This is a genomic window from Bradyrhizobium sp. 197, from assembly GCF_023073375.1.
Lineage (GTDB): Bacteria > Pseudomonadota > Alphaproteobacteria > Rhizobiales > Xanthobacteraceae > Bradyrhizobium.
The window spans coordinates 281,586-339,256 of record NZ_JADPJJ010000055.1; the positions used below are offsets into that span (position 1 = coordinate 281,586).

47 protein-coding genes and 2 pseudogenes (2 of these 49 cut by a window edge) are annotated in these 57,671 nt (G+C 64.1%); 24 read left to right on the forward strand and 25 right to left on the reverse strand.

The annotated features are described in order from the left end of the window. Both IVB27_RS12765 and IVB27_RS12770 read left to right on the forward strand, forming a co-directional pair. Positions 1–2,104, forward strand: partial view of a xanthine dehydrogenase family protein molybdopterin-binding subunit gene (locus IVB27_RS12765; RefSeq protein ID WP_247443915.1) — the 3' portion only. It extends 209 nt beyond the left edge of the window; the window shows 2,104 of its 2,313 coding nt (coding positions 210–2,313); its start codon lies beyond the left edge, outside the window; the stop codon is at positions 2,102–2,104. A gap of 138 nt (positions 2,105–2,242) precedes the next feature. After that, entirely contained in the window at positions 2,243–2,500 is a 258-nt protein-coding gene (locus tag IVB27_RS12770) for a hypothetical protein (RefSeq protein WP_247443916.1), read from the forward strand. A 177-nt stretch (positions 2,501–2,677) separates the two neighbouring features. Here IVB27_RS12770 and IVB27_RS12775 read toward each other — a convergent pair whose 3' ends face one another. The 5 genes from IVB27_RS12775 to IVB27_RS12795 all read right to left on the reverse strand — a co-directional run bounded on the left by IVB27_RS12775 (position 2,678) and on the right by IVB27_RS12795 (position 8,642). Beyond that, entirely contained in the window at positions 2,678–4,405 is a 1,728-nt protein-coding gene (locus IVB27_RS12775) for a methanol/ethanol family PQQ-dependent dehydrogenase (protein WP_247349595.1), read from the reverse strand. A gap of 130 nt (positions 4,406–4,535) precedes the next feature. After that, positions 4,536–5,189, reverse strand: a complete 654-nt coding sequence (locus IVB27_RS12780) for a QcrA and Rieske domain-containing protein (RefSeq protein ID WP_247443917.1) — start codon at positions 5,187–5,189, stop codon at positions 4,536–4,538. Positions 5,190–5,448: 259 nt separating this feature from the next. Continuing rightward, positions 5,449–5,913 (reverse strand): group III truncated hemoglobin, encoded by a 465-nt coding sequence (locus IVB27_RS12785; protein ID WP_247443918.1) that lies wholly within the window; start codon positions 5,911–5,913, stop codon positions 5,449–5,451. A gap of 137 nt (positions 5,914–6,050) precedes the next feature. Beyond that, positions 6,051–6,902: a 3-hydroxybutyryl-CoA dehydrogenase gene (locus IVB27_RS12790; RefSeq protein ID WP_247443919.1), complete on the reverse strand. Its 852-nt coding sequence runs from the start codon at positions 6,900–6,902 to the stop codon at positions 6,051–6,053. Between the two features lie 261 nt (positions 6,903–7,163). Beyond that, positions 7,164–8,642: an FAD-binding oxidoreductase gene (locus tag IVB27_RS12795; RefSeq protein WP_247443920.1), complete on the reverse strand. Its 1,479-nt coding sequence runs from the start codon at positions 8,640–8,642 to the stop codon at positions 7,164–7,166. Between the two features lie 224 nt (positions 8,643–8,866). Here IVB27_RS12795 and hisC point away from each other — a divergent pair, with 224 nt between their 5' ends. Further along, positions 8,867–9,919 carry a histidinol-phosphate transaminase gene (gene hisC / locus IVB27_RS12800; RefSeq protein WP_247443921.1) on the forward strand — a complete coding sequence of 351 codons (1,053 nt, stop codon included), beginning with the start codon at positions 8,867–8,869 and terminating at the stop codon, positions 9,917–9,919. A gap of 223 nt (positions 9,920–10,142) precedes the next feature. Continuing rightward, complete coding sequence (locus IVB27_RS12805) at positions 10,143–10,841, forward strand: ABC transporter permease (protein ID WP_247444032.1); 699 nt, start codon at positions 10,143–10,145, stop codon at positions 10,839–10,841. On the opposite strand, the gene IVB27_RS12810 is transcribed toward IVB27_RS12805, so the two are convergent. After that, the gene (locus tag IVB27_RS12810) at positions 10,815–11,624 is read right to left on the reverse strand and encodes an ABC transporter substrate-binding protein (protein ID WP_247443922.1); all 810 of its coding nucleotides are present in this window, start codon (positions 11,622–11,624) and stop codon (positions 10,815–10,817) included. The two genes, IVB27_RS12805 and IVB27_RS12810, sit on opposite strands and share 27 nt — an antisense overlap. 172 nt (positions 11,625–11,796) lie before the next feature. On the opposite strand from IVB27_RS12810, the gene IVB27_RS12815 reads away from it, so the two are divergent. The 3 genes from IVB27_RS12815 to IVB27_RS12825 all read left to right on the forward strand — a co-directional run bounded on the left by IVB27_RS12815 (position 11,797) and on the right by IVB27_RS12825 (position 13,687). Further along, positions 11,797–12,069, forward strand: a complete 273-nt coding sequence (locus IVB27_RS12815; RefSeq protein WP_247349605.1) for a hypothetical protein — start codon at positions 11,797–11,799, stop codon at positions 12,067–12,069. Between the two features lie 286 nt (positions 12,070–12,355). Next, on the forward strand, positions 12,356–13,339 hold the full coding sequence (locus tag IVB27_RS12820) for a hypothetical protein (RefSeq protein ID WP_247443923.1): 984 nt from the start codon (positions 12,356–12,358) through the stop codon (positions 13,337–13,339). A gap of 63 nt (positions 13,340–13,402) precedes the next feature. Beyond that, positions 13,403–13,687: a TonB-dependent receptor plug domain-containing protein gene (locus IVB27_RS12825; protein ID WP_247443924.1), complete on the forward strand. Its 285-nt coding sequence runs from the start codon at positions 13,403–13,405 to the stop codon at positions 13,685–13,687. 12 nt (positions 13,688–13,699) lie between these two features. Here IVB27_RS12825 and IVB27_RS12830 read toward each other — a convergent pair whose 3' ends face one another. Then, the gene (locus IVB27_RS12830) at positions 13,700–15,016 is read right to left on the reverse strand and encodes an alpha/beta hydrolase (protein ID WP_247443925.1); all 1,317 of its coding nucleotides are present in this window, start codon (positions 15,014–15,016) and stop codon (positions 13,700–13,702) included. 282 nt (positions 15,017–15,298) lie between these two features. On the opposite strand from IVB27_RS12830, the gene blaBJP reads away from it, so the two are divergent. Both blaBJP and IVB27_RS43585 read left to right on the forward strand, forming a co-directional pair. Then, positions 15,299–16,183 carry a BJP family subclass B3 metallo-beta-lactamase gene (blaBJP, locus tag IVB27_RS12835; RefSeq protein WP_247443926.1) on the forward strand — a complete coding sequence of 295 codons (885 nt, stop codon included), beginning with the start codon at positions 15,299–15,301 and terminating at the stop codon, positions 16,181–16,183. 94 nt (positions 16,184–16,277) lie between these two features. Continuing rightward, positions 16,278–16,454 (forward strand): annotated as a pseudogene (locus tag IVB27_RS43585) (EAL domain-containing protein); the annotation flags it as partial. Positions 16,455–16,461: 7 nt separating this feature from the next. Here the strand turns inward: IVB27_RS43585 and hutU are convergent. From hutU to hutI, 3 genes are read right to left on the reverse strand one after another with little or no spacing between them, the layout of a single operon-like run. Continuing rightward, positions 16,462–18,132: a urocanate hydratase gene (gene hutU / locus IVB27_RS12845; protein WP_247443927.1), complete on the reverse strand. Its 1,671-nt coding sequence runs from the start codon at positions 18,130–18,132 to the stop codon at positions 16,462–16,464. A 13-nt stretch (positions 18,133–18,145) separates the two neighbouring features. Further along, a complete protein-coding gene (hutH, locus tag IVB27_RS12850) occupies positions 18,146–19,705 on the reverse strand; it encodes a histidine ammonia-lyase (RefSeq protein WP_247443928.1) in 1,560 nt (519 codons plus the stop codon). Beyond that, positions 19,702–20,916: an imidazolonepropionase gene (gene hutI, locus IVB27_RS12855; protein WP_247443929.1), complete on the reverse strand. Its 1,215-nt coding sequence runs from the start codon at positions 20,914–20,916 to the stop codon at positions 19,702–19,704. The genes hutH and hutI overlap by 4 nt, the downstream gene beginning before the upstream one ends. An 84-nt stretch (positions 20,917–21,000) precedes the next feature. On the opposite strand from hutI, the gene IVB27_RS12860 reads away from it, so the two are divergent. The 7 genes from IVB27_RS12860 to IVB27_RS12890 all read left to right on the forward strand — a co-directional run bounded on the left by IVB27_RS12860 (position 21,001) and on the right by IVB27_RS12890 (position 29,103). Beyond that, on the forward strand, positions 21,001–22,359 hold the full coding sequence (locus tag IVB27_RS12860) for a formimidoylglutamate deiminase (protein ID WP_247443930.1): 1,359 nt from the start codon (positions 21,001–21,003) through the stop codon (positions 22,357–22,359). Beyond that, positions 22,356–23,084: a histidine utilization transcriptional repressor HutC gene (gene hutC, locus IVB27_RS12865; protein WP_247443931.1), complete on the forward strand. Its 729-nt coding sequence runs from the start codon at positions 22,356–22,358 to the stop codon at positions 23,082–23,084. The genes IVB27_RS12860 and hutC overlap by 4 nt, the downstream gene beginning before the upstream one ends. A 106-nt stretch (positions 23,085–23,190) precedes the next feature. Next, a complete protein-coding gene (locus IVB27_RS12870; RefSeq protein ID WP_247443932.1) occupies positions 23,191–24,135 on the forward strand; it encodes an ABC transporter substrate-binding protein in 945 nt (314 codons plus the stop codon). A gap of 72 nt (positions 24,136–24,207) precedes the next feature. Next, a complete protein-coding gene (locus IVB27_RS12875) occupies positions 24,208–24,981 on the forward strand; it encodes an ABC transporter permease (RefSeq protein WP_247349666.1) in 774 nt (257 codons plus the stop codon). Beyond that, positions 24,978–25,763, forward strand: a complete 786-nt coding sequence (locus tag IVB27_RS12880; RefSeq protein ID WP_247349621.1) for an ABC transporter ATP-binding protein — start codon at positions 24,978–24,980, stop codon at positions 25,761–25,763. Before IVB27_RS12875 ends, IVB27_RS12880 begins: the two co-directional genes overlap by 4 nt. Beyond that, a complete protein-coding gene (locus IVB27_RS12885; RefSeq protein WP_247443933.1) occupies positions 25,756–26,988 on the forward strand; it encodes a Zn-dependent hydrolase in 1,233 nt (410 codons plus the stop codon). The genes IVB27_RS12880 and IVB27_RS12885 overlap by 8 nt, the downstream gene beginning before the upstream one ends. A 975-nt stretch (positions 26,989–27,963) precedes the next feature. Further along, positions 27,964–29,103 carry an MFS transporter gene (locus tag IVB27_RS12890; RefSeq protein WP_247443934.1) on the forward strand — a complete coding sequence of 380 codons (1,140 nt, stop codon included), beginning with the start codon at positions 27,964–27,966 and terminating at the stop codon, positions 29,101–29,103. 6 nt (positions 29,104–29,109) lie between these two features. Here IVB27_RS12890 and IVB27_RS12895 read toward each other — a convergent pair whose 3' ends face one another. After that, positions 29,110–30,099: a Bug family tripartite tricarboxylate transporter substrate binding protein gene (locus IVB27_RS12895; RefSeq protein WP_247443935.1), complete on the reverse strand. Its 990-nt coding sequence runs from the start codon at positions 30,097–30,099 to the stop codon at positions 29,110–29,112. A 294-nt stretch (positions 30,100–30,393) separates the two neighbouring features. Here IVB27_RS12895 and IVB27_RS12900 point away from each other — a divergent pair, with 294 nt between their 5' ends. After that, positions 30,394–33,234 carry an ATP-binding protein gene (locus IVB27_RS12900; protein ID WP_247443936.1) on the forward strand — a complete coding sequence of 947 codons (2,841 nt, stop codon included), beginning with the start codon at positions 30,394–30,396 and terminating at the stop codon, positions 33,232–33,234. A gap of 29 nt (positions 33,235–33,263) precedes the next feature. Here IVB27_RS12900 and msrA read toward each other — a convergent pair whose 3' ends face one another. The 6 genes from msrA to IVB27_RS12930 form a co-directional block, all read right to left on the reverse strand. Next, positions 33,264–33,779, reverse strand: coding sequence for a peptide-methionine (S)-S-oxide reductase MsrA (gene msrA, locus IVB27_RS12905; protein WP_247443937.1), 516 nt, complete (start codon positions 33,777–33,779; stop codon positions 33,264–33,266). Between the two features lie 171 nt (positions 33,780–33,950). Further along, complete coding sequence (locus IVB27_RS12910; protein ID WP_247443938.1) at positions 33,951–34,373, reverse strand: OsmC family protein; 423 nt, start codon at positions 34,371–34,373, stop codon at positions 33,951–33,953. 206 nt (positions 34,374–34,579) lie between these two features. Further along, entirely contained in the window at positions 34,580–35,428 is an 849-nt protein-coding gene (locus IVB27_RS12915; RefSeq protein WP_247443939.1) for an enoyl-CoA hydratase/isomerase family protein, read from the reverse strand. Positions 35,429–35,488: 60 nt separating this feature from the next. Beyond that, complete coding sequence (locus IVB27_RS12920; RefSeq protein ID WP_247443940.1) at positions 35,489–36,802, reverse strand: epoxide hydrolase family protein; 1,314 nt, start codon at positions 36,800–36,802, stop codon at positions 35,489–35,491. A gap of 252 nt (positions 36,803–37,054) precedes the next feature. Continuing rightward, positions 37,055–37,744 (reverse strand): VOC family protein, encoded by a 690-nt coding sequence (locus IVB27_RS12925; protein WP_247443941.1) that lies wholly within the window; start codon positions 37,742–37,744, stop codon positions 37,055–37,057. 33 nt (positions 37,745–37,777) lie between these two features. After that, positions 37,778–38,446, reverse strand: coding sequence for a sensor histidine kinase (locus IVB27_RS12930; protein WP_247443942.1), 669 nt, complete (start codon positions 38,444–38,446; stop codon positions 37,778–37,780). Positions 38,447–38,774: 328 nt separating this feature from the next. Between IVB27_RS12930 and IVB27_RS12935 the strand changes: the two genes are divergently transcribed. The 4 genes and pseudogenes from IVB27_RS12935 (at position 38,775) to IVB27_RS12950 (ending at position 44,117) form a co-directional block, all read left to right on the forward strand. After that, a complete protein-coding gene (locus IVB27_RS12935) occupies positions 38,775–41,618 on the forward strand; it encodes an ATP-binding protein (protein WP_247443943.1) in 2,844 nt (947 codons plus the stop codon). Positions 41,619–41,736: 118 nt separating this feature from the next. Continuing rightward, the gene (locus tag IVB27_RS12940) at positions 41,737–42,444 is read left to right on the forward strand and encodes a hypothetical protein (protein WP_247353524.1); all 708 of its coding nucleotides are present in this window, start codon (positions 41,737–41,739) and stop codon (positions 42,442–42,444) included. Positions 42,445–42,457: 13 nt separating this feature from the next. Then, positions 42,458–42,784, forward strand: a pseudogene (locus tag IVB27_RS12945) (type 1 glutamine amidotransferase family protein); the annotation flags it as partial. Between the two features lie 349 nt (positions 42,785–43,133). Continuing rightward, positions 43,134–44,117 (forward strand): helix-turn-helix domain-containing protein, encoded by a 984-nt coding sequence (locus IVB27_RS12950; protein ID WP_247443944.1) that lies wholly within the window; start codon positions 43,134–43,136, stop codon positions 44,115–44,117. 92 nt (positions 44,118–44,209) lie between these two features. On the opposite strand, the gene IVB27_RS12955 is transcribed toward IVB27_RS12950, so the two are convergent. Then, entirely contained in the window at positions 44,210–46,531 is a 2,322-nt protein-coding gene (locus tag IVB27_RS12955) for a molybdopterin guanine dinucleotide-containing S/N-oxide reductase (RefSeq protein WP_247443945.1), read from the reverse strand. A 324-nt stretch (positions 46,532–46,855) separates the two neighbouring features. Here IVB27_RS12955 and IVB27_RS12960 point away from each other — a divergent pair, with 324 nt between their 5' ends. After that, on the forward strand, positions 46,856–47,206 hold the full coding sequence (locus IVB27_RS12960; RefSeq protein WP_247443946.1) for a RidA family protein: 351 nt from the start codon (positions 46,856–46,858) through the stop codon (positions 47,204–47,206). Positions 47,207–47,366: 160 nt separating this feature from the next. Here the strand turns inward: IVB27_RS12960 and IVB27_RS12965 are convergent, their stop codons facing one another. The 3 genes from IVB27_RS12965 to IVB27_RS12975 form a co-directional block, all read right to left on the reverse strand. Further along, positions 47,367–50,477 (reverse strand): efflux RND transporter permease subunit, encoded by a 3,111-nt coding sequence (locus IVB27_RS12965; protein ID WP_247444033.1) that lies wholly within the window; start codon positions 50,475–50,477, stop codon positions 47,367–47,369. Positions 50,478–50,597: 120 nt separating this feature from the next. Continuing rightward, complete coding sequence (locus IVB27_RS12970; protein WP_247443947.1) at positions 50,598–50,978, reverse strand: nuclear transport factor 2 family protein; 381 nt, start codon at positions 50,976–50,978, stop codon at positions 50,598–50,600. 114 nt (positions 50,979–51,092) lie between these two features. Continuing rightward, positions 51,093–52,199 (reverse strand): efflux RND transporter periplasmic adaptor subunit, encoded by a 1,107-nt coding sequence (locus tag IVB27_RS12975; RefSeq protein ID WP_247443948.1) that lies wholly within the window; start codon positions 52,197–52,199, stop codon positions 51,093–51,095. A 212-nt stretch (positions 52,200–52,411) separates the two neighbouring features. Between IVB27_RS12975 and IVB27_RS12980 the strand changes: the two genes are divergently transcribed. Then, positions 52,412–52,990 (forward strand): TetR/AcrR family transcriptional regulator, encoded by a 579-nt coding sequence (locus IVB27_RS12980; protein ID WP_247443949.1) that lies wholly within the window; start codon positions 52,412–52,414, stop codon positions 52,988–52,990. A gap of 33 nt (positions 52,991–53,023) precedes the next feature. After that, positions 53,024–53,875 carry an alpha/beta fold hydrolase gene (locus IVB27_RS12985; protein WP_247443950.1) on the forward strand — a complete coding sequence of 284 codons (852 nt, stop codon included), beginning with the start codon at positions 53,024–53,026 and terminating at the stop codon, positions 53,873–53,875. Between the two features lie 65 nt (positions 53,876–53,940). Here IVB27_RS12985 and IVB27_RS12990 read toward each other — a convergent pair whose 3' ends face one another. The 4 genes in view from IVB27_RS12990 to IVB27_RS13005 are tightly spaced (at most 45 nt apart) and all read right to left on the reverse strand, a layout consistent with a single transcriptional unit that may run on beyond the window. Further along, the gene (locus tag IVB27_RS12990; protein ID WP_247443951.1) at positions 53,941–54,780 is read right to left on the reverse strand and encodes an endonuclease/exonuclease/phosphatase family protein; all 840 of its coding nucleotides are present in this window, start codon (positions 54,778–54,780) and stop codon (positions 53,941–53,943) included. After that, on the reverse strand, positions 54,780–55,589 hold the full coding sequence (locus tag IVB27_RS12995; RefSeq protein WP_247353546.1) for a carbohydrate ABC transporter permease: 810 nt from the start codon (positions 55,587–55,589) through the stop codon (positions 54,780–54,782). The genes IVB27_RS12990 and IVB27_RS12995 overlap by 1 nt, the downstream gene beginning before the upstream one ends. Next, on the reverse strand, positions 55,586–56,506 hold the full coding sequence (locus tag IVB27_RS13000; protein WP_247443952.1) for a carbohydrate ABC transporter permease: 921 nt from the start codon (positions 56,504–56,506) through the stop codon (positions 55,586–55,588). Before IVB27_RS13000 ends, IVB27_RS12995 begins: the two co-directional genes overlap by 4 nt. Positions 56,507–56,551: 45 nt before the next feature. Then, positions 56,552–57,671 carry the 3' portion of an ABC transporter substrate-binding protein gene (locus IVB27_RS13005; RefSeq protein WP_247444034.1) on the reverse strand. Its footprint extends 140 nt past the window's final position, so 1,120 of the gene's 1,260 nt are visible here — the last part of the coding sequence; its start codon lies off the right edge, out of view — the gene reads right to left on this strand; it ends in the stop codon at positions 56,552–56,554.

Consider the following 57,671-nt stretch of genomic DNA (forward strand, 5'->3'; position numbering starts at 1 on the left):
CGCGGTCGCGCCCGACGGCACCGTCACCATCCTCGCCCACCGCGCCGAGATGGGTACCGGCGTGCGCACCAGTCTGCCGCTGATCGTAGCGGAAGAAATGGAAGCTGACTGGTCGCGAGTCAAAGTGCAGCAGGCTCACGGCGACGAGGTCAAGTTCGGCAACCAGGACACCGACGGCTCGCGCAGCACGCGGCATTATCTGATGCCGATGCGCCAGATCGGCGCCTCCGCCCGCACCATGCTGGAACAGGCCGCGGCCAAGCGCTGGGGCGTGCCGGCGACCGAGGTCAAGGCCGTCAATCACGAGGTCGTCCACAGCGCGACGAGCCGCAAGCTCGGCTTCGGCGAGCTCGCAGCCGATGCCGCCAAGGAATCGGTGCCGAGTATCGAAGGCCTCAGGCTAAAGAACCCCAAGGACTTCCGCTATCTCGGCAAGGGCCAGGTCGGCATCGTCGATCTCCACGACATCACCACCGGCAAGGCGCGTTACGGCGCCGACGTGCGGCTGCCTGGCATGAAGTATGCCGTGATCGCGCGCCCGCCGGTAACAGGCGGCAAACTGGTCTCGTTCGATCCGGACGCGGCGCTGAAGGTCCCCGGCGTCGAGAAGGTGATGCAGGTGCGCGGTTGGCCGTGGCCGTCGAAATTCCAGCCGCTCGGCGGCGTTGCCGTGATCGCGCGCAACACCGGCGCGGCGATCAAGGGCCGCGACGCACTTAAGCTCACCTGGGATGACGGTGCCAACGGCAAATACGACTCCATCGCCTACCGCAAGGAGCTCGAGGAAGCCTCACGCAAACCGGGCCTCGTCGTGCGCCAGGAAGGCGACGCCGATGCTGCCCTGAAGGGTGCCGACAAGATCATCGTCGGCGAATATTATCTGCCGCATCTCGCCCATGTCAGCATGGAACCGCCGGTGGCGGTCGCCGATGTCAAGGGCGACAAGGCGGAGATCTGGGCACCGGTGCAGAGCCCGGGCGGCACACGCGAGGACGTCGCCAAGACGCTCGGCATCCCCGAGGGCAATGTCACGGTCAACGTCACCCTGCTCGGCGGCGGTTTCGGCCGCAAGTCGAAGTGCGACTTTGCGCTCGAGGCCGCGCTGCTGTCGAAGGAGCTCGGCGCGCCCGTGAAGGTGCAATGGACGCGCGAGGACGACGTCCGCCACGACTTCCTGCACACGGTCTCCGTGGAACGGATCGAAGCGGGCCTCGACAAGAGCGGCAAGGTGATCGCCTGGCGCCACCGCAGCGTGGCTCCCAGCATCGCCTCGACCTTCGCCGCCGGTGCAAATCACGAGGCGCCCTTCGAGCTCGGCATGGGCCTCGTCGATATGCCGTTCGAAATCGCCAACATCTCTTGCGAGAACCCGGAAGCCGCGGCGTTCACCCGCATCGGCTGGTTCCGCTCGGTCTCGAACATCCCGCGCGCCTTCGCGGTACAGTCGATGGTCGGCGAGATCGCGCATGCGACCGGCCGCGACCAGAAGGAGACGCTGCTGGCGCTGATCGGCAGCCCGCGCATCGTCAAGCCGGCGGTGAAGGACATGTGGAACTACGGTGAGCCCTTCGACAGCTATCCGATCGACACCGCGCGCCTGCGCAAGGTGGTCGACCTGGTCGCCGAGAAGGGCGAATGGGGCCGCGCGGTCGCCAAGGGCCACGGTCTCGGCATCGCCGTACACCGCAGCTTCGTCAGCTACATCGCGACTATCGTCGAGGTCGCCGTCGACGACAAGGGCAAGCTGACGGTGCCGCGGGTCGACACCGCGATCGATTGCGGCACCTATGTCAACCCCGAGCGCATCGCCTCGCAGATCGAGGGCGCGGCGATCATGGGGCTGAGCCTCGCCAAATACGGCGAGATCAGCTTCAAGGACGGCAAGGTGGAGCAAAAGAACTTTGACGACTTCCAGGTCCTCAGGATGGATGAATCCCCGCTGGTGACCAACGTCTACATCGTGCCGCCCGGACCCGACACGCCACCGAGCGGAGTCGGCGAGCCCGGTGTCCCGCCGTTCGCGCCGGCGCTGATGAACGCCATCTTCGCCGCGACCGGAAAGCGCATCCGCAACCTTCCGCTCGGCAAGCAATTGGAGGCGTGAGAGCTTGGTCCGGAAAAGTGGACACCGGTTTTCCGAACAGACCATGCTCAATCAGGAAAGAGCGCGATAGAAGTCTATCGCGCTCGGGAACACAAAGCGGCTTCGCGCCGTTTCCATCGATCTGACAGGAGCAGATCGATGACCCATATTTCGAAGGCGCTCGCAGTTTCGCTGTCGAGCGCCTTTCTTTTGACGACCACAGGCGTGTTCGCCCAGAACAACACGGCGCCGCCAACCACGGCCACGCGCCCCAGCACGCCGGACCAGAACTCCCTGCCCAACGCCAATGCCCCGCCGCCCTCGACCACCCAGACCACCGGGCAGCACAATCCGGATCCCAAGGTTCAGGAAATGAACCAGAAGGAAAAGGGCAAGGTAGAGCGCGAGGGGAAGTAGCGATCTGGCGTCGCGTGCGACCGCATCGTCATGGCCGGGCTTGTCCAGGCTTGTCCCGGCCATGACGACTTCGTGGCGCGGGCAGCAATCCCATCCCGTCACGCAAAATGCGGCGGACGTTGCCGTCCGCCGCATTTGCGCCCTGACACTCCGCTTCTTTCGATCCGCCAGCGGAGCTTACTTCTTCAGCGCGAACACCCAGATGACGCCGCCCTGCGGTACGTTGGCTTCGATACCGATATTGTTGGTCACGAGTGCATCCTGGATGCGCTGCGCATCCACACCCCATCCCGACTGGATCGCGATGTATTGCGTGCCGTCGATCTCATAGGACACCGGCATACCCATGATGCCGGAGTTGGTCTTCTGCTCCCACAGCAGCTCGCCACTCTTGGCGTTGAAGGCGCGGAAGTTGCGGTCGTTGGTGCCGCCCACGAAGACGAGATCGCCTGCCGTCGCCGTCACCGATCCGAACAGCTGCGACTTGGGAAAGTTGTGTTGCCACATCTTCTTGCCCGTAACGGGATCCCAAGCCTGGAGCTCGCCGAAATGATCGGCGCCAGGCTTCGTCTTCAGGCCGATGTCCTCCGGTTTGGTGCCGAGCCAGAGTTCGCCGGGCTTGAGCGGAACCTTCTCGCCGGTGAACCCGCCACAGAAATTCTCGTTGGCGGGCACGTAGACGAGGCCGGTCTTCTGGCTGTAGGCCGCCGACGGCCAGTCCTTGCCGCCCCACAGCGACGGACAGAACTCCACGCGCTTGCCGACCATCGGCTTGTGCGCGGGATCGAGGATCGGCCTGCCGCTCTCGGCATCGATGCCCTTCCAGACGTCGGTGGAGACGAACGGCCAGCCGGCGATGTAGTTGATCTTGGTCGGCGTGCGCTCAAGTATCCAGAAGATCGCATCGCGTCCCGGATGAACCAGGCTCTTGATGGTGCGGCCGTCGCGTTGCAGGTCGATCAACATCGGCGCTTCGACCTCGTCCCAATCCCACGAATCGTTCTGGTGATACTGGTGATAGGTCTTGATCTTGCCGGTGTTCGGATCGAGCGCGAGCACCGACGAGGTATAGAGATTGTCGCCGGGATGCATCTCGCCAGGCCACGGCGCGGCGTTGCCGACGCCCCAATAGATCGTCTTGGTGTCCTTGTCGTAATTGCCGGTCATCCAGGCCGAGCCGCCGCCGTTCTTCCAGTCCTCGCCCTGCCAGGTGTCGTGGCCGGGCTCGCCTTCGCCAGGAATAGTATAAGTCCGCCACAGCTCCTTGCCGTCCTTGGCATCATAGGCGGCGACGTAGCCGCGCACGCCGAACTCGCCGCCGGAGCCGCCGACGATGACCTTGCCGTCGACGATCAGCGGCATCAGGGTCATGTACTGGCCCTTCTTGTAGTCCTGCACCTTGGTGTCCCACACCACCTTGCCGGTCTTGGCGTCGAGCGCGACGACATGATCGTCGGTGGTGGCGAGATAGAGCTTGTCCTCCCAGAGGCCGACGCCGCGGCTGGTCGGATGCAACTGGAACAGATCGTCGGGGAGCTGCCGCTTGTAGCGCCAATATTCGTCGCCGGTCTTGGCGTTCAGCGCGATCACCTGCCCCATCGGGGTCGCCACGAACATCACGCCGTTGTTGACGATCGGCGGCGCCTCGTGGCCTTCGACGACGCCGGTCGCGAAGGTCCAGACCGGGGTGAGGTTCTTCACATTCGAGGTGTTGATCTGGTCGAGCGGGCTGTAGCCCTGCCCATCATAGGTCCGCCGGTAGAGCATCCAGTTGGCGGGCTCCGGGTTTTCCAATCGCTGCGCGGTGACCGGTGCATAGTTCTCGACCGGGCCCGATACGGCGGCGGTCGAGGCAAGACACGTGAAGGCGACGAAGCCGGACAGTAACCATTGCTTCCTGGTCATGGACGTTCCCCTTTTTCATCCGTTTGAATTCTTATTTTGGATTGTTGTTTTGAATTCTTGTCGTTCGTCCCGTCGTCCGCCCATCGGCGGATGCGGCCTCTCGTGACGCGGATACGACCCGCACCGTCCATCATCCTGGCTGCACGCCACCTACCTTTCCCATGAAGTTCCCGGCTACGCTGAGCGTACCGTCAGCGAGCGCCAGCGGCAGCGCCGCGAGCCGTCGCGGCGCTGGCCCGAACACGACTTGCGCGCCCGCGCGAGGATCGTATTCGGAGTTGTGGCACATGCACTTGAACACCTCCTTGTCGCCGACATCGCTCTTCACCCAGGCAGTGACGGGACAGCCGGCATGCGAGCAGATTGCCGAATAGGCGATGATGCCGTCGACGGCTCGTGCTTTCGTCTGCTCATCGAGCTCGGCGGGATCGAGCCGGATGATCAGGATCTCGTTGAGGCGCGAAGCGCTGCGCACGACCGACGTCTTTGGGTCTTTCGGCCAGGCTTGCACCGGCGGTCCGCCGACCGACAGATCGGCCGCGGTAATGAGTTTCCCTTCCCGATCGCCTTCCGAGAAGACGAGCACATCGCCCTTCTGCGGCCGCTCGTCCGAGCCGGGCGGATCCTCTCCTGCATGCACCTGCGAGGCACAGCCAAGGCAAGCAGTGGTGGCGAGCGCACCGAGCAAAAGCGTTCGCCGCGTCTGCTCGATGCCCGCGTCGACGTCAGGCTCCGCGACATTCTCGGAGGATGAGGAATGGGTGATGAACGATGCGCTGGACATGCAATTAGGAGGCGCTGGAACTCTGCCGAAAACAAGGCCAAGGATTGGCGCCGCAATGCATCAATATGGCTTTGCTCGCTTTGATTGAGCAAGAATGAAAGCAATCGAACGGATTTCGCAATTTCAACGTCACATCACGCGCTTCGCATGATGATTTTGCAGACCAGCCCGATGATATCGGAATTGGTGCACCGCCCTACCCGTTACGCACGCGAAGGCGAAACAAGTCGCTGTATGTCTGCAGGCAGACCGATCGTCGTCAGGACCTGAGCACGTGACGCGGCGCGGCAATCCGACCCGCCAAGGTGGCCGACGCCATCTCAAAGCTGTCGGCGATGCGGCGCGCCTTGTCGATGAACAGCGCGGCCGCCGCGGGCGGACAGATTTCGTGTGCGGTCGGTTCGAACAAATCCAGCCAGCGGTCGAAATGATCGCCGGCCAGGCTCAGCGGCATATGGGCCCGCATCGGGGAGCCGTGGTAGCGGCCACTCATCAGAACGACCGATGACCAGAAGTCCCTGAGATTGGCGAGATGCTCGTCCCAATTCCGCACCCTCGCGAACACGGGGCCCAGCAGTGCATCCTCGCGCACGCGTCCGTAGAAGCGGGTGACGAGTTCGCCGATCATCTCTTCGGTGATCCCCGTGCGCTTGATCGCGTCCTGGGTCAGCAGGTTCCGCCGCTCGGCCGCAGCCTCGCGCTCGGCCTTCAATCGATCCGACATGTCCTTCGTTATCCGTTCCGTTGTTCCCGCAGGCCGCCCGTTCGACATTGTGAGCTCAATTGCGCGCGGCGTCTTTGTCGCAGCGCAAATTGCGGGGTCTGGCGGCGAGCACCAATTGCCCGCCGCCTGCGCCATTGTCAGGCGCTGTAGGTGTAAAAGCCCTGCCCGGTCTTGCGGCCGAGATGGCCGGCATCGACCATTTCCTTGAGCAAGGGGGCCGGACGGTATTTGGGGTCGTTGAAGCCTTTGTAAAAGACCTCCATCACCGACAACATGGTGTCGAGCCCGACGAGATCGGCGAGCGCCAGCGGCCCGATCGGGTGGTTGCAGCCGAGCTTCATCCCGGCATCGATCTCTTCCGCCGTCGCAATCCCTTCCTGGAGCGCGAAGATCGCTTCGTTGATCATCGGGCACAGGATGCGGTTGACGGCGAAGCCGGGGCTGTTCTTGGCGGTGATCGCCACCTTGCCGATGCGCTTGGCGAAATCGAGCGCTTTGGCGTGGGTGTCGTCGGAGGTCTGCAAGCCGCGGATGAGCTCCAGCAGCGCCATTACCGGTACCGGATTGAAGAAGTGCATGCCGATGAATCGGTCGGGGCGGTCGGTCGCCGCGGCGAGCTTCGTGATCGAGATCGAGGAGGTGTTGGTCGCGAGCAGCGTGCGCGGCGACAGCGTCGCGCAGAGGTCCTTCAGGATCTTGACCTTGAGCTCCTCGTTCTCGGTCGCGGCCTCGATGACGAGGTCGCAACCGACGAGCTTCGCGCGGTCGGTGGTGCCGGTGATGCGCTTGAGCGTCGCGTCGCGATCGCCCGCCGACATCTTCTCCTTCTTGACCAGCCGCTCGAGGCTGCCGCCGACGGTCGAAATCCCGCGGTTCACCGCCGCATCGGAAATATCGACCATCACGACCGAAAGCCCGGCCGCGGCACAAATCTGCGCGATGCCGTTCCCCATGGTCCCTGCCCCGATAATTCCAACGGTTTGGATCATTGCCTCAAATCCTTCATCCTTACGGACGTGCCATACCGGCACCGCCCCATTGCTCCTGCATCAGGGTCTAGCACCGCCACCGGGCGGGTGCGACCTGATCCTGCCCTTCCTTAAAGCATCCAACGCGGGAATAAAGCCGCCATTCGGCCGCGAAACCGCATGATTCGGCGCCTCCTGGCCTGTTAGGCCCGAGCTATCTGCGGCTTCCTCCCCCAAGAGCGCCGAGGGTCCGGGAGGACCGTGCCCGAGGCGGGGAGCGCCTCAATCGAGACGAAGCACCTTGCCCGGATTCATGATGTTCTTGGGATCGAGCGCCCGCTTGATCGTGCGCATGATGTCGAGCTCGGTCCGGGAACGATAGTACTGGAGCTCGTCGAGTTTCTCGATGCCGATGCCGTGTTCCGCCGAGATCGAGCCGCCCATGGAGGTGACGAGGTCGTTGACGGCCCGTGAGATCGCCGCGGAATACTGCTTGAGCGTAGCGCGGTCCATGCCCTTCGGACCCATGAAGGAGAAGTGCAAATTGCCGTCTCCGATGTGGCCGAGCGGGTAGGGGCGGATCGTCGGCAGGATTGCGCGTACGGCCTCGAGACCGCTGTCGATGAACTCTGGAATCCTGGAGATGGCGACCGACACGTCGTAGCTCAAGCCCGGCCCTTCGGTGCGAGATGCCTCGGCCACGCTCTCGCGAATGCGCCACATGTTGCGCGACTGCGTTTCGGTTTGCGCGATCACCGCATCGAGCACCCGGCCCGCCTCGAGCTGGTCGGCCAAAAAATGCTCCATCCTGTCCGACATGCCCGTGCCGCCGTCTTGCCGGGGCCGGGCCGACGACCATTCGAGAAGGAGATACCACTCGGTCTCCGCCTTGAGAGGATCCTGGGTTCCGGGAACGTGGCGCAGCACCATGTCGGTGCACGCACGGCTGATGAGTTCGCAGGAGCCGACATTGTCATCGGAAGCGGCATGCGCCTCCGACAGGAGGTCGATGGCTGCCTTGGCATCGCGGATCGCAAGCCATGCCGTGCACACGTCTTTCGGCGCCGGCCAAAGCTTCAGCACCGCCTTGGTGATGATACCGAGTGTCCCTTCGGCGCCCATGAACAGGTGCTTGAGGTCATAGCCGGTGTTGTCCTTCTTGAGTGCGCGCAGGCCGTCCCAGACATCGCCGTTAGCCAGCACGATCTCGAGACCCAACACCAGATTTCGCGCATTGCCATAACGCAGCACCTGCACGCCGCCGGCATTGGTGGACAGATTGCCCCCGATCATGCACGAGCCCTGAGCACCCAGGCTGAGCGGAAAGAGGCGGTCGTGCCGCGCGGCCGTGTCCTGAAGCGTCTGGAGGACGCAGCCCGCCTCCACGGTCATGGCGTAGCCGACGGGATCGACATTCAGCACCCGGTTCATGCGACCGAGCGACAGCACGATGCCGCGGTGCATAGGCCATGGCGTGGCACCGCCCATCAAGCCGGTGTTGCCACCCTGCGGCACGATGGCAATGCCGTTGTCGTAGCAGAGCTTGACGACAGCGGAGACTTCCGCGGTGCTGGCCGGACGCACGACCGCCGCGGCCTGCCCCGCCAGTTCGCCGCGCCAGTCGGTCACGAAGGGCTGCTTGTCTTGCTCGTCCAGGATCAGGCCTTTGTCGCCCACGATTGCCCGCAAGCGGTCGAGCATAGCTGACGTCACGGGCGCGGTCGGAATCGAGGGAGCGGTGGGAAGGGCTGCACCCGGCATGTGTTCCTCTCTTTGCGGCTGTTCTGCGCCTTGGGCGCACCGGCCTTCGTTCTTGTTTTCTATTCTGGGCGGTTTCGCGATGACCCTAGCACAGGGGTCGCGCGGGCGGGAACGCCTCCGGCCGTGAGGCTGGTGCGGATTTGCCTGGAATGCCGAATGCAAGCGCACTTCCGCGGAGGTCCCGCATACCGTACTGTGCCGCGATCAAATTCGGATTGGAGATCATGAGCCGTTTCTGGAGTCCGGTCGTCCACACGCTTTCGCCCTACGTCCCCGGCGAGCAGCCGAAGCAGGACGGCATCGTCAAGCTCAATACCAACGAGAATCCCTACCCGCCCTCGCCACGCGTGCTGGCGGCCGTCGCATCGGCTGCGGAGCGGCTGCGCCTTTATCCCGATCCGGGTGCGACGCGCCTGCGCGAGGCGATCGCGGCGCATTGCGATGTGAGGCCCGAGCAAGTGTTCGTCGGCAACGGCTCCGACGAGGTTCTGGCCCACACCTTCCAGGCTCTTCTGAAGCACAATATGCCGCTTCTGTTTCCCGACGTCACCTACAGCTTCTATCCCGTCTATTGCGGCCTCTATGGAATAACGCACGACGAGGTGCCGCTCGATGCCGCGATGAGAATCGATATCTCCGACTACAGGCGACCATCGAGCGCCATCCTTCTCTGCAATCCGAACGCCCCGACCGGCATCGCTCTTCAGCGCGACGCAATCGCATCGCTGCTTGCCGAACAACCGGACCGGCTGGTGGTGGTGGACGAGGCCTATGTCGATTTCGGCGCCGAGAGCGCCGTGCCGCTGGTTGCACGCCACGACAATCTGCTGGTCATCCAGACCTTCTCGAAATCGCGCTCGCTCGCTGGCCTGCGGGTTGGTTTTGCCATCGGTCAACGACCGCTGATCGAAGCGCTGGAACGCGTGAAGGACAGCTTCAACTCCTATCCCGTCGATTGCCTCGCTATCGCGGGCGCCGTCGCCGCGATCGAGGACGACGGCTGGTTCCGCAAGACCCGCGCCCGTATCATCGCAAACCGCGAAACGCTGGCCCGCGAGCTTGGACAACTCGGCTTCGAAGTGTTGCCGTCGCTCGCAAACTTCGTTTTCGCGCGCCATCGAAACCGGAGCGGAACAGATCTTGCGGCAGCGCTTCGCCAGCGTGGCGTTCTGGTCCGGCATTTCGGAAAGCCTCGCATCGAGGACTTCTTGCGCATCACCGTAGGAACGGAGGCCGAGTGTGCCCGGCTTGTTGAAGTGCTGCGCGGCTTGATCTGAGCCCCGACGGTCGCGGCGTCGGCCAGCGTCAAACGATGCTGCCAAATGCGGCCTCGTGCCATGCCGCCCGCGGCTTTTGATTTCCGGTCAAATTCGGGTTACCAAACCGCTCCGCCGCTGCTTTGCACGACGATACCCTCAGGGAAATATACGTGAATCACCTCCGCAGTCCCGAAATCGACGCACCCGAGACATCGTGGCGGGCGCCGACGCTCAGGCACGGATGAACGACTTCGCGCGATCCATCGGCGCCGCATTCATGCTGATCGGCGAGGCCGACGCAGAGCTTCTGGGCATCGTCGGACTGTCGGTGCGCGTCAGCCTGACCGCCAGCATCGTCGCGCTTCTGATCGGGGCGCCATTCGGGGCCCTGCTTGCGATCACCCGGTTCCGCGGGCGGCAGGTCATCATCGTCCTGACCAATGCGTTGCTTGGTCTTCCGCCGGTCGTGGTTGGGCTCGCGCTCTATCTTCTGCTGTCGCGCTCCGGCCCGCTCGGGGTGGCCGGCCTGTTGTTCACGCCGGCGGCGATGGTGATCGCGCAGGCGCTGCTCGCAACACCGATCGTCGTCGCACTGGTGCACCGGCCGGCGAGCCTGCTGTGGGCGGAGTATGGCGACCTGGCGCGAATCGACGGGCTGTCGGTGCTGCGCAGCATCGGCTTGCTGTTCGCGCTGGGCCGAACCTCGCTGCTGACGGCCTTTCTCGCAGCCTTCGGGCGCGCGATCGCCGAGGTCGGCGCCATCATCATCGTCGGCGGCAACATCCGCGGCTTCACACGCACGATGACGACTGCGATCGCGCTGGAGACCAGCAAGGGCGACCTGTCGCTGGCGCTCGGGCTCGGGCTGATCCTGCTCGCGCTCAGCGTCGCAGTATCAACCGTCGCCTTCCTGCTAGTGGGACGCGTTGGGGAAAAATAGCTGCTCGCCACCGACCTTGTAGCCGGCGATGGCCTCCTGTCCCCTAGGAGAGATCAGCCAGTCGATGAAGGCTTGCCCGTCCTGCGCCTTCACGTTCGAATGCTTTGCCGGATTCACCAGCATGACGCCGTACTGGTTGAACAGCCGCTTGTCGCCTTCGGTCAGGAGGGCAAGCTCGCCGCGGTTCTTGAATGACAACCAGGTGCCGCGGTCAGACAGGAGATATGCATTCGACGACGACGCCATGTTCAGGGCTGGCCCCATGCCCTGGCCGATCTCGCGATACCAGCCGTCCTTGCCGGCACCGAGGTCGACGCCCGCTTCCTTCCATAGCCGCAGCTCGGCCGCGTGCGTGCCGGACTTGTCGCCGCGCGAGATGAACGGCGCCTTCGCGGCCGCGATCTTGCGCAGCGCCTCGGCCACGTCCTTGCCGCCGGCGATCTTCGCGGGATCGCTCTTCGGCCCGACAATGACGAAGTCGTTGTACATGACATCGAAGCGCTTCACGCCGTGCCCTTCGGACATGAACTTGTCTTCAGCAGGCCTGTCATGGACGAACACGACGTCTGCATCGCCGCGCCGCCCGATGTCGAGCGCCTGGCCCGTGCCGACGGCAACCACTTTCACATCGATGCCGCTGGCCTTCGAGAACAGCGGCAGCAAATAGCCGAACAGCCCCGACTGTTCCGTCGACGTCGTCGAGGCCACAGTGATGGTGTGATCCTGCGCGAATGCGATCGTGGACCAGAGCAAAACCGCTCCGAAGGTCATTATCCTCTTCATGCCTCGTCCTTACACCAGAAGCCGGATGTTCCAAACTCTACCGTCGATAGGGCCGTGCAGGGGAACACCGACATTTCGTCAACGCGCGTTGGTGCGATTCTCGCGGCGCTGCCAATTGGGAACGTCCGCCCCGCGCGCAGGTTGTCCGGAGGTGAACCCAGGAGGAAACCAGATGAAGAAGTTCATTTTGGCATCTGCGTGCATCATGGCGCTGGCGACCGGCGGCGCCTTTGCGCAAACACAACCCGCCCCAAGCGCATCCGGCAAGGGCGACGTCGGCCCCTCGTCGCGGGGCCCCGCGACCAAGGGCATGACGACCGGCGCGTCGTCGAACATGCAGAACGAGGCCAGCGACAGCAAGGGCAAGCAGACCCCTTCGGCCGGCGGCAGCAACACCAATAACATGGGCAGCCAGGCCGGCGGCGGCGCGGGCTCCGGAAAATAGGCCGGCATCGATCGGAAATCTGGAGAGGGGCGATCGTCCCCTCTCCAAAAGTTTTCATGCAGCCAAAGCTTGTCGTCGCCGATGGTATGCGCGAAGGTCACGGTGCGGGCGGGGCTGCACTGAGGTTACAGTCACGCGGGCGAAATCACCGCCTGCGCGCGATGGGTGTGGATGTTCTGCAATTGGTCCCACTTACATTGACATCAGTGTGATGGCCGGGGCATTTTTTTACATTGCTGGCGAATCAGCGATTGCCTCACGCCGAGTACCTCTTGGACAACTCCCAGTGCTTTCGAGACTGATATCGTTGCTGCGCCGCATCCCCGCGGTGAAATGGGCGTTCACGAAGCTTCGGCCGTTGCCTCACGGCGGCAGCATCGACGTCGCGCCTGATAGCGCAGACGCTTCGCCCGCCCTTGTTGCCGAAATTGCAGAAGCCGCTCCGCCTCTTGAGACCAGCATCAGCGCGGAACCGTCGCGCTGCGACGCCGCGGTCGCGGCTCCGGCCATCGAAGACGACACTGCTATCTCTGTCATCGCGGATAGCCCGTCGGCAGCGGCAACCGATGTCGGCGGCAGCGACGATTCATCCCGGGAGACGCCGACGCAGGTCGAGCCAATCGTCGGGCAAGAGGCTTCTCTCTCGCCGGTCGAGATCGAGAGCGAGCCGGTTGATGCGGCTGACCTCATCAGCAACGATCCGCTCACGGAAATCTCGACGGGCGTCGACTTCGTCAACGCGGAGGAGGCTCCGGTCTCGTCTGTCGACGCCGCGATGGAGATCGCACCGGTCCCCGCAAGCGATCCGGCTCCGGCTGCAGCGATCGCCGCGGACGAGTCTGCCGTCCCCACACCGAGCGTCGTCGCGGACGTCGCGCCGGAGCTGGCCCCCGAGGCTCCCGCTCTGGAGATCGCCAGCGCGCCGAAGACTCGTGCAAAAATCGCAGAACCCGCCGACCGCGCCGCGCTGATCCGGCAGCGCTGGGCGGAGACCGGGATCAGGATGTGGAATCCGCGGCTTCACGGCGCCGGCGATGCCACGCTGAACATCCAGGGGAGCGTCGGGCTGTTGCCGCCCGCGCCCGGCGAGACGATGCCGCGCTACGACAAGCTGGAATTCCGGATGCTCGGCGGACAGATCGCCTGCGAGGGCGTGATTGTCGAAGCACCCGCGCATGCAAGCCAGCGCAGTTTTACGCGGCTCGCCGAGCCCGGAAAACCCGACCGGGTCCGCGAACCGATGCGGGAACGCCGGGCGGCTCTCGCCTGACCCTTACCTTTCTGCGACGACGCGCCCATATGCTAGGCTGACGCCCCGAATATGGGAGATCGCATGCCGGCAAAATCATTGCGACTGGTCGTGATCGCGGCCCTCTTCGTTTCGCAGGGAGCCTTAGCCGCGTCCGGTAAACGGCCGCAGCACACGTCCTCTACAGCGCCCGCCACCGATCCGGCCGCACCCTACAAGGCCGACCGGCTCTCTTCCTCGCGCGGAGAGACGATCCTCAACACGCCCGGCCAGACCACCGTGCTGACTCGTCAGGTCCTCGACGACAAGAACGCGACGAGCCTCAAGGACGCCATGCGCTCGACCGCCGGCGTGACGGTCGGGCGTTAGGCTTCTTCGCGCTCAGGGGATCGGATAGCCCTTCCAGACCCATTCCAGCGCCGACGGAAGTGTCTGCGCGATCGTCGGACGGTCGACGTGCTTGGCGTTGCGCACGAACAGGAACTGATAATGATAGCCCTTCTCCGCCAGCACCTTGGCCGTCAGCGCGTTGGACAGGGTCCAGTCGTGCATGCCGTCGGGAATGGTGGGGTTCGGATAGAACAGGTCCTGATCACCGCCGAAGAACCAGAAGCGGATCGGCTTGATCGGTGCGGCGGCGATCAGCGGTGCGCCAGGCGGCTCAGCCGGCGTGAGCACGCCGGCCTTCGAGATGAGGTTGGGTGTGGCCGGCCCCGTCCATGCGCTGTGATATTCCCAGGCGCCGCCGCGCAGCGACGGATCATACGGCCATTGCTGGTTGACCATGGTCGGCGAGAAGGCCAGCACGCGGTGATAGAGTTCGGGATAGAACCACGCCATGGTGAAAGCTGCCACGCCGCTCGAACTCAGCCCCATGGTCGCACGCCCATCGGGATTTTTGGTCAGCCTGACGTCGGCGTTCTTTTCGACCAGCGGCAGCACTTCACGCTCGACGAACTGCGCGTAGGCACCTGACACCGCGTCATATTCCCGGCCGCGCTGGCTGCCCTGTGCGTCCTGCCCGCCATTGCCGATCTGGATCGCGATCATCGGCGGCACGCGGCGCTGCGCGATCAGATTGTCGAGCGTGGTGCCGAGATCCTTGTAGGCGTTGGAGCCGCCGTCGCCGACCACGATGAACGGCGCCTCGGTGCCGTGCACATATTGCGCCGGCACATAGACGTCGATGGTACGCGACCAGATACCTGGGTGGCTGGTGGTGACGATCATGTGCGACTTATCACCAGGCGCCGTGACGGTCGTCATGATCGAGGAATTGGTGCAGCCGGCGGCGTCGTCGCGGATCAGGCCGGGATTGTAGATCGTGCTCTCCTTCGACGACAGCGTGAAGGATTTTGTGGTGCCGCGCGGCACGCCCTCCTTTGCGATCGTCTCCGGCGCTGGATTGTGGGTGGGACCGATGATGAAATTGCCCTCAGCCCCAGGTGCCGGCAGCGTTCCGTCAGGCAACTCGGTCGCGCGCGGGTAGCGGGCATTGGAGGGATCACGCGTCGGAGGCGTCGTCTTGAAGTCGAGACCTGTCGTATCAATGAAGAACGGGGCCGCCTTGTCGGTGCTGTTGGCCCCAAGCGGCACAGCCATGTTCTGGGTGACGCAGGCCGGCTGCGAGACGGCAATCGAAGTGAAGGAGACGAGGGAAATCAGCGTCCCCGCAAGGACGGACAACGAATTGGTCATTTCAGCTCCCGGTGCTGACGAGTCTTTCTGGCTCGTCTTGACGCAAAGTATGGCGAGCTGTCTGCGCGCGGTCAAACCCCACTTGGCCGCGTTGCAGCAATTGCCGCCATGCTTAAACCGGACAGGCACCGTTATTCCGCGCATGCCACGAAATTTTCCGGACACGTGGCCGTTGCTGCCGCATCTCGCACGACGTAGCTTGCCGGCCGGCCGCGCCGCGCGACGGCCGCGCTCGATCAAAACGACAAGAACACTCTGCAAGAACACTCTGGGAGACAAACGATGAAGCAGCTCACGGCCGCGCTCTGCGCGCTGGCGTTCCTCGCAACCGGCGCGCAGGCGCAGACCGTCAAGGATTTCATTGCCGCGGTCACCAAGAAATGGACCACGCCGTTCGAGCCATTCCAGCTGATCGGCAATATCTACTATGTCGGCACCGATGGTATCGCCGTCTACGTCATCAAGACCTCGCAGGGCCTGATCCTGATGGATACGGCGCTGCCGCAGTCGACCGGCATGATCAAGGACAATATTGCGAAGCTCGGTCTCAAGGTCTCTGACATCAAGATCATTCTCAACACACACGCGCATTTCGACCACACCGGCGGCTTCGCCGAGATCAAGAAGGAGACCGGCGCCCAGCTCATCGCCGGCGAACGCGACAAGCCGCTGCTCGAAGGCGGCTACTATCCCGGCGACGAGAACAACGAGGACCTCGCCTTCCCCGCGGTCAAGGTCGACCGCGCCGTGAAGGAAGGCGACAAGGTCAGGCTCGGCGACACCACGCTGACTGCGCATTCAACCCCTGGCCACTCGCCCGGCTGTACGAGCTGGGAGATGACCGTCAAGGACGGCAGCCAGGATCGCGAGGTGCTGTTTTTCTGCAGCGGCACGGTGGCTCTCAACAGGCTGGTCGGCCAGCCGACCCATGCCGGCATTGTGGACGACTACCGCGCGACCTTCGCCAAGGTGAAGGCGATGAAGATCGACGTGCTGCTCGGGCCGCATCCGGAGGTCTATGGCATGCAGGCCAAGCGCGCGGAGATGAAGGACGGCGCACCGAACCCGTTCGTCAAACCCGGCGAACTCGCAACCTACGCAACCAGCCTGTCGGAAGATTTCGACAAGCAGCTTGCCAAGCAGACGGCGGCGCTCGAGAAGAAATAGCGACCGTCTTGCGCTATCTTCACCTCTCCTTCTCTGGGGGAGAGGTGAAGCTGGCATGTCGGCCCCCACCGTTGTCGGTGCGACAATACGTTGCGCCTGCGTCGCCGAGGGCGTCGAGACTCGCGCTCAGCTCGACACCCTGCGCCGGCTGGGATGCGACTTCATCCAGGGCTACTACTTCGCAAAGCCCATGCCTGCCGACGTAATCGACGGTCATCTCACAAAGGAACGCCGGCGCCTTGGCGGCGCCGGAGCCAAGGTCGTGGCCTGAGTCCCAGCTACTTCGCCAAGCTCGGCAGATCGAGACCCTTGTCGCGGGCGCATTCGATCGCGGTGTCGTAGCCCGCGTCGGCATGGCGCATGACGCCGCTGGCAGGATCGTTCCAGAGCACGCGCGCGATCCGCTTCGCCGCTTCCGGCGTGCCGTCGGCGACGATCACCATGCCGGCATGCTGGGAATAGCCGATGCCGACGCCGCCGCCATGGTGCAGCGAGACCCAGGTCGCGCCGCTGGCGCAATTGAGCAGCGCGTTGAGCAAGGGCCAGTCGGACACGGCGTCCGATCCGTCCTTCATCGCCTCGGTTTCACGGTTGGGGCTCGCCACCGAGCCGCTGTCGAGATGATCGCGGCCGATCACGATGGGGGCCTTCAATTCGCCGCGCGCCACCATCTCGTTGAAGGCGAGGCCCAGGCGATCGCGATCGCCGAGGCCGACCCAGCAGATCCGCGCCGGCAGGCCCTGGAACTTGATGCGCTCCTTGGCCATGTCGAGCCAATTGTGCAGATGCTTGTCGTCAGGCATCAGCTCCTTCACCTTGGCGTCGGTCTTGAAGATATCTTCAGGATCGCCCGACAGCGCGGCCCAGCGGAACGGCCCGACGCCGCGGCAGAACAAGGGACGGATATAGGCGGGAACGAAGCCCGGAAAATCGAAGGCATTCTTCAGGCCCATGTCCTGCGCCATCTGGCGGATGTTGTTGCCGTAGTCGAGCGTCGGAATGCCTTGCGCATGGAAATCCAGCATGGCCTGGACGTGCTCGACCATCGAGGTTTTCGAGGCGCGCTCCACGGTCTTGGGATCGGCGGCGCGCCTGGTCTCCCATTCGGCCAGCGTCCAGCCCTTTGGCAAATAGCCGTTGATCGGATCGTGCGCGCTGGTCTGGTCGGTGACGATGTCGGGCCTGACGCCGCGGCGGACCAGCTCGGGAAAAATCTCCGCGGCATTGCCGAGCAGGCCGACCGAGACCGCCTTCTTCGTCGTCGCCGCCTCCGCCATGATCGCAAGCGCCTCGTCGAGCGTCGCGGCCTGGCGATCGAGATAACCGGTGCGCAGCCGCATCTCGATGCGGCTCGGCTGGCATTCGACCGCCAGCATTGAAGCCCCGGCCATGGTTGCAGCCAGCGGTTGCGCGCCGCCCATGCCACCGAGACCGGCTGTGAGAATCCATTTGCCGGCGAGGCTGCCGCCATAATGGCGGCGTCCGACCTCAACGAAAGTTTCGTAAGTGCCCTGCACGATGCCCTGGCTGCCGATATAGATCCAGGAGCCGGCCGTCATCTGGCCGTACATCATCAGGCCCTTGCGATCGAGCTCATTGAAATGGTCGAGCGTCGCCCAGTGCGGCACGATGTTGGAGTTCGCGATCAGGACACGCGGCGCGTCGGCATGGGTGCGGAACACGCCGACCGGCTTGCCGGACTGGACCAGCAGCGTCTCATCGGCTTCGAGCTTGCGCAAGGCCGCCGTGATCCGGTCAAAGCTCTCCCAGTCACGCGCGGCGCGGCCGATGCCGCCATAGACGACGAGCTCGCTCGGACGTTCTGCAACGTCGGGATCGAGATTGTTCATGAGCATGCGCAAGGGCGCTTCCGTCAACCAGCTCTTCGCGCTGATTTCGCTGCCGCGGGGCGCGCGGATAGTGCGGTCATTGTCCAGTCGGCGGTTCATGCGGAACACCTCGTCAAGCAAGTGTCGGAAACGGGTCAGTCGAAAGCACGGCGAGCGCCGCCGCCGGCAGCGCGTCGGCTTCGACCAGCGCTGCAGCCTTGGCGAGATCGCCGGCCATGTAGCGGTCGGCACCGAGCGCCGGCACCTGCTCGCGCAGTGCGGCGATCACGGCAACGAGTGGCGCGCTCGTCGCATGCGGCGCGCGCAGCGCGATACCTTGGGCCGCGACCAAGAGCTCGATGCCGAGGATGGCGGCAAGATTGTCGGCCATGTCCGACAGGCGTCGCGCAGCATGCGCAGCCATCGAGACGTGGTCTTCCTGGTTGGCACTGGTCGGCGTCGAATCGATCGAGCAGGCGGCCGCGCGCTGCTTGTTCTCGGCATAAAGCGCGGCCGCCGTCACCTCGGCGATCATGAAGCCGGAATTGATACCGGGATCTGGAGTCAGGAACGGCGGCAGGCCGAAATTGAGCGCGGGATCGACCAGCGTCGCGATGCGCCGCTCGCTGATCGCGCCGATCTCCGACAGCGCCAGCGCGATGGTGTCCGCCGCAAAGGCGACCGGCTCGGCGTGGAAATTGCCGCCGGAGACGATCTCGCCGGTCTCGATCAGTACGAGCGGATTGTCGGTGACGGCATTGGCCTCGACGATCAACGTGCGCGCGGCCTGCATGATCAGGTCGAGCGCCGCGCCCGCGACTTGTGGCTCGCAGCGCAGGCAATAGGGATCCTGCACGCGCTCGTCGCCTTCGAGATGCGACAGGCGGATGTCGCTGCCGTCGAGCAGCGCCGTCAAGGTCGCTGCAGCCGCGATCTGTCCGGAATGGCCGCGCAGCGCCTGGATCTCGGGGCGGAACGGCGCCGTCGAGGCCATCGCCGCATCGACCGACAGCGCTCCGGTGACGAGCGCGGCGCGAGCCAGGCGAAATCCGCGCAGCACGCCAGCGACGGCATAGGCGGTCGAGAACTGCGTGCCGTTGATCAGTGCGAGCCCTTCCTTGGGGCCGAGCGTCAGTGGCGTCAGGCCGGCTGCGCCGAGCGCGTCGCTGCCCGATACGGGCTTGCCGTCGACGATCGCCTGTCCTTCGCCGATCATCACTGCGGTCATGTGCGCGAGCGGCGCGAGGTCACCGGAAGCGCCGACCGAACCCTGCTGCGGCACCAGCGGATAGACGCGCCGCGCCAGCATGTCCTGCAACTGCTCGATCACCTCCCGGCGCACGCCGGAGGCGCCGCGCCCGAGCGAGATGATCTTCAGCGCCATCATCAGGCGGACGATCGGCTCGGGCGTCGCCAGGCCGACGCCGCAGCAATGCGAGACGATGAGGTTGCGCTGAAGCAGCGCGGTCTGATCCGGCGGTATCCGCTTCGACGCCAGCTTCCCGAAGCCGGTGTTGATCCCGTAGACGGGCGCATCGGCCCGCGCGGCCTTCGCGACGATCTCCGCAGCGGCCTCGACACGCAGCCAGAACGACGGATCGAGCACCACGGATTCCCCCGCAAGTACGCGCACGAGATCGTCGAGGCTGACCGTCCCCGGCTTGACGACGATCGCTGCTTTCTGCTCCGTCACTGTCCCCTCCACACGCGGCGGTGCAGCGGATTGAAGCCGATGCGATAGACCAACTCGGCGGGACGCTCGATGTCCCAGATGGCGAGGTCGCACCATTTGCCGGCTTCGAGCGTGCCGGTTTCGTTCAGCACGCCGAGCGCGCGCGCGCCTTCACGGGTGACACCGGCCAGGCATTCGGCCACGTTCATCCGGAACAGCGTCGCACCCATGTTCATGGCGAGCAGGAGCGAAGTCAGCGGCGAGCTGCCCGGATTGCTGTCGGTCGCCAGCGCCATGGGAACGCCGTGCATGCGGAATGCCTCGACCGGCGGTTTTTGCGTCTCGCGGATGAAGTAGAAGGCGCCGGGCAGCAGCACGGCCACCGTTCCAGCCTTCGCCAGCGCCGCTGCACCGGCTTCGTCGGTGTGCTCGAGGTGATCGGCCGACAACGCCGAGAATTTCGCGGCAAGCGTAGCGCCGCCGAGGTTTGAGAGCTGGTCGGCATGCAGCTTGACCGGCAGTCCAAGCCGCCTCGCCGTCTCGAACACCCGCTCCGTCTGCTCACCGGAAAATGCGATACCTTCCATGAAGGCATCGACGGCATCGGCGAGGCCTGCCTTTGCTATCGCCGGCAACATCTCCTTGCAGACGAGATCGATGTAGCGATCCTTGTCGCCATCGGCCTCTGGCGGCAGCGCATGCGCGCCAAGAAACGACGTGCGGATCGTAACCGGCCGCTGGCGGCCGAGGCCGCGCGCGGCGGCAAGCTGCCGCATCTCTGTCTCGATGTCCAAGCCGTAGCCGGACTTGATCTCGACGGTGGTGGCGCCCTCGCCGATCAGCGCATCGAGCCGCGGCAGCGCGTGTGCTGCGAGCTCGGACTCGCTCGCCTTGCGTGTCGCGGCCACCGTCGAGACGATGCCGCCGCCGGCGCGCGCAATCTCCTCGTAGCTCGCGCCCTTCAGGCGCAGCTCGAATTCATGGGCGCGGTCGCCGCCATAGACCAGATGAGTGTGGCAATCGACGAGGCCGGGCGTGATCCAGCGCCCTTCGCAATCGATCCGGTCGGCTGCATCGGCATTCGCCGGAAAATCGGTCCGCGCACCTGCATAGACGACACGGCCGTCGCGCGCGGCAATCACGCCATGCTCGATCGCACCGAGATCGGGATGGTCGGCCCGCATCGTGGCGAGCCGGGCTTTATGCCAGATCCGGTCGAAGCGCTCTGCCATGCAACTGTCCCTTCACGTGGGATGCTTGACTTATATGTCTAGACATATAATCGTGGGGCGGTTCTGTCCAGCCGCCATGGAAACATGACACGACTGCATTTCGCCTCCGCGCTCCTGCCCTCGGGCTGGGCCAATGACGTGCAGGTGGTGATCACCGCCGGCGCGATCGCCGAGGTGACGCCGGGCGTGGCGCCGGCTTCCGGCGACGAGCGCCACGAAATCGCGCTTCCGGGATTGGCGAGCCTGCACAGCCACGCGTTCCAGCGCGGCATGGCGGGACTCGCAGAACTGCGCGGCGATAGCACTGACACGTTCTGGACCTGGCGCGAGACGATGTATCGCTTCGCGCTGGCGATGACGCCGGATGACGTCGCCGCCGTCGCGACGCTGCTCTATGTCGAAATGCTGGAGCAGGGTTTTACCCGCGTCGGCGAATTCCATTATCTGCATCACGATCGCGACGGCTCGCATTACGCCGACCCCGGCGAAATGGCCGCACGCATTGCGCAGGCCGCCGAAGCCTCGGGCATTGCGCTGACGCTGCTGCCGAGTTTTTATGCCCACGGCTCCTTCGGTGGCGCAGCGCCGCATGCCGGCCAGCGCCGCTTCATCTGCACGGTCGATCAGTTCGCCGCGCTGATGGGCGCCTCGCGCCAGGCGATCGCTAAATTGCCGGGTGCCAACATCGGCATTGCGCCGCACAGTTTGCGCGCGGTGACGCCTGACGAGCTTGCAGCGATCATTCCGCTCGCGGACCGCGGGCCGGTGCATATTCACGCAGCCGAGCAGGTGAAGGAGGTCGAGGATTGCCTGGCCTGGTCTGGACAGCGTCCGGTGCAATGGCTGCTGGAGCACGCGCCGGTCGACCGACGCTGGTGCCTCATCCACGCGACTCACACGACGGATGAAGAAGTCACTGCATTCGCCAGGACCGGCGCCGTCGCCGGCCTCTGCTCCATCACCGAGGCGAGCCTCGGCGATGGCATTTTTCCGGCTCGCGAATTCGTCGGTGCCGGCGGCGCCTTTGGCATCGGCACCGATTCCAATGTGCTGGTCGGCGTCGCCGACGAGCTGCGCCAGCTCGAATACGGCCAGCGGCTCAAGCACCGCGAGCGCAACGTGCTCTCCGCTGGCGCAGGCCGCTCGACGGGACGCGCCCTGTTCGATCATGCGCTCACCGGTGGTGCGCAGGCGCTGGCACAGATGTCAGTCGGCCTCACGCCAGGTGCGCGCGCCGACATCGTCACGCTCGACACCACGCATCCCTCGCTGGCGGGGCGCGCGCGCGACGCCGCCATCGACGGCTGGATCTTTGCCGCGGGCAGCGGTGCAATCGATTGCGTCTGGGCCGGTGGCGACAAGGTCGTCGAGGGCGGCCGGCACAGACTGCGCCAGGTCGCACGCGACCACTTCAACGCGTCTGTGTGGAGGCTCGTGGCATGAGCCTCGCCACTGATACAGCGGACCAGCCGTCGCTCTACAAAAGGATCCGCGCCGATATCGAGAAGCGTATCCTGACCGGCGAGTGGCCGCCGGGGCATCGCATTCCGTTCGAGCACGAACTGGTCGCGCGTTACGGCTGCTCGCGCATGACCGTAAACAAGGCGCTGTCGGAGCTCGCGCAAGCCGACCTGATCGAGCGGCGGCGACGTGCCGGCTCCTTCGTCCGCCGGCCGCAACACCAATCTGCCGTGCTCAAGATTGCCGACATCCGCGCCGAGATCACCGCGCTCGGCCGCGGCTACGGCTACGAGCTGATCGGCCGCAAGCTGCGCGCTGCGACCGTTGCCGACCGCGAGCGTCTCGGCGTCAAGAAAGCCGGCAAGGTCGTTGCGATCACCTGCCGGCACAGCGCCGACAACGTGCCTTTTGCCGTCGAGGACAGGCTGATTGATCTTGCGTCGGTCCCGGACGCTGGGACCGCGGATTTCTCGCGTGAGCCGCCCGGCTCGTGGCTGCTTCACCATGTTCCATGGACAGAGGCCGAGCATACGATCAGCGCCATCGTTGCGGACGATCGCACGGCGGACGCGCTCGACATCGCCGTCGGCGCACCCTGCCTCGTGATCGATCGCTATACCTGGCGCAGCGCGCGCACGATCACCGCGGTGCGCCTGCTCTATCCCGGTGACTCTCACCGCCTTGTCGCCCGATTCAAGGGAGGCTGAGAGGACGATGTCGGCACAAATCGTGCAACGCTTCGGGCAGCGGTCCATAGGGGCCGACAGTGATCCACAGGAAGTCAATCCATCGATCGGCAAGAGGACGACAATCATGCGTAGTTCGAAAGTATTCGCGACAATCATTGCGCTTACGGCCTCCACTCCCGTGCTCGCCGACGACATCAAGGTCGGCGTCGGTATCTCCGGATGGACCGGCTTCGCACCGCTGACGCTGGCGAAGGAAGCCGGCATCTTCAAGAAGAACGGCCTCGATGTCACCATCAAGAAGATTCCGCAGAAGGACCGCCATCTCGCGATCGCCTCCGGTGACGTCCAGTGCGCGGCGACCACCGTCGAGACCTGGATCTCCTGGAACGCCAACGGCGTCGCGACCAAGCAGATCTTCCAGCTCGACAAGAGCTTTGGTGCCGACGGCATGGCCGTGCGCAACGATTTCGCCGCGATCAAGGACCTGAAGGGCAAGACGGTTGCTGCTTCCGCGCCCGGCACCTCGCCCTATTTCGCGCTGGCCTGGATGCTCAAGAAGAACGGCTTGTCGGTGAAGGACGTCACCGTCGTGAACCTCGAGCCGGCCGCTGCCGCTCAAGCCTTCGTCTCCGGCCAGAACGACGCCGCGATGACCTACGAGCCGTATCTGTCGACGGTTCGTGCCGCGCCCGACAAGGGCAAGATCATCGCGACCACGCTCGACTATCCGATCGTCATGGACACGTTCGGCTGCACGCCGAAATTCCTCACCGAGAACCCCAAGGCGGCCAAGGCGCTCGCCGACAGCTATTTCGAGGCCCTCGACATGATCGCCAAGGATCAGGCCAAGGCCTACGAGATCATGGGCGCCGACGTGAAGCAGAGCGGCGAGGCGTTCGGCAACTCGGCAAAGTATCTGCGCTGGCAGGACAAGGCCGCGAACCAGAAATTCTTCGCCGGCGATTTCCTGACCTTCAACAAGGAGGCCGCCGACCTCCTGCTCGAGATCGGCATCATCAAGGCCGCGCCGAAGGTGGAGGACCTCTTCGACGCGAGCTACATCAAGTAAACCTCCTGGGAGCCGCCGGCCCCGTCTCTCGGCGGGGCCGGTAAACTTGTTCACCGCTCGGATAGACCATTGATGCGTCCCCTCGATCCCGTGACGTCAAAGCAGCGCGTGGCTTACGGCCTTGCGTTCTTCGTGGTGTTCGTCGCCCTCTGGTCCTGGGCGACCTTCGGCGGCCACGTGTCGAAAGTGTTCCTCGCCAACCCGCTCACCATGGTGCAGGAAGGCGTCGATCTGATCGCCAAACAGGGCTTCCTGTTCGATATCGGCATGACGATCTGGCGCGTCGTCGGCGGCTTCGCGCTGGCCGCAATCATCGCGGTGCCGTTCGGCGTGGTGATGGGCGCGTACAAGCCGGTCGAGGCGTTCCTCGAGCCTTTCGTTTCCTTTGCACGCTATCTGCCGGCGTCCGCGTTCATCCCGCTCCTGATCCTGTGGGCCGGCATCGGCGAACTGCAAAAGCTGCTCGTCATCTTCATCGGCTCGGTGTTCCAGATCATCCTGATGATCGCGGTGACCGTCGGCACGACGCGGCGCGATCTGGTCGAGGCGGCCTATACGTTAGGGGCCAGCGACCGCGGCATCATCCGCCGCGTGCTGTTGCCCTCCTCCGCACCGGAGATCGCCGAAATCCTGCGGCTGGTGCTGGGCTGGGCCTGGACCTATGTCATCGTCGCCGAACTGATCGGCTCCTCCTCCGGCATCGGCCACATGATCACCGACAGCCAGGCGCTGCTCAACACCGGCCAGATCATCTTCGGCATCATCGTGATCGGACTGATCGGCCTCGTCTCGGACTTCCTGTTCAAGGCGTTCAACGCGTGGCTGTTTCCCTGGAGGCTCGCATGACGACCCTCAAGATCGAACAGGTCTCGCGAACCTTTCCCGCGCGCCACGGCAACGCACCGACCAGGGCGCTGGAGCCGACCGATCTTGTGATCGGCAACAACGACTTCGTCACCATCCTCGGCCCCTCCGGCTGCGGCAAGTCCACGCTGCTTCGCATCGTCGCCGGACTCGATCGCCCGACCGGCGGACGTGTGATGCTCGACGGACGCGAGGTGACCGGCCCGGGTGCCGACCGCGGCATGGTGTTCCAGTCCTACACGCTGTTTCCCTGGCTGACCGTACGCGAGAACATCGCCTTCGGCCTGCGCGAGCGTGGCGTGTCCGAGGCGGAGCGCCACAAGATCGCCGATACCTTCATCCGCCAGGTCGGGCTGTCCGGTTTCGAGAACCATTGGCCGAAACAGCTCTCCGGCGGCATGCAGCAGCGCACCGCGATCGCCCGCGCGCTCGCCAACGATCCGAAGATCCTGCTGCTCGACGAGCCCTTCGGCGCGCTCGACAACCAGACCCGCGCCTTGATGCAGGAAATGCTGCTCGGGATCTGGGAGCGCGACCAGAAGACCGTGCTGTTCGTGACCCACGACATCGAGGAAGCGATCTTCCTCGGCAGCCGCGTCATCGTCATGAGCGCACGCCCCGGCCGCATCAAGGCCGAGATCAATGTGGACCTGCCGCATCCGCGCTCCTACAAGATCAAGACCACGCCCGAATTCGTCCAGCTGAAGGAACGGCTGGTCGAGGAGATCCGTACCGAGGCGCTGAAGGTTGCCGAACATGCCTGACACTTTCTCGCGCGCAAACGGCGAACGGGTTCTCGCCGACCTCAATGCGCTCCGCGCCATCGGAGCCTACAAGACCGGGGTGCACAAGCCGACCTTCTCCGAGCCGCACAGGCTTTCGCTGGACTGGCTGGTGCAGAAGCTGCCCGACGCGGGCCTCACCGCCGCCATTGACGGCATCGGCAATGTCTTCGGCAGCAGCGCAAAGCGCGGATCCAAGCTGCTGGCGGGATCGCACCTGGAAAGCCAGAACTACGCCGGCTGGCTCGACGGCCCGCTCGGTGTCGTCTACGCGCTCGAAGCGGCCCGCGTGCTCAATGCCGATCCCTCGTTCAGCGGCGCGGTCGAAGTTGCCGCCTGGTGCGACGAGGAAGGACACTTCGGGCACTTCCTCGGTTCGCGCTCCTATGTCGGGCAAGTGACCGAGGCCGATATTGACGCGGCTCGCGACCGCACCAGTGGCCGCACCATGCGGGACGCGCTCGCCGACATGGGGTTCGCTGGACGATCGCGCGCTACCGCAGAGCCGGGTCGGCACGTCGGATATCTGGAAGCGCATATCGAACAGGGCGACACGCTCGAAAGCGGACGCCTTGCGGTCGGCGTCGTGACCTCCATCGTCGGCATCTGGCAATACCAGATCAATTTTGTCGGCGAGCAGAATCACGCCGGCACCACCCGCATGGCAGCGCGGAAGGATGCGGGCCTCGCGCTCGCAAAATTCTGCGTGGCCATCGACGGGCGTTTTCCTGCCGCGTGCGGTCTTCGCACGGTCTGGACCACCGGCCGCATCACGCTCGATCCCGGCGCGCCCAGCATCATCCCCGGAGGCGCGGAGATGCTGTTCCAGATCCGTGACGACGATCCTTCCGTCATCGCACGGCTGGAAGAACTGCTGCGGAGCATGGCGGATGAATTCAGCGCGAACGGCCCCTGCACCGTCACCGTGGAAAAGCTGCGCACCGGTGTACCCGCCATGATGAACCCCGGCATTCAGGACGCGATCGAGGCCGCGAGCAAGGCGCTGGCGGACGGACGGTCCGTCCGCATGCCCAGCGGCGCCGGCCACGACGCGCAGATGCTGGCGACCGTCATGCCCGCGGGCATGTTGTTCGTACCGTCGATCGGCGGCATCAGCCATCACTGGACCGAGAACACCGCCGACGCTGACATCGTCACGGGCGCGCAGGTGTTTGTCGACGCTTGCCGGAGGATACTCGGCGGCTAGAACGACGTGCCGCCGCCCACTCTTGTGGCCCGGACGCTCGCAGCGCTCTTGCGCTGCTGCGCAGAGCCGGGATCCAGGGCGACACGGATTGCTCGGAGACATGGGCCCCGGCTCCGCAGCGCACCGCAAGGCGCTGCGCGGCGTCCGGGGCACAGGAGCGGTTCTTCCTCGCATTCATCTTTGCCTTCCAGTCACACCTTCGCAGCGTCGCGGCGCAATTCGCCCGAGCTTTGCTTGGTCGCTTCACCCTCTTGTCCAAGAGGGCGCAGGGAAGGCCGGGTGCCGGCTGGCACCTGCGGTCCGCCGCGCGAAAATGTAGCGCAAAAGAACCGCACAGCAGCATACAGGTGTCGCCAAATCACTCGGCCTTCCCTGCGCAGTGGCTTTACGGCTTATGCCGTGCTCTCCCGGGAGCCGAGTTCGTTTTGGCCTCCCTCACCCCAGCGAAAGTCACGACGCCGCGCCGGTTGACGCAAGTGCCGCATCCGCCAAGGCTTGACCGTAGCAACGACGGCCAGGACCACACGGTTTTGCCGTACGCACGGTTCGCTGCTCGCCGCATTATCTCCCGGCGTTGTCGACGTTACCGGAAGAATGCTGGCGAGACGAACCTGACAGCGCCGCTCGTCGACACGAAGCCTCGGGCTCACGGAGAGCAATCCGCCCTGCCCACGCCTCTCGCACCCGACGCTGTCGCGTCCACCGCAAGCCCGGCTCTACGACCATCACGACACATGGTCGCCCCTCAAGGGTGAGCCGGGATGGGCGACACATACGCCAATTCCGAATTTCGGTAAAGTGGAATATTTCTGCGCGGTGGGGTTGACGGGGCGGCGAAACAAGGCACAAGGCCTTGCGCGTCCACTTGCAGCTGGCGATGGCTGCCTGCGACAATTCGGGCACGCTGCGGACATAAAGGCGCGGCAATCGCAGGGCTTGTCGATTCACCCCCGCCCCGCGTCCCCCGGAGTTCCCATGCCTTCTGCCGACACGCCGGCGACACGCCTTGCGACCAGGCTTGCCTTCCTCGTCGCGGGCTTCGGCATCGCGTGCTGGGCACCGCTGGTACCGTTCGCGAAGGCGCGGCTCGCCGTCGATGACGGCATCCTCGGACTGCTCCTGCTCAGCCTCGGCATCGGCTCGGTCGTCGCGATGCTCCTGACCGGCATCATGAGCGCACGCCATGGCAGCAAGCCGATCATCATTGCGGGCGGGCTCGGTCTCGCTTTCGTCCTGCCCCTGCTGGCAATCGCGAGCGCGCCCGCGACGCTGGCGCTGGCACTGTTCGCATTCGGCGCCGCGCTCGGCTCCATCGATGTCGCCATGAACATCCACGCGGTGGAGGTGGAACGCGCCGCGGGACGTCCGCTGATGTCCGGCTTCCACGCGCTGTTCAGCATCGGCGGCTTTGCCGGAGCCGCGCTGATGACCGCGCTGCTCTCGCTGCGACTCGGTGCGCTCGCTTGCACGCTGATCTGCTCCGTCCTGATGCTGATCGCAATGCTGGCGACCTGGCCGCGCCTGCTTCGCTCCGTGCAGGTGCAGGGGGGGCCTCTGTTCGTGCTGCCGCATGGCTCCGTGCTCCTGCTCGCGCTGCTTTGCGCCATCACCTTCCTCGTCGAAGGCGCGATGCTCGATTGGGGCGCGCTACTCGTCATCGGCGCGGGCCTCGTCTCCGAGGCGCAAGGCGGGATCGGCTACATCGTGTTCTCGATCGCAATGACGATGGGGCGGCTCGGCGGCGACGCCATCGTCGCGCGCATCGGAGACCGCACGACATTGGTCTGGGGCAGCCTCATTGCGATCGCGGGCTTCGCAGTCCTGCTCACGGCTCCCGTAGCAGTGGTCGGCGTCGGCGGCTTCCTGCTGATCGGCCTCGGCGCATCAAACCTCGTGCCGGTGCTGTTCCGCCGGGCGGCGAGGCAGAAGGTGATGCCCACGGGGCTCGCCGTCGCGGCGATCACGACCGCCGGCTACGCCGGCGTCCTCGTCGGTCCCGCCGGTGTCGGGTTCGCCGCACGTCTTGGCGGATTGCCGATGGCGTTCTGGCTCCTGGCTGCGCTGATGGGCCTCGTCACGCTGTCGGCGCGCATTGTTACGCGCGCAGACGGCTGAGCGGCCTCACAAATTGCTCAGCCCGATTGATTTTATCACGGGCGCCAGGCTTGCGGATGTGGCCTCGACGATGCGCTGGAATTTGTCGGGGCTTGAATCGTTGTCCGGCTCCATGCCCTGGGCGCGATAGCTCGCCAGAAGCGCCGGATCGGACATGGCCAGCCGCGTGGCCTGCGCGATCCGGTCGATGATGGCATCGTCGGTGTGCTTGGGTGCAAAGATGCCGAACCATCCCTCATAGCGAAGATCCGGCATGCCGGATTCGACGGCAGTCGGAATCTCCGGTGCACCGCTCAGCCGCCTTTCGGTGGTGACCGCCAGCAGCCTGACCTTCCCGGCCTCGCTCAGCTCCTTCAATTGGACGGACATCACGCCAATGATGAGCGAGATCTGGCCGCTGACGAGGTCGTTGGCCGCCTGCGACATCCCCCGATAGGGCACGTGGACGATATCCAATGCGCCCGCCTGTTGCTTGAAGGATTCGCCGACCAGATGGTTTCCGGTGGCGATGCCGGGCGTCCCGTAGGACAGCTTTCCCGGATTGGCCTTTGCGTAGGCGATCAACTCGCGCAGATTTGCGGCAGGCAACGACGGATGGACGGCGAAGACCAGCGCAGTGCTGATCAGACGGTAGATGGCGCGGAAATCGTCAACGGAATAGCCGGGATTTGCCGAGGTCAGGGGAATGATGACCTGCGTGCTGCCGTTGCCGAGCAGCAGCGAGTAGCCGTCGGGCTCCTCGCGCGCAACCGCGGCAGTCCCGATCGCGCCGCCGGCACCGCCGATATAGTCGACGAAGGTCGGCCCGAGCAGCGATGACATCTTGTCGACCCAGGGACGCCCGATCTGGTCCCCCGCTCCGCCGGCCCCGTACGGATGCACGAGACGAATGGGACGAGACGGGTAGTCGCCGGCTTGTCCGCTGCGGGGAAGCGCGGCGAGCGCCGCTGCGCCCGGTAACGCATGCACGAATTGTCGCCGCGTGAAGGAAGGCATGTTCAAATTCCGGAAGTCGGCAGTCAATGTGGTGGCGGGACCGGCTCCCGGCCTGCCATCGCAGCAATCCGCGCCCACAGTCAATGCGACATCCGGATCAGCCCCGGCATCATGACATAGTCACGTGGGCCTAACTCTTTGCTTTGCAAGCATTATTTTGGCACTACAGTCCACCTAAACCGTCCGCGCAGGGCTTTCAGCCCTGCCCACTGCTTTCCGCCAGTTTACTGTACGCCTCGTTCTGATAGACGAGAAAGTAATACCTTTTGACTCCCTTCGAGGGGGCGATGGCGCGTGCCAGATCGTAACGAAGACTCGGCCATTTCCTTTGGGCCATTTCGACTGTTTCCGAAGTCCCGGCTCTTGGAGAAGGAGGGCTCGCCGCTTCATGTCGGCGGCCGCGCGCTCGACATTCTGATCTTCCTTGCCGGACGCCCGGGTGAAGTCGTCGACAAGAGAGAGCTGGTCAAGCGCATTTGGGCTGACGTCAATGTCGACGAGGGCAGCCTGCGCTTCCATATCGCGGCGCTGCGCAAGGCGCTCGGCGACACCGGCAAGTCGGCCCGTTATGTCGTCAACGTGCCCGGCCGTGGCTATTGCTTTGTCGCCTCGTTCGCTCAACCAGCCCCGCCGGCCGCCCCTCCCCCGGCCGAAATCGCTGCTCCCCGCTCTCTGCCCGCTCAGCTTACCAAGATGGTCGGCCGGGAAGACGTCATCGAGAAAATCTCGAACGGACTTTCGCTCTATCGCTTCATGACCGTGGTCGGACCGGGCGGCATCGGCAAGACCGCGGTCGCCGTCACCGTCGGGCATCGCCGCTCCCAGGATTTCGGCGGACGTGCCTTCTTTGTCGATTTCGGCCCGCTGAGGGATGCCAGCCACATCGCTACCACCATTGCTTCGGCGCTCGGACTGACCATCAGTGCGGAGGATCCGACGCCGGCCCTGCTGACATTTCTGAAGACCGGCCCGGCCCTGCTGATCTTCGACAGTTGCGAACATGTGCTGGATAATCTGGCGCCGCTGGTCGAGCGCATCGTTCGCGAGGCGCCGCAGCTTCGTGTTCTCGCAACCAGCCGCGAGTCGTTCCGGAGCGAAGGCGAGCGGATTTTCCGGCTATTCCCGCTGGATTGTCCGCCCGAGCGCGAAGGGCTTGCTGTCGCCGAGGTGCTTGCCTATCCCGCCGCTCAACTCTTCGTGGAGCGTATCGCGCAGAGTTCGGGTCCGTTCCAGCTCAGCGCAGAAGAGGCGCCCCTCGTCGCAAACATCTGCCGGCGTCTCGACGGCATCGCGCTGGCGATCGAGCTCGCGGCGGGCCGCGTCAATGCTTACGGCATCGCCGGCACGGCATCCCTGCTCGACAGCCGCTTTTCGCTGCAATGGCGCGGGCGGCGCACCGCCGTGCCGCGGCACCAGACCCTCGCCGCGGCTCTCGACTGGAGCTACGATCTTCTGCCCGCTGCGGAGAGCGCTACGCTACGACGCCTGTCGGTCTTCGCCGGACCTTTCGCGCCGGAGGCGGCTGCCGCCGTCGCGTCCGGTGACGGCGTCACCGCATCGGAGACTCTCGAAGCGATCGACAGCCTGGTGACCAAGTCGCTGATCTCGCCGTCCGGCTCGCGGACGCTGCGTTATCGCCTGCTCGACACCACGCGCACCTATGCGCACGGAAAACTCAACGAGCTCGGCGAAACCAGGCAGTTCGCGCGCCGCCACGCCGAACATTTTCGCGATTTCTTCGGGCGCGCGGAGGCCGACAATTCGACGCCGCTGCCCGAATGGCTGAGCATCTATGGCGCGGAGCTGGATAATGTGCGCGCGGCGTTGGACTGGGCCTTCGGGCCCGACGGCGAGGCGACACTCGGTATCGCGCTGACGGCGGCCGCGGTCACGCTGTGGGTGCGTCTTTCGTTGTTCGCCGAATGCCGTGAGCGCAGCAGAACGGCGCTCGCAGCGCTCGGAGACACCGCCGAGGACAACCGCATCCGCATGCAGCTCCTGTCGGCGCTCGGCTGGTCGCTGATGTATGGCGAGGGCCGCGCGCGCGAGGCGCGGCCGATCCTCGAGACGACCCTCGAGCTGGCCGACAGGCTCGACGACAAGGACTTCCGGCTGCGCGCGCTCTGGGGCTTGTGCATCGACCAGTTCAACAACGGACAGTTCGGCAAGGCCCGTACGCTCGCCGATCGCTTTGCGAACGCCGCGGCGAACTCGCCCGACAGGACCGATGTCATGCTGGGCGATCGGCTGACGGCCGTCGCGCTGCACTATCTCGGGGACCAGAACGAGGCACGGCTGCGCATCGACCGGGTCAATGCATCGCTGCATGTGCTGGCGGAGAAGCCGAAAATCTTCCCGCTCGACCTCAGGATATCCACGCAATATTTTCGGGCCCGCATTCTGTGGCTTCAGGGCCTGGCCGATCAGGCCCAGGCTCTCACCGCCAGAAACATCGAGGAAGGCCGCGCCAACGGCCACGCGCTGACCTTCTGTAGCGTGCTGGGACAGGCCGCCTGCCCGATCACGTACTGGGCCGGCGATTTCGACGCCGCGGAGCGTCACGGCACTGAGCTGCTCGAACATACCGATCGCCACGCGATCCGGCTGTGGGGGCTGTGGGCGCGTGCCTTCAACGCCGCGGTTATCGTCAAGAGAGGCGACGTCGCGACGGGACTGCCGCTGTTGAGTGAAGAGCTCAATCGCGCCGGCGATGCGCGCTTCCTGCCACGGTTTCTTCCCCTGCTCGGCGAGCTCGCCGCATGCTTTTTGGAGGCCGACCAGGTCGATCGCGGCCTCGACGTGATCGAGGATGTCCTGACCCGCTGCAACAACCGGCAGGAACTCTGGTATCTGCCGGAGCTGACCCGTATCAAGGGTGAATTGATGCTCAGGAGCGCGCGGTACGCAGGGGACGCCGAGGCCCATTTTCGCGAAGCCATGGGCATTGCCGTCCAGCAAGGCGCGCGCTTCTGGGAGCTGCGATGCGCGATCAGCCTCGCACGAGCCATGATCGGGGCCGGCCAGAGCGCGAACGCTCTGGCCGTTCTCGACAATGTCTGCGGGGCCTTTGCCGAGGGCTCAGACTTCGCCGATATGCGCATCGCGCGCGACCTGATCGCGCAATTGCGAACCTGACCGTACGCGCTGACTGCGCTACGACGGGCTCAGCTTCCCGCGGCCGTCGCGCGCCGCGGCAGCTTCCAGTCGGGCCGGATGAAATGGCAGGTGTAGCCGTCAGGGTAACGGTCGAGATAATCCTGATGCTCCGGCTCGGCTTCCCAGAACTCTCCGGCCGGCGCGACCTCCGTCACCACCTTGCCGGGCCACAAGCCGGACGCCTCGACGTCAGCAATCGCGTCTTCGGCGGTCCGCTTCTGTTCGTCGCTCGTATAAAAGATCGCCGAGCGGTAGCTCGTGCCCAAATCGTTGCCCTGACGGTTGAGCGTGGTCGGATCGTGGATCTGGAAGAAGAACTCCAGCATGGTCCGGAAGCTGGTCTTGGCAGGATCGAAGACGATCTCGATCGCTTCGGCATGTCCTTCATGATTGCGGTAGGTGGCGTTCTTCACCGCGCCGCCGGTGTAGCCGACGCGAGTCGAGATCACGCCGGGCTGCCTGCGGATCAGATCCTGCATGCCCCAGAAGCAACCTCCGGCCAAAACTGCGCGTTCCGTTGTCATATCTCCGCTCCCAATTGATCCGTCTGTCCGTTCTGCATCCGTCGCATACTATGCTTTTGGCGGCCCAGCCGAAAGCCGGGCATTTGTCCATCCGGTTCCTCTCGCGGAGGCCAAAGCTTCGACGAGCTCAGCTTCCCAACCAGAACCAGATGGACATAAATTGAGCGCGCCCTACGTCACTTTGGCGTCGAGCGTGATCTCGGCGTTGAGCACCTTCGATACCGGACAGTTCTTCTCGGCCTCCCCGGCGATGCGGGCAAAGTCCGCCTCGTTGAGGTTCGGCACTTTTGCGCGCAGCGTCAGGGCCGACTTGCCGATCTTGAAGCCCTTGCCTTCGGGCTCGAGCGTGACCGCGGCTTCTGTCGAGAGTTCGTCCGGCGTAAAGCCGGCGAGCTGCAGGCCGAAGGCCAGAGCCATGGTGAAACAGCCGGCATGGGCCGCCGCGATCAATTCCTCGGGATTGGTGCCCTTCTCGCTCTCGAAGCGGGTCTTGAACGAATAGGGCGTCTCGGCGAGCACGCCGGATTCGCTCGATAGCTGACCAGTGCCATCGCGGCCTGTGCCCTTCCAAACTGCTTTTGCCTTGCGGATCATGTCATCTCTCCTTGCTTGGTTTGGCTCCGGCGCTCCGCACCGGAGGAAGGCGACATTGGCATTACCGCCTGTCGCCTCTCCAACCGGTCGAGCACCGCAGCGGTTCCGTCACAGCCCCGTTCCGATGGAATCGGAACGGGGCTCTGGATTATTGTTCTGGCACGTTTTCTTGACGCGAACCGGTATCCACTTCGCTCGAAAGCGCTTTAGCTGCCGATCTGTCCGACGTGGAAGCCCAGCCTATTCTCGACGTCACCGGCGCGGTGGAAGCCGCGCGACATCAGCGCCTTGATGCGGGTCTGGCTTGCGGGGCGGCCGAGCGAAGCCAGGAACGCGTCCCATTCCGGCTTGATCTCGACATCCGGTGGCAGGCTCGCGACGTCGACGAGACGCTTGGTCTCGGCAATGGCCTCCTTGTCGAAGGACGCGATGCGCATGGCCAGCGCTTCGACGAAGCCGTCGAGCTCGGCATCCGGCAACGACCGGTTCACATAGCCGTAACGTTCGGCGAGATCGCCGTGGATGTCGTCGGCGCCCAGCAGGACTTCGAGCGCGCGGCCACGGCCCATCAGGCGCGGCAGCCGCGCCATCGGCCCGCCGCCAGGCACGAGGCCCGCGCCAACTTCCCATTGCGACAAGATCGCCTTCTGGCGGCTGGCAAAGCGCATGTCGCTCGCGAGCGCCAGCTCGCTGCCGACGCCGGTCGCGCGGCCCCTGATCGACGCAATCGAGACCACCGGCGCGCGGCTGAGACGCACCAGCATATCAGGCAGCGCCTCGAGGCCGGTCGGCCCGGGCGGGATATTCAAGGAATCCTCCAGCGGCGCGAGGAAGTCGTAATGCGTGATGAAGAAGCCTTCGACGGCGCTGTCGAACACCACGACCTTCACACCGGGATCGGTCTCGATCTCAGCGATGATGTCACCCAGCAGCGGGAGCAGCTTCGGGCCGAAAATATTCACAGGCGGCATGTCGAAGGTGACGCGCCAGTACGACGGCAAGCGGCGCTCCAGGCGGATCTCGCCGCTCGTGAAATTTCGTTCGGGACGATTCATGATTATGATTCCTGATGTTGGGGCAAGCAGGGACGCGCGGAATGCGCGTCCCTGCTCGTTTCAGATCGACTGACGTAGCGGGCGGAACGCGGTGCGCATTTCTGCAGAGAACAGCACGGGCTGCTCCCAGGCCGCGAAGTGGCCGCCGTTGTCGAGGCGGTTGTAGTGCATCAGCTTCGGATAGGCCTTTTCCGTCCAGCTGCGCGGCGCGGCGTAGATCTCGTCCGGAAAGACGCTGACGGCGACCGGGATCTTCACGTGCTTCGGCTCGAAGAACACCAGCTTGTTCTCCCAGTACAGTCGCGCCGACGAGACCGCGGTGTTGGTGAGCCAGTAGAGCGTGATGTTGTCGATCACGTCGTCTCGCGACAGCCCTTCCGTCTTGCCGTCGAACACTCGCGCGATCATCGCAGTGCTGCGCGCATCGTGATCGAGCATCCAGGATGCGAGACCTGCCGGCGAATCCACCAGGCCATAGAGCGTCTGGGGCCGGTTCGCCATCTCGATCGCATAGCCGAGACCGTGCTTGTAGAAATCGTCGAGCTGATCGTAAGCATAGCGCTCGTCGGCCGAGAGGTTGGACGGCCGCGATCCGCCGGGCTGAAGCGCTTTGGCGATCTCGTCAGGAACCGTCGCGGGCATGTTCGTGTGAATACCAAGCAACTCCGGCGGCGCGATCACCGCCATCTGCTCTGTGATCGCGTTGCCCCAATCGCCGCCCTGGGCCACGTAGCGGGTGTAGCCAAGGCGCTTCATCAGCACGATCCAGGCGCGCGCGACGCGCTGCGGGTCCCAGCCCAGTTCCGTCGGCTTGCCGGAGAAACCGTGCCCGGGCAGCGAAGGGATCACGAGATCGAAGGCGTCCGCCGCCTTCGCGCCATGTGCGGTGGGATCGGTGAGCGGGCCGACGATCTTCATCTGCTCGATGATCGAGCCCGGCCAGCCATGCGTGACGATCATCGGCAGCGCGTTTTCGTGGCGGGAGCGGACGTGAATGAAGTGGATGTCGACGCCGTCGATCTCGGTGACGAATTGGGGCAAGGCGTTCAGCCGCGCCTCCATCTTGCGCCAGTCGTAACCGTCCTGCCAGTAGCGCACGAGCTGCTGCACCGTCGTCAGCTGCACGCCCTGCGACTGGTCGGCGACGATCTCGCGGTCGGGCCAGCGCGTTGCGGCGAGACGACGACGGAGGTCCAGCAGATCCTCCTCGGGCACGTTGACCTGGAACGGCCGGATGGCGCCGCTTGCAGCAGCCTTCGCCGGATGCAGCGGCAGCAAGCTCGATACGCTTGCGGCAACAGCGGTCATCGCGGCCTGCGTCAGCAGTTGACGGCGGTCGGGATTGAGAATGTCGGTGCGTGCTTGGTTAGTCATATTGGATCTCCCTTGCTGTGGTCGGTGACGCTGACCGAATTCAAATCGATGCGTCGGTTCGTTGTCCACACAGTGACCCAAGCATCGGCCATTTGCTCGTTATAGATTGTTAGAGAGCGTTAGCCGTTGCGAGTCCGCGCGATGCAAGGCGGGCGAAGACGACGATACGCGCAAGACCAATGCGACACGGCGCGCGACGACCAGGTCATCGCGCGCCGTGTCGGCCAAGCCAGGAGCTACGTTCGCTGCAACTCAGGACGGGAGCGGCTCGCCGGCCTGTTCGCGGACGACATAGTCGGCGTACCAATCGGCCCAGTTCGCGTCGTGCCCGCCGGTCCGCTTTTCGTGCTCGCCATGGGCCGCCGCCGCGCGGCGCAGTGCCGCGGCCAGCGCAGCCTGCGAAGCGAATGTCGTGCCGTCGCCCGCGATGCGTCCGGGCAGGCGCGTGGTGATCTCCTGAAACAGCCAGCCATTGCCATCGGGATCGCTGAACGCGGCAAATGAGCTGTAGCTGCCGCGCTTCGGGTCAGCACCGTTGACCCGAACGCTGCCGGACAAATATGGCTCGTCGTGGCCGGCGTGAATATCGCCGGCACCGTGGAATGGAGCACTGACCTCGATTCCGCGGTCGAGCAGATCCTGTCGGGCCGCCTCCAGATCGGAGACGATCAGGTACAGGCCCCGCACCGAGCCGGGCGCCGCCGCCGTCACGTTCCTGCCGAAGATCACCGAGCAGGCCGAGCCCGGCGGCGTGAACTGGATCACGCGCCAGTCATCGCTGGAGGCAAAATCGGCGTCCAGTCGCCAGCCGAGACGCGTGTAGAACGCCTTGGCGCGGTCGACATCCGACACGGGGATCACGACCACCTCGAGCCTCATATCAACGCCGAGAGATTCAGAACCCTTGGCCGCGGCGTCGCGTTCGATTTCGTTGGTAGCCATGTTCGAACTCCCTGATTGAATTTAAAACGAGCTTCAAGCGGCGATCGGCATCACGATGGTCACGCGTGTGCCGCCCTCTCCCGCCTCGCCGTGCAGGCGGGCGCGGATGCTGCGTGCGAGTCCTTCGAGAATCCGGCTGCCGGTGCCCTGAAGCGGCCCGGTCGCGCCGATTCCATTATCGGCCACCGTGCAGAACCAGGCGCCGTCGCGAACGACCATGTCGATGCGGATCAGTGCATCCTTCTTGTTGGTGAAGGCATGCTTTGCCGCATTCGTCACCAGCTCCGTCAGCATCAGCGCGAGCCTATGACATTGCGATGCGGGCAGCGTCCCGCTTGCAATGGCAGCCTCACAGCGGATGCCCGCCGGCTCCAGCACGGCCTCGGAAATCGCTGCGCACAGGTTTTCGAAGAAGGACTCGACCGGGATCGCCGTATGCTCGCCATTGTCGGACAAGAGTTGATAGAGCCTGCCGAAGGCGACGATGCGCCGCTCGAGCCGGTCCGCGGCAAGCGACACGTCCCGGGTGCCTGCCCGCGTGAAATCGCGGCGAACTGACGCACCCAGCAGTGTCAGCGTGTTCTTCATCCGATGGTGGGATTCCCGCAGCACGAGCTCCCAGTCACGCGACTGATCCTCAAGACTGGCGACAAATTGAGATTGAACGACATGGTCGTTCGGCCGAGCACCGATACCGGACATCATAGCCTCCCCGTTGCAAATAGCGCGTAACTCGGAGGCCATACTGGATGCAGTTCGCGCGCTTTGCTCGTTAGACGTTGCAAGTTTTTGTTATGATCGGCGGTACGACGGTCGGACTCCGAACTGTCAGTTCGGCGGCCAAGCACGCTGCCGAATTGTCCCGATCACTTCGCAAATGCTGCGTTTGAGCAAAATTTGCTACGGATTGTCGCGCAACCGGCCAATTGCAGCCGCCACCCGATTTCGCCACTTTCGACCAGTTTACTCAGGGTTCCGTTCTGGTAGATCAAAGTGCGGATGTCAGCCCTTTCACTGGAATCATTGGCCCGTGCCGGACACTAACGACCAGGATTCGGCCATCGCTTTCGGTCCATTCCGGCTGTTCGCAAAGTCGCGGCTGCTCGAGAAGGACGGCGCCCCGATTCACCTCGGCGGCCGTGCGCTCGACATCCTGGTTTTTCTCGCCGAGCGCGCCGGCGAGGTGGTGGACAAGCGGGAGTTGATCAAGCGCATCTGGGCCGACGTGAACGTCGATGAAGGCAGCCTGCGCTTCCACATCACAACGCTGCGCAAGGCGTTGGGCGATGCCGGCGAAGGCGCCCGCTACGTCGTCAACGTCCCCGGACGCGGTTATTGTTTCGCGGCCCCGCTGCTCCGGGCTGCCCCGTTGGAGAGCCGGATCAGCCTGCCCGCGGCTTCACCTCGCTCACTGCCCTCGCCGCTCGCGAAAATGATCGGGCGGAACGATGCGGTCGAGAGAATTTCCGCCGAGCTGGCGCAGCATCGTTTCGTCACCATCGTCGGCCCAGGCGGGATCGGCAAGACCTCGGTCGCACTGGCCGTCGCGCATGGCGAGCTCCCGGCGTTCGACGGCCAGGTGTGTTTCGTCGATTTCGGCGCACTGACGGAGGCCCGGCTCGTTCCTGGAACGATTGCGGCCGCACTGGGCCTGACCGTCAATTCCGACGACCCGAGGCCGGGGCTGCTGACGTTCCTGCGCAGCCGGCGGATGCTGCTGGTCTTCGACAGCTGCGAGCACATCCTCGACGACCTCGCCCCCCTGGCCGAGCGCATCGTGCGGGAAGCACCCGAGCTGCATATTCTCGCCACCAGCCGCGAATCCTTCCGCACTGAAGGTGAGCGGGTCCATCGGCTGTTTCCGCTGGATTGCCCGCCACAGCGCGACGGACTCGGTATCGCCGATATCCTTGCCTATCCCGCAAGCCAGCTCTTCGTGGAGCGCATTGCCGAGAGCATGGGCGATTTCGAGTTCAGCGAGGAAGATGCGCCGCTCGTTGCCGATATCTGCCGGCGGCTGGATGGCATTGCGCTCGCGATCGAGCTCGCGGCCGGGCGTGTGAACGCCTATGGCATTGCCGGAACAGCCTCGCTGCTGGACAGCCGCTTCTCGCTGCTATGGCGCGGGCGGCGCACCGCTGTCCCGCGGCACCAGACCCTGAGCGCAGCGCTCGCCTGGAGCTACGATTTGTTGCCGGCAGCCGAAAGCGCAACGCTGCGTGGATTGTCGGTGTTCGTCGGGCCGTTCACCCTGGAAGCCGCGCTTGCGGTCGCCTCCTGTCAGGGCATCGGCGAGCCGGAAGCCGTCGAGGCGGTCTCGAATCTGCTCTCCAAATCGCTGATCGCGACCTCGCCTGCGGAGCGCCGGCTGCGCTATCGCCTGCTGGACACGACGCGCGCCTTCGTCGCGGACAAGCTTGTCGAGAACGGGGAAGCTGGCGGCGCCGCACGCGGCCACGCCGAATATTACCGCGACTTCCTGCGCGACATTGCGCTCAAATCCACGGGCATGCAGACGGCGGGCGGCTTCCTTCCCTATGCCGACCACCTGCCCAATGTCCGGGCGGCACTGACCTGGAGTTTTTCCGAGGGCGGAGACCGAACGATCGGCGTGGATCTGGCAGCGTCGGCGGCCCAGTTCTTCCTCGAACTGACATTGCTGACGGAGTGCTATCGCTGGACGCAGCAGGCACTTGTCCCTCTCGATACGAATTCGATCGACAGCCGCCATGAAATGACGTTGCAGGCCGCGCTCGGCGTCTCCGCGATGTTCACGCAGGGCAACACCGAAACGGTCCGGTCGGCATTCACGCGCAGTCTCCAGCTTGCCCGGGAGCTCGAGGATTTGCATTGGCAGCTCTGGCTGCTGCGCGGATTGCACATCTACCTGACCAGGGTCGGAGATTTTCACGGCGCGCTCGGGACCGGCGAACAGAGCGAAAGCGTCGCGCGGAAGCTGAACGATTCCGCCAGCACGCTGAACGTCGAATGGATGCTGGGCGTCGCACATCATTTGATCGGCAACCAGGACAAGGCGGTGCAGTTCTGCGAGAGCGCGATGGTGCACAATCCCGGCTCGCAGCGGCTGAATATCGGGCATCTCGGCTATGACGACCGCATTGTCGCACTGGTGGCGCTGGCGCGCGGGCTTTGGCTCACAGGCCGGCCCGATCGTGCGATCGAGGCGGCCAGATACACCGTTCGCGAGGCCGAGTTGCTCGAACAGCCGCTCACTCTCGGTATTTCCCTGATCTGGACGATCTACGTGTTCCTCTGGGTCGGCGACTGGGCCAATGCCGAAATCCTGATCGAGCGGCTGATCGAGCATTCCGCGCGGCACTTCCTCGGCCCCTATCACGCGGTCGGCATCGGCCAGAAGGGTGAGCTGCTGCTTCGCCGCGGCGACGTCGCGGGCGGCATCGAGCACCTTCGCCGCAGCCAGGCCACGCTGTACGCGACGCGACACCGGATCATGACGACGGTGTTTGCGACGGCGCTCGCCGAGGGCCTCGCCTCCCAGAACCAGGCCGGCGAAGCGTTGCAGACGATCAACGAGGCCATCGCCCAGATCCCCGATCACGGCGAATCCTTCGATATGCCGGAGATGCTCAGGATCAAGGGCGACATCCTTGCGCGGTCGGGTAACGCTGCGGAGGCCGAGAGCTATCTGGACAAATCGCTCGATCTGGCGCGGCGGCAAGGCGCGGTCGGCTGGGAGCTCCGCGGAGCGATCAGCCTCGGCCGCCTCTGGGAGGGGGCCGGCAAGGCCGTCGACGCACGCGCCCTGCTCACCCCTCTCGTCGCGCGGTACCAGGAGGGCCTCCAGAGCCGCGATCTGGTCGCCGCGAGGGAGCTCCTGGGCGGCCTGAATTGAGAGTATCTTCAACGGGATACCGCAAGAATATCCGCTCGCAACTCCTAACAACTTCTAACACGCCAAGCCGCGTCCGCCCCGCCATGGTGGTGGCACTTCATGGTGGATATGGCGGGACATGGCGCTTCTTGACGATGTAATTGATGCCAGCGGCGGTTTGGCCCGCTGGAACAGCTTGAACCGGTTCACGCTCCACCTTTCCGTCAGCGGAACGCTGTTCTCCAACGCAGGACATGCCAGGGAATTCAAAGACGTGACGGCGGAAGGTTCGACCCGGACGCAATCGGTCCGCTTTACCGGCATCACCGGCGGCGAACACTCCGGATCCTTTCAACCCGATGCGATCACGATCGAGAGCCTGGAGGGTGAGGTGCTGCGGACCTGGCGTAACCCGAGCCTTGCGTTCACCGAGGTCGGCTCGCCTGCGCTTGCGGACGAACTGCACCTCGTCTTCTTCTGCGGCGTCGCGATCTGGAATTATCTGACCAATCCATTCCTGCTCGCCCATCCCGATGTGGTGGTGGAGGAACTGCCACCGTGGCAGGAGAACACGGAGTCATGGCGGCGGCTGCGGGCGCAGTTCCCGCCGAGCCTGATCACGCTCGCGCCCGAGCAGATCTTCTATTTCGACGAGAACGCGTTGCAACGGCGAAACGATCACGATCTGTTCGGGATGAAAGTCGCGCATTATTCCTGGGCTCATGACAGCTTCGGCGGCATCGTGGTGCCGACGCTTCGACGTGCGCAGACGCTGCGGCCCGACGGAACCGTGGTCGCCAAGCCCGTGCTGATGGACGTCGAGATCTTCGACGCCGTTTTCGAGTAGCGGCCCGCGCGACATCGAGTCGTTCTTTGCCGCCAGCAAGCATGTGGCGATCGTCTGTCATTCGCCAGCGGCGCTGCGCCACGTCAAGACGCCGGACGGCAAGCCGCTGGTCGAGGGCAACGAGGTGACCGGCTTCACCAACGGCGAAGAAGAGGCGGTCGGCCTCACCAAGGTGGTGCCGTTCCTGGTCGAAGACGAGATGCTGCGCCTCGGCGCCACCTTCTCGAAAAGGGCCAACTGGACGCCGCTCGTCGTCAGCAACGGCCTCCTGATCACGGGCCAGAACCCGCACTCGTCTGGTCCGACCGCGAACGCGCCGCTCGCCGCCTTGAAGGGCAAGCCGATCGCGCGTGATCCAGGCAGTAGGCTCGTTCAGTATGCGCTGTGCCGCCCTGAGATCGGCGGTCTCGAACCTGCCCGACCCGTGCAATGGTTTCGTGCAGTACCTGAACGGTGGCCTGCGCTCTCCAGAGTTGGGGCGGGGCTGCGCGAATATCTGACAAATTGTACAAACAGGGCTTCCTGTGACGAGCTGCCGCACACCTGATGCGCCCCCACAAAAACTAACAGATCCTAATCACCCCTAACGGGCTTCCTGGCCAGCTCACGCCTATCCTCTCAACATGGAAAACGTGGGTTTGGCGCGCTTGCCGGTCGCAAGCAGCGGCAAACTCGGGAGAGGACGAGCGATGTTGACCAATTTGCAGGCGGCGCATTCCTGGATCGATTTTCCGGCCAGCCCGGAGGATCGCGAGATCCCCCGAGCAACCCAGGCGATCACTCGGGAGAGCCATTGGCGTCAGATCGATCGCGGCCCCGAGGCTGCCGTCGAGGACGTCGCGATCTCGCGATGGGAAGACGCGCGGAGCACGTCGTCGCACGACGCGACGACACCTCAGGATTGTTACTTCGTCGGCATCGCCCTGAAGACGACGCGCGCCAAATTGACCCGGGAGCGCCAGATCATTTTCGACGGCACCATGCCTGCGGGCACGCTGTATCTCACCGCGCCGTCGAAGCGTCTCGGCGTGCAATTCCAGTCGCCCTGCGCCTTCCTGCACTTTCACATCTCCGCGGATCATTTTCCGGCGCAATTTTCCGGGACCGACGGACTGAATGACCTCGTCCTGTTGCGCGACCCGCTCGCTGCGGAGCTTGCCAAGACACTAATCGAACACGGCGACGCCGCGGACCACCAGTTTACGCGCTGCATCGGCCAGACCCTTGCGATGCATCTCACCCGATTGGAATCGCCGCGCGCCAGGGTCAATGCCTTGCCGAAATGGCGGCTGCGGCGCGTCGAGCAATATGTCGCCGATCATTTCCACCGCCGCATCAGCCTGTCCGAGCTCGCTGATGTCGCCGGCCTGTCAAGAATGCACTTCGCGGCGCAATTCCGCGCTGCGACCGGTTACCGTCCCCGCGAGTATCTGCTCAATCACCGGGTCGAGCATGCCAAGACGCTGCTCGCGACCACAGAGCGGCCGCTGGCCGAGATCGCGCTTGCCGTCGGCTTCAGCACGCAGGCGCATTTTTCGACCGTCTTCAAGCGCATCAGCGATCAGTCTCCGGCACGCTGGCGCCTCGCCAGCAAGGGACAACGGCACGAGATGCAAGCGCTGCCGCCGCGCCGTCGTTCTCTGGAGAGCGACTGGATCAGCGCAGCCGCGTAACGCACAGGCTCGCGCCCTCCTCCTCCCGGGCCCGCGAGTCACTCGGGGCCGCCCCTGCACCCACACAGGGCGGCCTCTTTTTCTTCATGGACCTACACCGGATCGAACGCCCGGATCGGGGGCAGATTGCCGGTGAACTTCTCGACCTCGACCGTCGTGAGCTGGCCGGTGCAGCCCTGCGCGAAGGACGAGGTGCCGATGTCGCGGGTAAGAACGTTCGGGTTGCCGTGCACGCAGAGCGGCGCGTCCTCTTCGGGGTCCATCGGGTCGTACCAGGCGCCGGTCGGGAGCTGCACGATTCCCGGCGCGATTTCGTCGGTGACGTGGACCGCGGCGAGACAGGCGCCGCGTTCGTTGAACAGACGGATGATGTCGCCGTCCTTGATAGCGCGCGCGTCGGCGTCGCGCGGATTCATGCGCGCGACCTCGCGGCCGCGATGTTTTGCGGCAAGCGAATGTCCGCCGAAATCGAGCTGGCTGTGCAGGCGCGTCACCGGCTGGTTGGCGACCAGGAAGCACGGTGCGCCGGGCGTCGGCATATCGGTCTTGTCGAGCCAGACCGGATGACCGGGACAATCCGCATCGCCATGGCCCGCGATCTTTTGCGAGAATATCTCGATGCGGCCGCTCGGCGTCGGCAGAGCGTGATTGACGGGATCGTCGCGGAAGCGGCGCAGCCGGCCGCCGTCGTCGGGCTGCTGCGGCACGACCAGGCTGCCGCGCTGCCAGAATTCTTCGAAGCTCGGGGCCTGCAAACCACGCGCTTCGAGCGAAGCACGGGTCGGCTCATAAAGATATTCGAGCCACTGACGTGACGTACGCCCCTCGGTGAAGGGTTCGCGCGCGCCGAGCCGGTCGGCGAGATCGGCAAAGATCTCGTAGTCGTCACGCGCAAGGCCGAACGGCTCGGCGATCCGGTGCATCGCGACCATCAGGGGATCGTTGCTGGAATATCCGATGTCTTCGCGCTCGAGCGTCATCGTCGAGGGCAGCACGATATCGGCATGCCGGGCCGTGGCAGTCCAGGCGAGCTCGTGCACGACCAGCGTGTCGACTTTCGCAAACGCCTTGCGCAGGCGGTTGATATCCTGGTGGTGATGGAAGGGATTGCCGCCAGCCCAGTAGACGAGGCGGATGTCCGGATAGGTGCGCGTCTCGCCATTGTAGCGATAGGTGCTTCCAGGGTTGAGCAGCATGTCGGCGATGCGCGCCACCGGAATGAAATCGCGGACAGCGTTGCGGCCCTGCCCCAGCGTCGGCCCCGGCACGTCGTTGACGCGGCGGCCGTAATAGCCGATCGCGCCTAACGAATAGGCGTAGCCGCCGCCGGGAAGGCCGATCTGGCCGAGCGCCGCCGCCAGCACCATGCCCATCCACACCGGCTGCTCGCCATGCTCGGCGCGCTGGAGCGAATGGGAGACGGTGATGAGCGCGCGCTTGCCGGCGAGCCGGCGCGCGAGCTGCCGAATCCTGTCCGCATCGACGCCGCAGATCGCTGCGGCCCATTCGGCGTCCTTGGCTTGGCCGTCGCTATCGCCACTGAGATAGCGCAGGAAGACGGGCCAGCCCTCGGTGTAGCGATCGAGGAAACCCTGGTCGTGGAGGTTTTCCGCGACCAGGGTATGAACAATGCCGAGCATCAGCGCGGTGTCGGTGCCGGGCACGCATGTCATCCATTCGGCGCCGGCCTCGACAGGCAGGTCTTCACGCAACGGACTGACCAGGATGAACTCGCAGCCGCGCCGGTGCGCAGCCTCCATCGCGCCGCGCTCGACATGCTTGCTGATCGAACCGCCGGCGACCATCGAGTTCTTCAGCGCCATGCCGCCGAACGCCAGCACGATCTCGGTGTCGGCAGCGATCTGTTCCCAGGTGACATTGCGCTTGGTGATGTCCTCGTAGCCGCAAAGGATCTGCGGCAGCAGCACCGAGGACGCGCCGGAGGAATAGGAATTCACCGAACGCACATAGCCGCCCAAGGCGATGTTGAGGAAGCGATGCACCTGGCTCTGCGCGTGATGGAGGCGGCCCGCGCTCGACCAGCCATAGGAGCCGCCGAACACCGCGCCGGGGCCGCGCGTGTCACGGATGCGTGCCAGTTCGTCGCCGAGCAGATCGAGCGCCTTCTCCCAGCTGACGGAGACGAATTCGTCGCGGCCGCGCCGATCGTCGGGACCGGGACCGCGTTCGAGCCAGCCGCGGCGGATCGCGGGTTGGGTGATGCGGGCCTGGTGGCGGAGCGCGCCGGGGAAATTGTCGATGATGCCGTTCGGATCGGGATCACCCGCATAGGCCCTGACCTCGAGCCCGGCTTCGCTTTGCCGCGCCGAGAACACGCCCCAATGCGAAGTGTGCGGCTTGAAGCCGTCGGACAGGTCGAGGCCGGGGTCGGGGAAGCCAATCGTATCGTCCATCGTCTGATCCTTGTTCCGGGCGTGGCACGGTCCCGGCCCGTCCCGTGTCAATTCGGTTGGCAGTATAACGATCCGTTTCCCGATGTCGTCGGGATCAGGGTCGGCGGAAATGCCGGGCGCTCGTGCAAGGACGGCTTGGCGGACGTTCGAGGGAACGACCGGCGGCGATTTGTTGGCCAGTTTTCTACTTTTATTTTCAACGCCTTACCAAGCCTTATTCGAGCAGTGCAATTCGTCTTAGGAAGCACTGCGAAATCTCTTGCAACGACAGTGACATTGAAATGTGCGATATGCCGCCCATCCCACAGCAACATCGGTCTCATCATGATCAAGCGCGTCTTGCCCTACGAAGGTCTGCTCCACGAAGCGGTCGAGCATAATGGCGTGCTTTACATCGGTGGGATCGTCCCCGAGGACACGAGCCTCGATATGTCGGGCCAGGCGAACGACGTGCTCGGGCAGCTGGCGCAGCTACTGAAGACCCTCGGATCCGATCTGACCAACGTCTTGCAGGTGACCATCTACATGACCAGCCTCAAGGAGAAGGCAGAGTTCAATGCGGCCTGGAAGGCGCATTTTGCAGAAGCTCATCTGCCGGCGCGCGCCGCAATCGGCGTGGCCGATCTCGGTCCGGGCGTCAGACTCGAGATCACGGCCATCGCCGCTCGACAATAGTCGCGCGCCGAGGCCCGAATTCAGATGACCTTCAGCTGCGCGAGGCGTTCGATCTCGCAACCCTGAGAATCGTTCGACGGCTCGAAATCTGCATGAGCGTTCGCTATTAAACTCAAGCGCAGCCAGGCGAGAATTTGAGCCGTCTGCTCCGCCCATAGAGCTACTCGGCAGCCATGACTGGAGTCAATTCAGGCTCTGCCGTCGAATCCTCATGCATCTCATCTGCTGTCGGCTTGATCCGGAACCACGCGGCATAAAGCGCAGGCAGGAACAGCAGGATCAGCACCGTGCCGACCGCCGTGCCACCAATCAGCGCGTAGGCCATCGATCCCCAGAAAACGGAATGCGTGAGGGGAATGAACGCCAGCACGGCGGCAAGCGCGGTCAGGATCACGGGCCTCGTGCGTTGCACCGTGGCCTCGATGACGGCGTGATAGTCATCAAGGCCGGCGGCAAGGTTCTCCTTGATTTGGTCCGTCATGATCAGGGTGTTGCGCATCAGGATGCCCGCCAGGCCTATCAGGCCCAGAATGGCGTTGAATCCGAAGGGCTGGTGAAAGATCAGCAACATCGGCACGACGCCGGCAAGGCCGAGTGGTCCGGTCAGCACGACCATGGCCATCATCGAGAAGGACCGGACCTGCAGCATGATGACGATCAGCATGGCGGCAATCATGACTGGAAAGATCGTCGCCAACGCGTCGTTGGCTTTGGTTGCCTCCTCGATCGATCCGCCCAGCTCGATGCGATAACCGGCCGGAAGAGATGCGATCAGCGGCTGAAGGGCCGTCTTGATGTCCTTGGAGACCTCCGGAGGTTGGGTTGCCTCGTTGATGTCCGACCTGATCATGACGACCGGGGTGCGATCGCGACGCTTCATGATCGGTTCTTCAAGTTGGACTTCCGAATGGCCGACCTGGTCGAGTGGAACCGCGCGGCCGTCTCGGCTCATCAATGAGAAATCCGCCAGTCGCGTCGGATCCAGCCGCTCGCCGCCGGCGCTGCGCGCCACGATGGGGACATTGCGAATGTCCTCGCGGACCTGCGTCACGGTGATGCCAGTGAGAAGGAACTGGAGTTGCCGGCCCACCTCCGCGGGCGAAAGGCCGATCAGGTTCAGCCGATCCTGATCCGGGATGAAGCGGAGCACGGGCGTGCGATCACCCCAATCGCGGTTCGCCTGGCGCACATCGGGAACGCCCCGCATGATACCGAGCGCTTTCTCAGAGATAGCGTACAATTCCGCCGGGTCGGGCCCCATGACCCGAAACTCGACAGGGAATGGCGTGTACGGTCCGAACACAAGCTGCGTGACGCGCACATTGGCCTCAGGCGCGAGCCCGTCCGACACCGCCTGTCGGAGCCGATGCTTCAAGACCTCGCGCGCTTCCGCGTCCGGTGTCAGCACGACGATCTTTGCGAAGGCCGGATCGGGCAGCTCCGGCGCCATCGCGAAGAAGAAGCGCGGAGCGCCCTGACCGACATAGCTCGTGACGATCTTGGCCTCCGACTGGCCGTCCAGCCAGCGTTCGAGCTTTGCGACGGTGGCAGTCGTCGTCTCGATGCTGGTGCCTTCCGGCAGACGAACTTCCACCAGAACTTCGGGGCGGTCGGACGTCGGGAAGAACTGCTGTTTGAGCCCACCCATGCCGGCGACGGAAAGCGCGAAAGCGACGGCGACAATGCCACAGGTCACGAACTTGTGGCGCACGACGAAGGTAATGAGCGCGCGCAGGCGCCGGTAGTTTGGCGTACCGTAAATCGCGTGGTGACCACCTTCGATCGGTTTGATCGCGGGCAGCATCTTGACGCCTAGATAGGGCGTGAAGACCACCGCGACGATCCAGGAGACGATGAGAGCGAATCCCACGACCCAGAAGATGTTGCCGGCGTATTCGCCGGCCGTCGATCGCGCGAAGCCCACCGGCAGGAAGCCTGCGATCGTCACGAGTGTTCCTGACAGCATCGGTGCCGCAGTGTGGCTCCACGCATAGGCTGCCGCCGAGATGCGGTCCATGCCCTCTTCCATTTTCACCACCATCACCTCGATGGCTATGATGGCGTCGTCGACGAGAAGGCCAAGCGCCAGGATAAGGGCGCCCAGCGTAATGCGGTCGAAGAAACGGCCGGTCTCCAGCATGATGAGGAACACGACGGCAAGCGTCAAAGGGACGGCAGCCGCGACAACGATTCCGACGCGCCAGCCGAGGCTGAGCAGGCTGACCAGCAGCACCACGCCGAGCGCCATCGCGAACTTCATCATGAATTCGTCAACCGACGAGGAGATGTTGACGGCCTGGTCGCTGACCTTGGCCAGCGTCATCCCGAGTGGCAGCGTCCGGGAGATCGCTGCGGACCTCTCCTCCAGCGCCTTGCCGAGCGCGAGGCCATTCCAGCCCTCCTGCATGACCGCCCCGAGCATGATGGAGGGCTCGCCCTGGTGCCGGATGAGGTAGGTGGGAGGATCCTCGTAACCGCGACGGACTTCGGCGATGTCGGACAGCTTCAGCGTTCGCCCGGCAGCGACGATCGGTGTGTCGGCGATTGCCTGGACGCTGTCATAGGCCCCCTCGACCCGGATGAAAACCTGGGGCCCCTTCGTGTCGATCGAGCCTGCCGGTGTAACGGTGTTCTGCCGCTGCAAGGCGGCGACGATATCCTGCGCCGACACACCGAGGGTTGCCAGCTTGGGATAGGAAAACTCGACAAATATCTGCTCGGGGCGTTCACCGAGGATGTTGATCTTCTTGACGCCGGATACGTGCAGGAGATCCTGGCGAATGGTCTCGGCTTGCCTGGCGAGCTCCCGCATCGGCATGCCCTTCGCCTTGAGGGCATAAAGGGCGAAGCTCACGTCCGAATATTCGTCGTTGATGAAGGGGCCGAGCACACCGGACGGCAGCTTGCGCGCTTCATCCCCGAGCTTCTTGCGGGCCTGGTAGAATTCCTCCTGCACGACGGATGGCGGTGTGCTGTCCTTCAGAGTAACGGTCATGTAGGCATAACCCGGCCGTGTGGTCGTCTCCACCCGGTCGTACCAGGTCAGCTCCTGAATCCGCTTCTCCAGGGGTTCGGCGACCTGGTCCTGCATCTCGCGAGCCGTCGCACCTGGCCATACCGTCGTGACCGTCAGGGTCTTGATGGTGAAGGAGGGGTCCTCCGCGCGCCCGAGCATGAGGAAGGCGTAGGCGCCCGCGGCCGCCAGCAGGACGATGAAGAACAGGGTTACGGCCCGTTCGCGAACGGCAATCGCGGAAAGATTGAAATTCATCATTTGGCCACTCCTATTTCCTCGACGTTCGTCCTAACGCTCGCGCCGTCCTGCAGCAGGTGGGCACCAAGTGAACCGCGCTTACCTAAAGAACGCGGGCCTCTGACTGCGCTTCTTCTGCTAGTTTACAATCGGTTCGGCGACAGCTTCTTTGAGGCCAGCTGCCGCTTGGGCGGCAAGCCCACGGGCCGCTTCCTGTGAATCTTGAAATTCCTCGAGTGCATAGACTCTACCCCACCGCAGGGTGAACACGTGGAGACCACGGTTGACGTACGACGCGTCGCCGTTGAGCAGCGTTGCGGTGGCGTCCCACCGGGCAAACACGGTAGTGTGCCACGGCCAGCCCTTCACCCAGATGTGGTTGACCGTGAGATGGAGAGTGGGCAGGACTCGGCCGAGGCGCTCAAACCAGCGGCGCAGGGCTTCTTTGTCGTGGCGCTCACCACCAAGCGCGTGGGCGCCGGAAACGCGGTGATGGACATGCGGCGCGACTGCTTTCACCGCTTCATCCCAGCGTTGTTGACGTGGTCAAAGGTCTTTCGGATTTCTTTTTTGACAATGTAACTGTACAGCATTTGACTTCTCCAACGGCGATCGCTGAAAGATTGAGGCTCATCAGTTACTCCTGCTTTCGGAGGCAGTCCTGACGTGAGCGCCCTCCTGCAGGAGATGTGCGCCCAACGAGACAACCCGAGCACCTGAGCTCAGCCCGGAGATAACGGCATTTTCGCTGGTCACACGCACAAGCTTGATGGGCTGAAAGCGTACCGTCGAGGTGCCGCTGTCGAACACCCAAACGCCGGTCTTTCTGCCGTCATCGAGCACCGCTCCCAGCGGCACCTGGACTTCCGGCAGAGTCCCCTGGCTTGCAAGCCGGATGGTGACCGTCGCGCCAAGCGGTGCCGCCGCGGCCTCACCATCGAGCACGTAACGGGCCTCATAGGTGCGGGTCTGGACATCGGCGGAATCCGACAACTGCCGGAGATGCGCAATAAAGCGCCCATCGCTCCCATACAGGCTCGCCTCAGCAAGCGAACCGATCGCCGGCCGCATTGTTTCGGGGAGCGCCACCACAGCTTCCCGAGGACCGGACTGTGCAAGCCGGACGACCGTCTGGCCCGCGGAGACCACTTGCCCCGGCTCGCCAAGCGTTTGCATGACCGTTCCGTTCGCATCCGCGACCAGGACGGAGTAGGTCGCCTGGTTTTCCGCGACGCGAGCGTCCGCTTCGGTCGCGGCGAGTTGCGCATTGGCCGTGTCCGACGCGGCCTTCGCCTGCTCGTAGCGCTGTTTGGAAGTCCATCCGTCGTTGACCAGATTGGCGTATCGCCGCTCATCTGCATCCGTCTGAACGACAGTTGCGCGCGCTGCGGCCACGGCGTTGCGCTTCGCCGTAAGCGCAAGGCGCAGATCGGTTTCGTCGATCCGCATCAGCGGCTCGCCGGCTTTGACCTGCTGACCGACATTTACCAGCCGTTCGACGATCTTGCCGGGAACGCGAAAACCGAGATTGCTTTCCACTCTCGCGCCCACAACGCCGGTGAAGCCGCGATCGGCTCCGGCCACCCGTGCAGCCGCCACCAGGCTGACCATCGGCGAATCCTGCCTCGGGTCGCGTGCCGCGGAGGCCTCATGAGTGGGAATGGCAAGAGTAGCAAGCACAGCCGCGCCAGACGCCGCGATCAGCACACCAGCCAGGACCACAAGTCTGCTCTTTTTCATCGCCATCTCCATGCCGCTTAGATTTCGTTTGACCTCTATAATTGGATTAGAGTTCATCCGCAATCTAAATAAGCCTTATCACGGGAGTGTGATTAAGGGAAATCGGTACGGGGACCTTTCTGCGGTGCCAATCTATCCCGCCCACTTGATAGATTGCATTCGACCTCTATCTATCATATAGATGTCAATCGAAATCCAAATGGAGGTCCAAAATGCGGGTAAGTCGCATTCAAGCTGCGGAGAACCGCCAGAGCGTGATCAATGTGGCCAGTCGCCTCTTCAGGGAGCGCGGCTTTGATGGCATCGGCCTCAAGGATCTGATGGAGGCCGCCGGACTGACCCAGGGCGCCTTCTACAAGCAGTTCGAGTCCAAGGAAGATTTGGCGGTCGAGGCGTCCAGGCGGGCATTGGAGAGCGCTTCCGGCCGATGGTCGGACGCGGCCGCCAAGAATCCCGATGATCCGCTCGGCACGGTGATCGCGTTTTACCTCAGCGGCGACCATCGCGGAGAAAGGATGGACGGCTGCCCGATCGTGGCACTCGGTTCAGATGCCGCCCGACAGGGCCCCGGCGTGAAGGCGGAATTCGAAACGGGGATCAAGGCGCATCTCGACGTGATCGGCCGCTTCGTTGCCCAGACTGGCGGCGAGGCCGACCGCGCCAAGGCCATGGCCATTCTCGCGACGATGGTCGGCGCCGTGACGCTATCGCGCGTCGTCAACGACCCCGAGCTGGCTCAGGCGCTTTTGGATGCCGCGGCCGAACAGGTTCGCGACGCCGCTGCCGCTTGAAAGCGCGCGCCCCTCGAAGCACGGAGAGATCGAATGCTCAGCATGACTGAAGTTAAACCAAGCCTGCTGAAGATATCGGATACGCTGAGCGTCCGTTTTCAAAAGACCGGCAGCGGGCCCCCGCTGCTCCTCATACATACGATCCGGACCCAGCTCGAATATTTCCGCAGTCTTGCGCCCCTCCTCGCCAGATCGCACACGGTGTACGCCATTGACCTCCCAGGCCACGGCCACTCACCAATAGATCCGAGCGCGAGCTTCGACGAGCCCTACTTCAGGCAGTCCGTCATTCGCTTCATCGAGGAGCTTAATCTCTCGGAGGTCACGATCGTTGGCGAGTCGATCGGCGGGGCATTGGCCCTCACGGTGGCGGCGTCGCTTCCGCAGCGGGTGAAGCGCGTCTATGCGATCAACCCCTACGACTACGAGACCCGCTACGGGGACGGCATTCGACGCGGCAACTGGTTCTCGAATTTCATCATCGGAAGCCTGCAGGTCCCGTTGCTCGGCGCGATGAATGCATCGCTCGAAAACAAGCTGGTCCTCGGCAAGATCATGAGCGGCGGATATCACGACCCGCGCAAACTGCCGGCCGATCTGCTCGCTGAGTTCGATGAAGTGGCCCGCCGCCCGGGATACAAGCGGATCGCACGCAAGGTGCTGGCGGGCTGGCGATCCTGGAGCAAGGCACGCGATGACTATCGGCAAATCTCGGCGCCTGTGACGCTCATTTATGGCGACAGCGATTGGTCTCGGCCCAATGAACGCGAACGCACACGGGCGCTCATTCCAACCGCGCGGATCGTGACGCTGAAGAATACGGGACACTTCTCAGCTGTTGAGAATCCGTCGGAGCTGGCTCGCGTGATCATGGAGACAAAATAAGTGCAATCACATTCAAGCTCTTGGGCAGCGGCGGACGCTTAGTAGGAACCCTCGACTCCGCCCCTCTAATCCGCCAATTCGATGAAGAGCGGCTGATGATCGGAAGCATCTGTCTTGCCATTAACATCGACGCCAAGGACACGGCTGGCCAAATCCTCCGTCACGAAAATAAAATCTCGGCAATCAGGTCCTGCTATCCATTGCGCGTGATCGTATAGCCCGCAGGTCGGCGACCGCTGCCGGTCTGGACGACTAGCCGTCCAGGCATCGCGATAGTTGAGGCCCGGCCGATTCGATTGATCGATCATGGCGTGCTGGGGATCGGCAACGTCGCAATTGAAATCGCCGCACATCAGGCTGGACGCGGCGACCGTCTGGCTTTCATAGGGCTCGACGGGCCCTCCGGCCGGTGCCTTGGGACTGATCGATGCATCCTCTTGCAGGTCCAGCAAACGCTTGATCTGCGCCTCCCGCTGGGCGACCGAATAATATTCGAGATGGGTATTGACGATACGGATCGCACCAAACGCAGTCTGGACCGTTACTTCCAGGGCATGGCGCCGCATGCTGCGCACCGTGCCTGCGCCAGACCACGGCAGGATGTGGTTGTTGATCTGCACGACCGGCAGGCGCGATAGGGTCATGTTGCCGAAGCGATGCAGTTGGCCTGCCTGATCGACGGTTTCGATCGCAGGCCGAAATATCGCCATGTAGCCCGGCAGCAGCGCGGCGAGCTCTGCGCTCTGATCCCCTCCCCCGTCGTGCCTGGAGAAGTTCGAACTCACCTCCTGGAAGCAGAAGACGTCGGCATCCACCGTGTCCCTTGCGACCTCGACGATCCTCGCCAGATCAGTAACGCCGTCGCAACCCTTGCCGCACTGAATATTCCAGGTAAGAAGCCGCATCAACGAATTCCCGCGCGCATGAAGGATTGGACGAACTGCCGCTGGAAGAGCAGGAAGGCGATCAGCAGCGGTGCCATAGTCATCACCGTTGCCGCCGTGATGACCGACCAGTCCACGCCGGTCTCCGGCGCGCCGAACACCGCAAGGCCCACGGTCAGCGGGCGCGCTTCGACAGAGTTCGTCACGATCAGCGGCCACAGGAAATTGTTCCAGTGGTAGCTGACCGACACGAGGCCGAATGCCACGTAGGTCGGACGCGCCAGCGGGACATAGACCCGCCAGAGAATCCCTAATGGTCCAGACCCTTCGACCCGGGCCGCATCGACGAGTTCCTGAGGGACGCTTTTAAAAGTCTGCCGAAGCAGGAAGATGCCGAAGGCGCTGGCGAGATAAGGCAACGCAATCGCAGGGATTGTGTCCAGCAGGCCGAGCTTGGCAATTGCGCGATAATTCTCGACGATCAGCACGTCGGGCATGATCATCAATTGCAGCAGGACAAGCGCGAAGGCGATGCCGCTGCCCTTGAACTTGAAGCGCGCAAACGCATAGGCCGCCAGCGTCGACAGGATGAGTTGCCCGACCAGAACCAGCGTCACCAGCACTATCGTATTGAGATAGTAGCGGGCGAACGGCGCCTGCTTCCAGGCGCGGGCGAAGTTCTCCAGCGTCCAGGGTGCGGACAAGCTGAACGACGTTGCATAGGCGGCCGGATGCAGTGCGCTCCAGAAGGCGTAGGCCAGCGGCGCGAGCCAGATCAGCGCCAGAAGCCACGCGGCGACAGCCTCGATGGGATGTGTCCGGCCTCTCATTGATAGTGGATCCTGCGATCGAGATAGCCGAACTTGATCAGCGCGACGGCGCTCAGCAGCACCAGAAGCACCACTGTCAACGTCGCCGCGTAGGATGAATCCTGGAACGTGAAGGCGACTTCGTAGATGTAGTAGAGCAACAGCGTGCTGGCGTTGTTAGGACCGCCCTTGGTCATGATGACGAGGTGATCGACCAGCTTGAACGAGTTGATGACCGCGTTGATCGCGACGAACAGAGTGGTCGGCATCAGCAGCGGGAACGTGATCCGGCGGAATGTGTACCATCGGCTCGCCCCCTCGATGGACGCAGCCTCTTCGAGATCCGGCGAGAGCTGCTGGAGGGCCGCGAGATAGAAGATCATGAAGAAGCCGGCTTCCTTCCAGATCACCATGACGATCAGGCAGCCCATGACCGTCGAGGGATCGCCGAGCCAATTCCAGCCGGCGAGGCCAAAGTTTCCGCGCAACTGATCGAGCAGCCCATAGTCCGGGGTGTAGAAGAACAGCCAGATGTTCGCGACCGCGATCATCGGCAGTACGGTCGGAGTAAAATAGGCCAAACGCAGAAAGCCGCGGCCGCGCATGTTGCGATTGACCCAGATCGCCATGACCAGCGCCAGCGCGATCGACGTCGGAACTGTGCCGAGCGCGAACCAGAAATTATTGACCAGCGCCTTCCAGAAGATCGGGTCGGCCGCCATAGCCTGATAACTGTCGAGGCCGACAAAGACCTCGGTGCCGTTGCGGCGTGTAATGAACAGCGAATGCCGGACCGTCGCGAGGATCGGGTAATGGGTGAACGCGATCAACAGCACTGCCGCCGGCAACAGCAGCAGCCAGGCGTTCACGGCATTCCACCACGCCTGCGAGCCGGCGCGGCGCGGAGAAGCCTGTGATGAGGCGACGGTATCGGACATCCCTGTATCAGCGGGATGGCGGCGAGCCGCCATCCCGCCTTTTCCTTACTTGTAGGCGCGCAAGACGCGATCGGCCTGCTGCTGGGCGACGGCGAGCGCCTCCTGCGGCTTCTGCGTGCCGGTGATCGCGGCTTGCACGGCATCGCCGACGAACTTGTAGATGCGGCCGTTCTCGTGGACGGAGAGTTCCGGCACCGCGTGCTCGAGCTGGTCGCGCGCGACGGTCGCTTGCGGGAAGCCCTTGGCATATTCCGTCATCGCACTGGTCTTGTAGGCGGCCGGGGACACAGCCACGTAGCCGGTCTTCATGCTCCATTCCGCTGCACGGTCTGGCGCCGTCATCCACTGGATGAACTTGACCGCTGCCTTCTGCTGCTCCGGGGAGGCGCTTTTGAAGATATAGAAATTGCCCCCGCCGGTCGGCGATCCGCGCTGCTCCTTGGCCGGAAGCATGGCCACACCGAACTGGAACTTCGCGGCATCCTTGACCGCCGTCAGGTTGCCGGTGGTGTGCCACATCATCGCCGTCTTGCCTTCGAGGAAGTCGGTGCGCAGTGTGGCCCAGTCGATGCTGCCCGCGGGCGCCACGTTGTGCTTGCGCGACAGATCGACCCAGTAGTCAAGCGCGGCGACCGTCTTCGGTGCGGTCAGATACACCTCATTGCCGGGCTCGTTCATCATCTTCTGGCCGTTCTCGATGGCCAGCGCCTGCAGCATCCAGTAAGCGTAACCGGTCGAGGGAATTTCGACACCCCAGCGCGTGGTGTTTCCGGCACCGTCCTTCTTGACGAGTTTCTTCGACATCTCGACCAGTTCGTCCCAGGACGCCGGCGCCTTCTCCGGATCGAGGCCGGCTTCCTTGAAGGCCTCCTTGTTCCAGTACAGCACGATCGTCGAACGCTGGAACGGGATGCTCCAGGTCTTGCCGTCGATCTGCCCGTTCGCCATGAACGCCGGATAAAAATCCTTGAACCACGCCTTGTCGCTGACGAGGCCGTCGATCGGCACGATCGCGTTCTCGTCCATGAGCGTGAACACGTCGGTGGACAGCAGCACCGACAATTGCGGCGGTTGGCCGCCCTTCATCGCTGTCATCGCCTTGGTCATCGTGTCCGTGTAATTGCCGGCATAGACCGCCGTCACCTTGACGTCCGGATTGTCCTTC

Coding starts and splice junctions, on each gene's coding strand:
- IVB27_RS12870 (WP_247443932.1), top strand. CDS start 23,191: ATGCGTAGTTCGAAAGTATTCGCGACAATCATTGCGCTTACGGCCTCC.
- IVB27_RS12860 (WP_247443930.1), top strand. CDS start 21,001: ATGACACGACTGCATTTCGCCTCCGCGCTCCTGCCCTCGGGCTGGGCC.
- IVB27_RS12895 (WP_247443935.1), bottom strand. CDS start 30,099: ATGCCTTCCTTCACGCGGCGACAATTCGTGCATGCGTTACCGGGCGCA.
- IVB27_RS12830 (WP_247443925.1), bottom strand. CDS start 15,016: ATGACCAATTCGTTGTCCGTCCTTGCGGGGACGCTGATTTCCCTCGTC.
- IVB27_RS12890 (WP_247443934.1), top strand. CDS start 27,964: ATGCCTTCTGCCGACACGCCGGCGACACGCCTTGCGACCAGGCTTGCC.
- IVB27_RS12965 (WP_247444033.1), bottom strand. CDS start 50,477: ATGAATTTCAATCTTTCCGCGATTGCCGTTCGCGAACGGGCCGTAACC.
- IVB27_RS13000 (WP_247443952.1), bottom strand. CDS start 56,506: ATGTCCGATACCGTCGCCTCATCACAGGCTTCTCCGCGCCGCGCCGGC.
- IVB27_RS12990 (WP_247443951.1), bottom strand. CDS start 54,780: ATGCGGCTTCTTACCTGGAATATTCAGTGCGGCAAGGGTTGCGACGGC.
- IVB27_RS12995 (WP_247353546.1), bottom strand. CDS start 55,589: ATGAGAGGCCGGACACATCCCATCGAGGCTGTCGCCGCGTGGCTTCTG.
- IVB27_RS12805 (WP_247444032.1), top strand. CDS start 10,143: ATGAACGACTTCGCGCGATCCATCGGCGCCGCATTCATGCTGATCGGC.
- hisC (WP_247443921.1), top strand. CDS start 8,867: ATGAGCCGTTTCTGGAGTCCGGTCGTCCACACGCTTTCGCCCTACGTC.
- hutC (WP_247443931.1), top strand. CDS start 22,356: ATGAGCCTCGCCACTGATACAGCGGACCAGCCGTCGCTCTACAAAAGG.
- hutI (WP_247443929.1), bottom strand. CDS start 20,916: ATGGCAGAGCGCTTCGACCGGATCTGGCATAAAGCCCGGCTCGCCACG.
- msrA (WP_247443937.1), bottom strand. CDS start 33,779: ATGACAACGGAACGCGCAGTTTTGGCCGGAGGTTGCTTCTGGGGCATG.
- IVB27_RS12950 (WP_247443944.1), top strand. CDS start 43,134: ATGTTGACCAATTTGCAGGCGGCGCATTCCTGGATCGATTTTCCGGCC.
- IVB27_RS12960 (WP_247443946.1), top strand. CDS start 46,856: ATGATCAAGCGCGTCTTGCCCTACGAAGGTCTGCTCCACGAAGCGGTC.
- IVB27_RS12920 (WP_247443940.1), bottom strand. CDS start 36,802: ATGACTAACCAAGCACGCACCGACATTCTCAATCCCGACCGCCGTCAA.
- IVB27_RS12910 (WP_247443938.1), bottom strand. CDS start 34,373: ATGATCCGCAAGGCAAAAGCAGTTTGGAAGGGCACAGGCCGCGATGGC.
- IVB27_RS12930 (WP_247443942.1), bottom strand. CDS start 38,446: ATGTCCGGTATCGGTGCTCGGCCGAACGACCATGTCGTTCAATCTCAA.
- IVB27_RS12775 (WP_247349595.1), bottom strand. CDS start 4,405: ATGACCAGGAAGCAATGGTTACTGTCCGGCTTCGTCGCCTTCACGTGT.
- IVB27_RS12875 (WP_247349666.1), top strand. CDS start 24,208: ATGCGTCCCCTCGATCCCGTGACGTCAAAGCAGCGCGTGGCTTACGGC.
- IVB27_RS12985 (WP_247443950.1), top strand. CDS start 53,024: ATGCTCAGCATGACTGAAGTTAAACCAAGCCTGCTGAAGATATCGGAT.
- blaBJP (WP_247443926.1), top strand. CDS start 15,299: ATGAAGCAGCTCACGGCCGCGCTCTGCGCGCTGGCGTTCCTCGCAACC.
- IVB27_RS12915 (WP_247443939.1), bottom strand. CDS start 35,428: ATGAATCGTCCCGAACGAAATTTCACGAGCGGCGAGATCCGCCTGGAG.
- IVB27_RS12880 (WP_247349621.1), top strand. CDS start 24,978: ATGACGACCCTCAAGATCGAACAGGTCTCGCGAACCTTTCCCGCGCGC.
- IVB27_RS12940 (WP_247353524.1), top strand. CDS start 41,737: ATGGCGCTTCTTGACGATGTAATTGATGCCAGCGGCGGTTTGGCCCGC.
- IVB27_RS12885 (WP_247443933.1), top strand. CDS start 25,756: ATGCCTGACACTTTCTCGCGCGCAAACGGCGAACGGGTTCTCGCCGAC.
- IVB27_RS12925 (WP_247443941.1), bottom strand. CDS start 37,744: ATGGCTACCAACGAAATCGAACGCGACGCCGCGGCCAAGGGTTCTGAA.
- hutU (WP_247443927.1), bottom strand. CDS start 18,132: ATGAACCGCCGACTGGACAATGACCGCACTATCCGCGCGCCCCGCGGC.
- IVB27_RS12810 (WP_247443922.1), bottom strand. CDS start 11,624: ATGAAGAGGATAATGACCTTCGGAGCGGTTTTGCTCTGGTCCACGATC.
- IVB27_RS12980 (WP_247443949.1), top strand. CDS start 52,412: ATGCGGGTAAGTCGCATTCAAGCTGCGGAGAACCGCCAGAGCGTGATC.
- IVB27_RS12975 (WP_247443948.1), bottom strand. CDS start 52,199: ATGAAAAAGAGCAGACTTGTGGTCCTGGCTGGTGTGCTGATCGCGGCG.
- IVB27_RS12795 (WP_247443920.1), bottom strand. CDS start 8,642: ATGCCGGGTGCAGCCCTTCCCACCGCTCCCTCGATTCCGACCGCGCCC.
- IVB27_RS12785 (WP_247443918.1), bottom strand. CDS start 5,913: ATGTCGGATCGATTGAAGGCCGAGCGCGAGGCTGCGGCCGAGCGGCGG.
- IVB27_RS12955 (WP_247443945.1), bottom strand. CDS start 46,531: ATGGACGATACGATTGGCTTCCCCGACCCCGGCCTCGACCTGTCCGAC.
- IVB27_RS12780 (WP_247443917.1), bottom strand. CDS start 5,189: ATGTCCAGCGCATCGTTCATCACCCATTCCTCATCCTCCGAGAATGTC.
- IVB27_RS12825 (WP_247443924.1), top strand. CDS start 13,403: ATGCCGGCAAAATCATTGCGACTGGTCGTGATCGCGGCCCTCTTCGTT.
- IVB27_RS12790 (WP_247443919.1), bottom strand. CDS start 6,902: ATGATCCAAACCGTTGGAATTATCGGGGCAGGGACCATGGGGAACGGC.
- IVB27_RS12770 (WP_247443916.1), top strand. CDS start 2,243: ATGACCCATATTTCGAAGGCGCTCGCAGTTTCGCTGTCGAGCGCCTTT.
- IVB27_RS12815 (WP_247349605.1), top strand. CDS start 11,797: ATGAAGAAGTTCATTTTGGCATCTGCGTGCATCATGGCGCTGGCGACC.